The 57,671-nt window shown below is 37.7% G+C and carries 52 protein-coding genes and 1 CRISPR repeat array (1 of these 53 running past the window's edge); of the genes, 50 read left to right on the top strand and 2 right to left on the bottom strand.

All coding sequences use genetic code 11. The annotated features are described in order from the left end of the window. The 4 genes from KJS36_RS00255 to mutY all read left to right on the top strand — a co-directional run. On the top strand, positions 1 to 150 hold the final stretch of the coding sequence (locus KJS36_RS00255; RefSeq protein ID WP_213533104.1) for a hypothetical protein. It extends 396 nt beyond the left edge of the window; the window shows 150 of its 546 coding nt (coding positions 397-546); its start codon lies off the left edge, out of view; it ends in the stop codon at positions 148 to 150. A gap of 194 nt (positions 151 to 344) precedes the next feature. After that, the gene (gene rpsA / locus KJS36_RS00250; protein ID WP_213533102.1) at positions 345 to 1,574 is read left to right on the top strand and encodes a 30S ribosomal protein S1; all 1,230 of its coding nucleotides are present in this window, start codon (positions 345 to 347) and stop codon (positions 1,572 to 1,574) included. A 92-nt stretch (positions 1,575 to 1,666) separates the two neighbouring features. Beyond that, on the top strand, positions 1,667 to 3,445 hold the full coding sequence (uvrC, locus tag KJS36_RS00245; protein ID WP_213533100.1) for an excinuclease ABC subunit UvrC: 1,779 nt from the start codon (positions 1,667 to 1,669) through the stop codon (positions 3,443 to 3,445). A gap of 45 nt (positions 3,446 to 3,490) precedes the next feature. After that, the gene (gene mutY / locus KJS36_RS00240; protein WP_213533217.1) at positions 3,491 to 4,558 is read left to right on the top strand and encodes an A/G-specific adenine glycosylase; all 1,068 of its coding nucleotides are present in this window, start codon (positions 3,491 to 3,493) and stop codon (positions 4,556 to 4,558) included. A 9-nt stretch (positions 4,559 to 4,567) separates the two neighbouring features. On the opposite strand, the gene KJS36_RS00235 is transcribed toward mutY, so the two are convergent. Beyond that, positions 4,568 to 4,867 (bottom strand): winged helix-turn-helix transcriptional regulator, encoded by a 300-nt coding sequence (locus KJS36_RS00235; protein WP_213533098.1) that lies wholly within the window; start codon positions 4,865 to 4,867, stop codon positions 4,568 to 4,570. A gap of 55 nt (positions 4,868 to 4,922) precedes the next feature. Between KJS36_RS00235 and KJS36_RS00230 the strand changes: the two genes are divergently transcribed. The 11 genes from KJS36_RS00230 to KJS36_RS00180 all read left to right on the top strand — a co-directional run bounded on the left by KJS36_RS00230 (position 4,923) and on the right by KJS36_RS00180 (position 13,862). Continuing rightward, positions 4,923 to 5,552, top strand: coding sequence for an NAD(P)H-dependent oxidoreductase (locus tag KJS36_RS00230; RefSeq protein ID WP_213533096.1), 630 nt, complete (start codon positions 4,923 to 4,925; stop codon positions 5,550 to 5,552). Between the two features lie 84 nt (positions 5,553 to 5,636). After that, positions 5,637 to 7,061 (top strand): dipeptidase PepV, encoded by a 1,425-nt coding sequence (gene pepV / locus KJS36_RS00225; RefSeq protein WP_213533094.1) that lies wholly within the window; start codon positions 5,637 to 5,639, stop codon positions 7,059 to 7,061. 2 nt (positions 7,062 to 7,063) lie between these two features. After that, on the top strand, positions 7,064 to 7,423 hold the full coding sequence (acpS, locus tag KJS36_RS00220; RefSeq protein ID WP_213533092.1) for a holo-ACP synthase: 360 nt from the start codon (positions 7,064 to 7,066) through the stop codon (positions 7,421 to 7,423). Between the two features lie 97 nt (positions 7,424 to 7,520). Then, the gene (gene alr / locus KJS36_RS00215; protein WP_213533090.1) at positions 7,521 to 8,630 is read left to right on the top strand and encodes an alanine racemase; all 1,110 of its coding nucleotides are present in this window, start codon (positions 7,521 to 7,523) and stop codon (positions 8,628 to 8,630) included. 171 nt (positions 8,631 to 8,801) lie between these two features. Beyond that, a complete protein-coding gene (gene spx, locus KJS36_RS00210; RefSeq protein ID WP_213533087.1) occupies positions 8,802 to 9,227 on the top strand; it encodes a transcriptional regulator Spx in 426 nt (141 codons plus the stop codon). 95 nt (positions 9,228 to 9,322) lie between these two features. Then, positions 9,323 to 10,192 carry a bifunctional methylenetetrahydrofolate dehydrogenase/methenyltetrahydrofolate cyclohydrolase gene (locus KJS36_RS00205; protein WP_213533085.1) on the top strand — a complete coding sequence of 290 codons (870 nt, stop codon included), beginning with the start codon at positions 9,323 to 9,325 and terminating at the stop codon, positions 10,190 to 10,192. A gap of 3 nt (positions 10,193 to 10,195) precedes the next feature. Beyond that, positions 10,196 to 10,606 (top strand): hypothetical protein, encoded by a 411-nt coding sequence (locus KJS36_RS00200; protein ID WP_213533083.1) that lies wholly within the window; start codon positions 10,196 to 10,198, stop codon positions 10,604 to 10,606. After that, positions 10,606 to 11,862, top strand: coding sequence for an exodeoxyribonuclease VII large subunit (gene xseA, locus KJS36_RS00195; protein ID WP_213533081.1), 1,257 nt, complete (start codon positions 10,606 to 10,608; stop codon positions 11,860 to 11,862). Before KJS36_RS00200 ends, xseA begins: the two co-directional genes overlap by 1 nt. Before the next feature lie 45 nt (positions 11,863 to 11,907). After that, a complete protein-coding gene (locus KJS36_RS00190; protein ID WP_213533215.1) occupies positions 11,908 to 12,138 on the top strand; it encodes an exodeoxyribonuclease VII small subunit in 231 nt (76 codons plus the stop codon). 237 nt (positions 12,139 to 12,375) lie between these two features. Beyond that, positions 12,376 to 12,729, top strand: coding sequence for an iron-sulfur cluster biosynthesis family protein (locus KJS36_RS00185; protein ID WP_213533079.1), 354 nt, complete (start codon positions 12,376 to 12,378; stop codon positions 12,727 to 12,729). A gap of 80 nt (positions 12,730 to 12,809) precedes the next feature. Continuing rightward, positions 12,810 to 13,862 carry a glycerate kinase family protein gene (locus tag KJS36_RS00180; protein WP_213533077.1) on the top strand — a complete coding sequence of 351 codons (1,053 nt, stop codon included), beginning with the start codon at positions 12,810 to 12,812 and terminating at the stop codon, positions 13,860 to 13,862. A 68-nt stretch (positions 13,863 to 13,930) separates the two neighbouring features. On the opposite strand, the gene KJS36_RS00175 is transcribed toward KJS36_RS00180, so the two are convergent. Continuing rightward, a complete protein-coding gene (locus KJS36_RS00175; RefSeq protein WP_213533075.1) occupies positions 13,931 to 14,851 on the bottom strand; it encodes a DMT family transporter in 921 nt (306 codons plus the stop codon). Between the two features lie 122 nt (positions 14,852 to 14,973). Between KJS36_RS00175 and KJS36_RS00170 the strand changes: the two genes are divergently transcribed. The 35 genes from KJS36_RS00170 to KJS36_RS00005 all read left to right on the top strand — a co-directional run bounded on the left by KJS36_RS00170 (position 14,974) and on the right by KJS36_RS00005 (position 57,577). Further along, on the top strand, positions 14,974 to 15,450 hold the full coding sequence (locus KJS36_RS00170) for an Rrf2 family transcriptional regulator (protein ID WP_213533073.1): 477 nt from the start codon (positions 14,974 to 14,976) through the stop codon (positions 15,448 to 15,450). Positions 15,451 to 15,630: 180 nt separating this feature from the next. Next, a complete protein-coding gene (gene gyrA, locus KJS36_RS00165) occupies positions 15,631 to 18,129 on the top strand; it encodes a DNA gyrase subunit A (RefSeq protein ID WP_213533071.1) in 2,499 nt (832 codons plus the stop codon). 7 nt (positions 18,130 to 18,136) lie between these two features. Then, positions 18,137 to 19,228 carry an FAD:protein FMN transferase gene (locus tag KJS36_RS00160; RefSeq protein ID WP_213533069.1) on the top strand — a complete coding sequence of 364 codons (1,092 nt, stop codon included), beginning with the start codon at positions 18,137 to 18,139 and terminating at the stop codon, positions 19,226 to 19,228. A 104-nt stretch (positions 19,229 to 19,332) separates the two neighbouring features. Then, positions 19,333 to 20,094, top strand: a complete 762-nt coding sequence (locus tag KJS36_RS00155; protein ID WP_213533067.1) for a class A sortase — start codon at positions 19,333 to 19,335, stop codon at positions 20,092 to 20,094. Between the two features lie 121 nt (positions 20,095 to 20,215). Continuing rightward, a complete protein-coding gene (gene pcrA, locus KJS36_RS00150; protein WP_213533213.1) occupies positions 20,216 to 22,516 on the top strand; it encodes a DNA helicase PcrA in 2,301 nt (766 codons plus the stop codon). A 3-nt stretch (positions 22,517 to 22,519) separates the two neighbouring features. Continuing rightward, the gene (locus tag KJS36_RS00145) at positions 22,520 to 22,987 is read left to right on the top strand and encodes an 8-oxo-dGTP diphosphatase (protein WP_213533065.1); all 468 of its coding nucleotides are present in this window, start codon (positions 22,520 to 22,522) and stop codon (positions 22,985 to 22,987) included. A gap of 70 nt (positions 22,988 to 23,057) precedes the next feature. After that, entirely contained in the window at positions 23,058 to 23,636 is a 579-nt protein-coding gene (locus KJS36_RS00140) for a DNA-3-methyladenine glycosylase I (protein WP_213533063.1), read from the top strand. Positions 23,637 to 23,780: 144 nt separating this feature from the next. Continuing rightward, complete coding sequence (locus KJS36_RS00135) at positions 23,781 to 25,067, top strand: homoserine dehydrogenase (RefSeq protein WP_213533061.1); 1,287 nt, start codon at positions 23,781 to 23,783, stop codon at positions 25,065 to 25,067. Continuing rightward, the gene (gene thrB / locus KJS36_RS00130; RefSeq protein WP_213533059.1) at positions 25,068 to 25,946 is read left to right on the top strand and encodes a homoserine kinase; all 879 of its coding nucleotides are present in this window, start codon (positions 25,068 to 25,070) and stop codon (positions 25,944 to 25,946) included. Between the two features lie 83 nt (positions 25,947 to 26,029). Beyond that, positions 26,030 to 26,932 (top strand): UDP-N-acetylmuramate dehydrogenase, encoded by a 903-nt coding sequence (gene murB, locus KJS36_RS00125; RefSeq protein WP_213533057.1) that lies wholly within the window; start codon positions 26,030 to 26,032, stop codon positions 26,930 to 26,932. A gap of 134 nt (positions 26,933 to 27,066) precedes the next feature. After that, positions 27,067 to 28,890 (top strand): translation elongation factor 4, encoded by a 1,824-nt coding sequence (gene lepA / locus KJS36_RS00120; protein ID WP_213533055.1) that lies wholly within the window; start codon positions 27,067 to 27,069, stop codon positions 28,888 to 28,890. 125 nt (positions 28,891 to 29,015) lie between these two features. Next, entirely contained in the window at positions 29,016 to 31,028 is a 2,013-nt protein-coding gene (rnr, locus tag KJS36_RS00115) for a ribonuclease R (RefSeq protein ID WP_213533053.1), read from the top strand. A 117-nt stretch (positions 31,029 to 31,145) separates the two neighbouring features. After that, a complete protein-coding gene (locus tag KJS36_RS00110; RefSeq protein WP_244842491.1) occupies positions 31,146 to 32,558 on the top strand; it encodes a glucosyltransferase domain-containing protein in 1,413 nt (470 codons plus the stop codon). Between the two features lie 118 nt (positions 32,559 to 32,676). Continuing rightward, positions 32,677 to 36,252: a type II CRISPR RNA-guided endonuclease Cas9 gene (cas9, locus tag KJS36_RS00105; protein ID WP_213533051.1), complete on the top strand. Its 3,576-nt coding sequence runs from the start codon at positions 32,677 to 32,679 to the stop codon at positions 36,250 to 36,252. 45 nt (positions 36,253 to 36,297) lie between these two features. Beyond that, the gene (locus tag KJS36_RS00100; RefSeq protein WP_213533049.1) at positions 36,298 to 36,549 is read left to right on the top strand and encodes a type II toxin-antitoxin system prevent-host-death family antitoxin; all 252 of its coding nucleotides are present in this window, start codon (positions 36,298 to 36,300) and stop codon (positions 36,547 to 36,549) included. Next, positions 36,546 to 36,833, top strand: a complete 288-nt coding sequence (locus tag KJS36_RS00095) for a type II toxin-antitoxin system RelE/ParE family toxin (RefSeq protein WP_213533047.1) — start codon at positions 36,546 to 36,548, stop codon at positions 36,831 to 36,833. The genes KJS36_RS00100 and KJS36_RS00095 overlap by 4 nt, the downstream gene beginning before the upstream one ends. A 202-nt stretch (positions 36,834 to 37,035) precedes the next feature. Next, complete coding sequence (gene cas1, locus KJS36_RS00090; protein ID WP_213533045.1) at positions 37,036 to 37,938, top strand: type II CRISPR-associated endonuclease Cas1; 903 nt, start codon at positions 37,036 to 37,038, stop codon at positions 37,936 to 37,938. A gap of 4 nt (positions 37,939 to 37,942) precedes the next feature. After that, positions 37,943 to 38,251, top strand: coding sequence for a CRISPR-associated endonuclease Cas2 (gene cas2, locus KJS36_RS00085; RefSeq protein ID WP_213533208.1), 309 nt, complete (start codon positions 37,943 to 37,945; stop codon positions 38,249 to 38,251). After that, positions 38,248 to 39,288, top strand: a complete 1,041-nt coding sequence (locus KJS36_RS00080) for a P-loop NTPase family protein (RefSeq protein WP_213533043.1) — start codon at positions 38,248 to 38,250, stop codon at positions 39,286 to 39,288. Before cas2 ends, KJS36_RS00080 begins: the two co-directional genes overlap by 4 nt. A gap of 52 nt (positions 39,289 to 39,340) precedes the next feature. Then, positions 39,341 to 40,764: a CRISPR direct-repeat array (repeat unit 36 nt; unit sequence GTTTTTGTACTCTCAACATTTTCCTATCAGTAAAAC). 144 nt (positions 40,765 to 40,908) lie between these two features. Next, the gene (gene argC / locus KJS36_RS00075) at positions 40,909 to 41,931 is read left to right on the top strand and encodes an N-acetyl-gamma-glutamyl-phosphate reductase (protein WP_213533041.1); all 1,023 of its coding nucleotides are present in this window, start codon (positions 40,909 to 40,911) and stop codon (positions 41,929 to 41,931) included. An 81-nt stretch (positions 41,932 to 42,012) separates the two neighbouring features. Further along, positions 42,013 to 43,200, top strand: a complete 1,188-nt coding sequence (argJ, locus tag KJS36_RS00070; protein WP_213533206.1) for a bifunctional glutamate N-acetyltransferase/amino-acid acetyltransferase ArgJ — start codon at positions 42,013 to 42,015, stop codon at positions 43,198 to 43,200. A gap of 21 nt (positions 43,201 to 43,221) precedes the next feature. Then, the gene (argD, locus tag KJS36_RS00065; protein ID WP_213533039.1) at positions 43,222 to 44,355 is read left to right on the top strand and encodes an acetylornithine transaminase; all 1,134 of its coding nucleotides are present in this window, start codon (positions 43,222 to 43,224) and stop codon (positions 44,353 to 44,355) included. Continuing rightward, a complete protein-coding gene (gene argB, locus KJS36_RS00060; RefSeq protein ID WP_213533037.1) occupies positions 44,352 to 45,215 on the top strand; it encodes an acetylglutamate kinase in 864 nt (287 codons plus the stop codon). Before argD ends, argB begins: the two co-directional genes overlap by 4 nt. Continuing rightward, on the top strand, positions 45,212 to 45,649 hold the full coding sequence (locus tag KJS36_RS00055; RefSeq protein ID WP_213533035.1) for a LysE family translocator: 438 nt from the start codon (positions 45,212 to 45,214) through the stop codon (positions 45,647 to 45,649). The genes argB and KJS36_RS00055 overlap by 4 nt, the downstream gene beginning before the upstream one ends. Continuing rightward, a complete protein-coding gene (locus KJS36_RS10925) occupies positions 45,574 to 45,804 on the top strand; it encodes a hypothetical protein (RefSeq protein ID WP_373306155.1) in 231 nt (76 codons plus the stop codon). Before KJS36_RS00055 ends, KJS36_RS10925 begins: the two co-directional genes overlap by 76 nt. A 35-nt stretch (positions 45,805 to 45,839) precedes the next feature. Further along, on the top strand, positions 45,840 to 46,841 hold the full coding sequence (gene argF, locus KJS36_RS00050; protein ID WP_213533033.1) for an ornithine carbamoyltransferase: 1,002 nt from the start codon (positions 45,840 to 45,842) through the stop codon (positions 46,839 to 46,841). Between the two features lie 149 nt (positions 46,842 to 46,990). Next, positions 46,991 to 47,848 (top strand): polyprenyl synthetase family protein, encoded by an 858-nt coding sequence (locus KJS36_RS00045; RefSeq protein WP_213533204.1) that lies wholly within the window; start codon positions 46,991 to 46,993, stop codon positions 47,846 to 47,848. Beyond that, complete coding sequence (locus KJS36_RS00040) at positions 47,845 to 48,357, top strand: GNAT family N-acetyltransferase (RefSeq protein WP_213533032.1); 513 nt, start codon at positions 47,845 to 47,847, stop codon at positions 48,355 to 48,357. The genes KJS36_RS00045 and KJS36_RS00040 overlap by 4 nt, the downstream gene beginning before the upstream one ends. 44 nt (positions 48,358 to 48,401) lie before the next feature. Further along, positions 48,402 to 49,220, top strand: a complete 819-nt coding sequence (locus KJS36_RS00035) for a TlyA family RNA methyltransferase (RefSeq protein ID WP_213533031.1) — start codon at positions 48,402 to 48,404, stop codon at positions 49,218 to 49,220. Between the two features lie 33 nt (positions 49,221 to 49,253). Continuing rightward, entirely contained in the window at positions 49,254 to 49,700 is a 447-nt protein-coding gene (locus KJS36_RS00030) for an arginine repressor (RefSeq protein WP_213533030.1), read from the top strand. Between the two features lie 57 nt (positions 49,701 to 49,757). Then, complete coding sequence (gene recN / locus KJS36_RS00025; RefSeq protein WP_213533202.1) at positions 49,758 to 51,422, top strand: DNA repair protein RecN; 1,665 nt, start codon at positions 49,758 to 49,760, stop codon at positions 51,420 to 51,422. A gap of 73 nt (positions 51,423 to 51,495) precedes the next feature. Beyond that, on the top strand, positions 51,496 to 51,996 hold the full coding sequence (locus tag KJS36_RS00020) for a DUF805 domain-containing protein (RefSeq protein WP_213533029.1): 501 nt from the start codon (positions 51,496 to 51,498) through the stop codon (positions 51,994 to 51,996). A 24-nt stretch (positions 51,997 to 52,020) separates the two neighbouring features. Next, positions 52,021 to 52,959, top strand: coding sequence for a DUF805 domain-containing protein (locus KJS36_RS00015; RefSeq protein WP_213533028.1), 939 nt, complete (start codon positions 52,021 to 52,023; stop codon positions 52,957 to 52,959). 213 nt (positions 52,960 to 53,172) lie between these two features. Further along, complete coding sequence (gene carB / locus KJS36_RS00010) at positions 53,173 to 56,364, top strand: carbamoyl-phosphate synthase large subunit (protein WP_213533027.1); 3,192 nt, start codon at positions 53,173 to 53,175, stop codon at positions 56,362 to 56,364. A gap of 220 nt (positions 56,365 to 56,584) precedes the next feature. Next, entirely contained in the window at positions 56,585 to 57,577 is a 993-nt protein-coding gene (locus KJS36_RS00005) for a hypothetical protein (protein WP_213533026.1), read from the top strand. The last annotated feature ends 94 nt before the right edge of the window (positions 57,578 to 57,671 follow it).

Raw genomic sequence — 57,671 nt, 5'->3', positions numbered from 1 at the left:
GGAAAAACTATTCCAATCATGCAAGCAGACGGAAGTATTGATAACACAGGAAAATATGACCCAAGTGATTTGAGCAAAGAACGGCTCCTACTTGCCCAATCAGTACTAACAAGTGAAAAAGTAAAAGAAGAAGTTTGTTATAGAGAATAATAAAAACATTTTGCAAAATGTAGCTTAAAAACAACAAAAAACACTTAAAAGTTCGGTATTTCCCATAAAAATAAGATCTAAAAAAGTTTTTTATGAAAAAACTAGAAAAAAGGCTTTTACTTCCTTGAAATTTGTGATATAATACTCATTAAGGCTGTGTATCAGCCAAATTGTTGGAGGAATTTTTTTTACAAATGAACGAATTTGAAACATTACTAAACAGTGTTGAAGACGTTAAAGTACGCGACGTCGTTAAAGGTGAAATCCTTTCTGTCGAAAACGGTCAAGCACAAGTTGCTATCGTTGGCACAGGTGTTGAAGGTGTCCTTACACTTCGCGAAATTACAAACGACCGTGACGCTGACATCAATACATTTGTTAAGGCTGGGGATGTGCTAGACTTGCTTGTTATCAAGCAAATCGTTGGTAAAGAAGCAGAAGGCGCAAATGTTTACCTTCTCTCATTGAAACGTCTTGAGGCTCGCAAAGCTTGGACTGCACTTGAAGGCAAAGAAGGCGAAATCGTAACAGTTAAAGTTACTAAAGACGTTAAAGGCGGACTTTCAGTAGATTATAACGGTGTACGTGGATTTATCCCTGCATCTATGATTGACACTTACTTTGTTAAAGATACTAAGAAATTTGTCGGTGAAGAAATCGAAGCTAAGATTATTGAAGTTAACGCTTCAGATAATCGCTTCATCCTTAGTCGTCGTGCAGTTGTTGAAGCAGAAGCTTTAGAAGCTCGTAAAGAAGCGTTTGCTCAACTTCAAGAAGGCGATATCGTTGAAGGAACAGTTTCACGCGTGACAAACTTTGGTGCATTTATCGACCTTGGTGGAATTGACGGTTTGGTTCACGTCTCAGAATTGAGCCACAACCACATCAAACGTCCATCAGACGTTGTTAAACCTGGCGACCAAGTACAAGTTAAAATCTTGAAACTTGATGAAGAAGCTGGACGTCTTTCACTTTCACTTAAAGCAACTCAAGCTGGTCCTTGGGAACAAGTTGAAGAAAAAGCACCAGTTGGCTCAACTGTTGAAGGAACTGTTAAACGTCTTACAGACTTTGGTGCCTTTGTTGAACTTTATCCAGGCGTTGAAGGACTTGTCCACGTTTCACAAATCTCTTGGGAACGCGTTGAGAATCCAAAGGACGTTCTTAAAGTTGGTCAAGTTGTGAACGTAAAAGTTCTCGATGTAAAACCAGAAGAAGAACGTATCAGCCTTTCTATCAAAGCACTTGAAGAAGCTCCAGAACGTCCAGCTCGTCGTAATAACGACAATGATGGCGAAAAACGTGACCGTAAACCACGTGCACCACGTAAAGCTGCTAAACCTTCATACGAATTACCAGAAACACAAGAAGGCTTCTCACTTGCAGACTTCCTTGGCGAAGACTTTGATATTAACGATTTATAAGAATAAAAAAATATCCTCAAGAAGACGCATAAGCGTCTTTTTTTGATAGATTATGAAACTACAAAATATCCTCTTGTGTTATAATAATTTATATGAATGCTACAATTAAAGCAAAATTAGAATTATTACCAGATAGTCCAGGCTGTTACCAGCACAAGGATAAAAATGGTACGATTATTTATGTAGGAAAAGCGAAAAATCTTAAAAATAGAGTTCGCTCTTATTTTCATGGTTCACATGATACAAAAACAGAACTTTTAGTCAGCGAAATTGCTGATTTTGAATTTATCGTCACGGCCAGCAATATTGAAGCTTTACTTCTTGAAATTAACATGATTCAAGAATACAAGCCCAAATATAATATCATGCTCAAAGATGATAAATCTTATCCTTTCATAAAAATTACAAATGAAAAGTATCCTCGTCTTCTCATCACACGTCAAGTAAAAAAAGATGGTGGACATTATTTTGGACCGTATCCAGATGTCGGCGCAGCCAATGAAATCAAACATTTACTTGACCGTATCTTCCCTTTACGAAAATGCAGTTTGCATGAAAAAAGAGTTTGTTTTTACTATCATATTCATCAATGTCTCTGTCCAGTTGTCAATCACGTGGATCCGCAAGTTTATGTTGATATGGTAAAAGAAATCACAAAATTTCTCACAGGAGATGGGCATGAAATCATTGATGAAATGACCGCGAAAATGCAAAAAGCAGCTGAAAAACTTGAATTTGAACAAGCAGCGGAATACCGTGATATTGTAAAGTCTATTGGTATTTTACGTACTAAACAACGTGTACGCAATCTTGATAATCAGGATAGAGATATATTTGGCTATGCTGTTGATAAAGGCTGGATGTGTGTGCAAGTTTTCTTCGTTCGTCAAGGAAAATTGATTAAACGTGATGTCAATATGTTTCCCTATTACAACGAAGCTGAAGAAGATTTTTTAACTTACGTTGGACAGTTTTATCAAGAAAAACAGCATTTACTTCCCAAAGAAATTTTTATTCCGAGTGATATTGACAAAGAGTCTGTTGAGTCAATTACCAAAGTCAAAGTTTTTCAGCCTTCACGAGGAGAAAAAAAACAGCTTGTCCTCATGGCAAATAAAAATGCTCAAGTGCAACTTCAGCAAAAATTTGACCTTGCCGAGAAATCTATTGAGAGAACACAAGGAGCCGTTGAAAATCTGGGACAAATCCTTGGTATTCCTAAACCAGTAAGGATAGAAAGTTTCGATAATTCCAATATTATGGGAACATCACCAGTTTCTGCAATGGTTGTTTTTATCAATGGAAAGCCCTCAAAAAAAGATTACCGTAAATACAAAATTAAAACCGTAGTCGGAGCAGATGATTATGCTTCTATGCGGGAAGTGATTACGCGTCGTTATAGTCGAGCAATGCGCGAGGGAACAGTTTTACCAGACTTGATTGCGATGGATGGAGGAGCAGGACAAGTTCATGCAGCAAAAGCAATTCTTGATGAACTTGGGCTTGATATTCCCATCGCTGGTATGCAAAAAAATGATAAACACCAAACAAGTGAATTACTTTTTGGAGAACCACTTGAAGTTGTGCCACTGAGTCGTTCGTCACAAGAATTTTTCCTCTTACAACGTATTCAAGATGAAGTACACCGTTTTGCGATTACTTTTCATAGGCAAGTTCGCGGAAAAAATACTTTTTCTTCAAAATTAGACGGTATCGCAGGCTTAGGACCAAAACGTAAACAAAAACTTTTGATGACTTTTAAAAATGTCAAAGCCATTGAAGAAGCAAGTATCCAAGAAGTTGCCGAAGCAGGTGTTCCGTATGATGTTGCTGAGCGAGTAAAAAATAAACTTGCACCAGAAGAAAAATAGGTTCAATGAACCTATTTTTGTTTTAGATTTGTTATAATGAAAAATATGGAGTTGACAGAAAATAAAATAAGCAGTTTTCAAAAAGATATACTAAACTGGTATGATAAGAATAAAAAAGCACTTCCTTGGCGCGAAACTAAAAATCCTTATATGATTTGGATATCAGAGATAATGTCTCAACAAACACAAGTAGAAACTGTAATGCCCTATTATTCACGTTTCATAGCAAAATATCCTAATTTGAAAGCTTTGGCAGAAGCAAATGATGAAGAACTGTTAAAATTATGGGAAGGTTTAGGCTATTATTCACGAGCTAGAAACTTAAAAATAGCAGCTGGACAAATAGTAAGCACATTTGATAGTATTTTTCCCAATCAATTATCAGATATTCTCTCACTAAAAGGAATTGGCCCATATACAGCAGCAGCAATTTCGTCAATTTCTTTTAATCTTGCTGAACCTGCGATTGATGGCAATCTATTGCGCGTGACAAGCCGTTTGTTTGAGTTAGACGATGATATTTCTAAAGCGAGTTCACGTAAAATTTTTGATGAAAAATTACGTTTACTAATTTCGCAACACAGACCAGGAGATTTCAATCAAGCATTGATGGATTTAGGTTCTATGATTTGCTCCCCTAAAGCTCCACTTTGTGAAGAATGTCCTATCCAAAAATATTGTGACGCATATCAGCATCAGACACAAGAAAATTTTCCTGTAAAAACAAAGAAATTAAAACAAAAACCTGTTTATTATCAAGCATTTGCCTTAGAACTCAATGGGAAATATCTAATGATACAACGACCAGAAACGGGATTACTTGCTAATATGTGGACTTTTCCTATGATAGAAGTAGAAGATAAAGAAAACAAAGTTCAGATTCCAGCGGAATTACGACAGCAAGTAGTTAAAACAGAAGTTGTTGGAGAAATCACACACGTTTTTTCACATCTAAAATGGTATGTAACAGTAATTAAATGCCAATTAGCGACAGATATTGTGCAAGAAGTAGCACCTCTGAGCAAGCAAGAATGGATTTCAAAAGAAGATTTTAAAACAACTGTTTTTCCCAAGCCACAACTAAAAATGTTTGACTTAATTAAAAAGGCATAATGTGCCTTTTTAATAATTTTCTTGCCAATTTTTCATAGCCTCTATAACTTTACGTAAAGCCAATCCTTTTTCTGTCAGTTGATATTCAATGCTCATTGGAGGATTTGCTTTTAAAATCACACGTTCAAGCAGTCCTTCTTGTTCAAATTCACGTAGGCGTTTTGAGAGAATACGTGAGTTGATAGTTGGAATATTGTGTAAAAGACTACCAAAATGATTATTATCGGCTAAAATTTCAGATAGGATTTCAATCACATATTTTCCTTTCAGTAAATCAAGAACAGGACGAGCTGGACAAATTTTTTGCATGGTTACTTTTATTTCCCTACTTTTTTAATTTTTTATTTTCTGCTAGTATAACATTATGGAAAGTAAATTACTAGAAAATCAACAAAAATCACGTGCTATTCGTGATTTTGACACAGAAAAAAAGATTTCTAATGAAAAATGGCAAGATTTATTAGAAATTGCACGTTTAGCACCATCATCAAATGGGCTAGAACCTTGGAAAATCATTCAAATAGATTCTGAGAAATTACGAGAAAAATTATCCACTTTTTCCCCCGGAATGACAAAACAACTTTTAACAGCAGATAAATTTATTTTTTTTACTGCATTGAAATTTGATGAGAACTACTTTAAACATTTACAAGAAGATGTGCATGGTTATGATGATATTTTATTTAAAAAATGGCAGAAAAATTTTAAACGACTTCATAATGAATTTCTGCAAATTGATGAAAGTGCTTGGCTGGAACGACAAGTGATGCTTTCTGTAGGACAGATGGTTTTTGCTGCGGGACAATTAGAAGTTGATAGCTGTATCATGGAAGGATTTAATACAAAAGAAATTACTTCTATTTTGGAAAAAGAAGGAGTTCTTAATTCAGAAAAAGAACGATTGACTGTTGCAGTAGCTTTTGGATATCGTAAAAATACTCCTAAGCGTCCTAAAACAAGAAAAAAGTTAAGTGAACTATTAAAAATTATTTGAAACTTCAGCTTGTAAAATTAAGAGAAATAGCAAATCTATGCTAAAAATGCTATAATGAAAAAGATTAAGAAAGAGGAGAAAGAGATGACAAACATTGATTTTACAGCTGAAGTAGAAAAAAGAAAAGACGATTTATTAGCAGATTTATTTACACTTTTAAAGATAAATTCTGAGCGTAATGATGATGAAGCAAACAAGGAAAATCCTTTTGGTTTTGGTCCACGTAAAGCTTTAGATAAATTTTTGGAATTAGCTGAACGTGATGGCTATGTAACTAAAAACGTTGATAACTATGCTGGTCATTTTGAATATGGAGATGGAGATGAAGTACTGGGAATTTTTGGACATTTAGATGTTGTTCCAGCCTTGGCACAAGAAGGTTGGAATACTAATCCTTATGAACCTGTGATTAAAGACGGTAACGTTTATGCGCGTGGTGCTTCAGATGATAAAGGTCCAACGATGGCTTGCTACTATGGCTTGAAAATTTTGAAAGAGTTAAATGTTCCTCTTTCTAAAAAAATTCGTTTTATCGTAGGAACAGATGAAGAATCTGGTTGGGGCGATATGGAATATTATTTTGCGCATGTTGGATTGCCTGAACCTGACTTTGGTTTTTCTCCTGATGCTGAATTCCCGATTATCAATGGCGAAAAAGGAAATATCACAGAATATCTGCATTTTGATGGAAAAAATGATGGCGATGTTGTTCTAAATAGTTTTAAGAGTGGTTTACGTGAAAATATGGTTCCGGAGGTTGCTACGGCGGTTATCTCTGGTAAAGGATTGAAACTTTCTCCATTGACAGAAGCTTTGGAAGATTTTGTTGCTTCTTATAAGTCTAAAGCTCTACATTTTGAAGTAACAGAAAATAATCATAAATTTACGATTGTCTTGCATGGTAAGGGAGCGCATGGAGCAATGCCTGAAAAAGGTGTAAATGCTGCAACTTATCTCGCTTTGTTTTTGACTCAGTTTAATTTTACAGCAGGTGCAAGTGCTTTTCTTTCAATCGGTGGAAATGTACTCCTTGAAGATCATGAAGGAGAAAAACTTGGGATTGCTTATGTAGATGAACTTATGGGAAATACATCAATGAATGCCGGTATTTGGAACTTTGAAGAAGGAAAAGATGCAACGATTGCGTTGAATTTCCGCTTCCCTCAAGGAAACACTGTAGAACGGATGCAAGAAATTTTGGGCAAACTTACAGGTGTGACTGAGGTCACTGTGTCAGAACATTTACATACACCTCACTATGTACCTGGCGAAGACCCTTTGGTACAAACTTTGCTTAGTGTGTATGAAAAATATACAGGTAAAAAAGGTTATGAAACTATTATTGGTGGTGGAACTTTTGGACGTTTGTTAAAACGCGGCGTTGCTTATGGTGCGATGTTTGAAGGAGAAACGGATACGATGCACCAAGCCAATGAGTTTAAACCACTTGATGCTCTCTTTAAATCAGCAGCGATTTATGCTGAAGCTATTTATGAATTGGCAAAATAATAATGATTTTTGGAAATGGTGTTGATAATGTTGAACTTACAAGAATTCAACAGGCTTTGGTAAGAAGACCAGCTTTTGCGAATCAAGTGTTGACAAAGAATGAAGAAGAAAAATTTCTCAATCTTTCTTCTGAACATCGTAAAGTTGAATTTCTTGCTGGACGTTGGGCGGCAAAAGAAGCTTTTGCTAAAGCTTATGGGACAGGTTTCGGGAAAAAGTTGTCAATGCACGATTTAGAAGTGGCAAATGATGAGTTAGGAAAACCTTATTTTGTAAAGTCTCCCTTTATTGGTGCTGCTCATTTGTCAATTTCTCATAGTAAACTAGAAGCTATTGCCTTTGTCGTTTTAGAAAAAAATTAAAAATGTTTGTTTTGCCCCTATTTTTATGTGAAAATAGGGGCAAAACATTAGAAAAATAGGAAGGATAGAGAAAATTTATTTTCTCTTGTACTAAATTATGAAATCTTCTCCACATAGACATACTCCAGCTATTATTGATTTGTCTGCTATAAAAAATAATGTTCAGAAATTTCGTGAGCATATTGGAGAAACTCCAGAGCTTTGGGGAGTAGTTAAGGCAAATGCTTATGGACATGGAGCTGTTCCAGTTGCTCAGAGCATTTATGAGCTTGTTGATGGTTTTTGTGTTTCAAATCTTGATGAAGCGATTGAATTGCGCAATCATTTAATAACGAAGCCTATTTTAATTTTATCTGGTATTGTTCCTGACAATGCAGATATTGCGCGAAGTTTGAACATTACATTGACTGCTCCTAGTTTGGAATGGTTGAAGTTGATTGTTGCTCAAGATAAAAAAGATGTACTTGTTGGATTAAAAATTCATATTGCTGTAGATTCTGGCATGGGACGGATTGGTGTGAGAGATGCGACGGAAGCCAATCAGATGATTGAATTGGCAGATAAGTATGGAATAGATGTTGATGGGATTTTTACACACTTTGCAACAGCTGATGAGCCTAATCAAAGGAAGTTTAATGAGCAAAAGCTCAATTTTGATAAAATTGTAAGTCAGCTTATACGCCGTCCGAAATATGTACATTCGACAAATTCTGCTGCGGGGCTTTGGCATAGAGAACAAGTTCAAGATTTAGAACGTTTGGGTGTAGCAATGTATGGCTTGAACCCTAGTGGGCAGACTTTAGACTTACCTTTTGATTTGGAAGCTGCTTTTACTTTAAAATCAGAGTTAACACACATTAAAGTAATTCATGCGGGCGATACAGTAGGCTACGGGGCAACTTTTGAAGCAACAGAGGATACTTATGTTGGAACAGTGTCTATTGGCTATGCAGATGGTTGGACGCGCGAGATGCAAGGCTTTCATGTACTTGTTGATGGAGAATTTTGTGAGATAATTGGTCGCGTGTCAATGGACCAGATTACAATAAAATTGCCTCACTCATATCCTTTAGGAACAACGGTCACGTTGATTGGGCGGGATGGAGAAAAAGAAATTACAGCCCAAGATATTGCTAAATGGCGCAATACAATAAATTATGAGGTACTGTGTTTATTGTCAGATAGGATATATCGGGAATATAAATAATAAAATGAAAAAGTCTGTAACTTGAACAGGCTTTTTCATTTGATTACAAATAGCTTAAAATTTGAAATTTCTTCAAGAAAAACCTTTACATTTTTTCTAATGATGTTATAATATAAACATGGAGTAAATGAGAAAAAGATTAGAAAAATTAAAAACAAGTGAGGAAATACCATGATTAAAATTTATACCGTGATATCTTGCAGCTCTTGTAAAAAAGCCAAAGATTGGCTGAGTGCACGTAACTTGGAGTTTGAAGAAGTGAATTTAATCTCTGATAATATTACTAGAGAAGATTTTCTTAAAATTCTCTCATTAACTGAAAATGGAACAGAAGAAATTATATCTCGTCGGAGCCGTGCTTATCAAAGACTGAATATTGATTTTGATAATATTTCTGTTAATGAATTGATTCAACTTATTCAAGAAAATCGAACACTCTTGCGTCGTCCATTAATTTTGGATGAGCGTCGTCTTCAGGTAGGGTATAATGAAGATGATATTAGAAAATTCTTACCAAGACAGATACGTGAAGTTGAAATGAAAAATGCGACAGAAAATGTAAGACGATATGATTTGGAACGTCAAAAATTAGGATAACAGTAGATGGTGATGGTTAAAATCACCATTTTTTATTATTCAAATAGAGAAGTGGGACGTGGATTGAATAGCTGAGATATGCTATAATGTTTTATATGACAATTATTGATGGAAAAATGCTTGCAGAAAAAATGCAAGCGGATTTAAAACTAAAAGTTGCAAGATTACAAAGTCAAGGAATTGTACCGGGTTTATTGGTCATTTTGGTGGGCGAAGATAATGCTAGCCAGATTTATGTGCGCAATAAAGCACGTGTGGCGGATAAAATTGGTATTCGGAGTGAAACGTTGCGTTTAGCAGAAAATGTTTCTGAGCAAGAATTACTAAACGTAATTGAAAAATACAATAAAGACGATAATTGGCATGGAATTTTGGTACAACTACCATTACCTAACCATATCAATGAAGGTCGTATTTTGCACGCGATTGACCCGAAAAAAGATGTGGATGGATTTCATAGTTATAATATGGGACGGCTTATGGCAGGAAATCCTGCAATGGTACCAAGTACTCCAGCCGGAATTGTGGAAATGTTGCGCGCTTATAATGTAGAGCTATCGGGAAAACGTGCGGTGGTTGTTGGCCGAAGTAATATTGTTGGAAAACCTATGGCAATGATGTTATTAGCTGAAAATGCGACGGTTACGATTGCGCACTCTAAGACTGAAAATTTGGCAACATTGACAAAAGAGGCAGATGTTTTGGTTGTGGCGATTGGTCGTGCCAATTTTGTGACGGCTGATTTTATTAAATCGGGTGCTGTGGTGATTGATGTTGGTATGAACCGAGATGAAAATGGTAAATTATGTGGCGATGTAAAATTTGATGAGGTGTCAGAAGTTGCAAGTCTGATTACTCCCGTGCCTGGTGGAGTTGGTCCGATGACGATTACGATGCTCATGGAACAGACAGTCGAGGCTTGTATGAAATCTATAAATAATATGACGGATGATAGAAGGAAATAAGCAATGATAGAATTTCTGGTGCTATTCTTGCTTCCAGGAGTGTTATTATTCTTTGCTTTTAAGAAAGACTTTGCAAGTTTAAAGTGGTATCAAAAAACAAGTTTATGGATTTGTTACGGGATGACAATCTTATTTTTATTGATGCCTGTTACTTTTTTTATGGTTGTTTTTGGTCATTTTTCAAAAGTTCCTAGTATAATCTCTCTTGCTACTGGCGGAGTTATGCTGATGTCACTCTATGGTGTTTATGCATTACCTGGACTTTTGCTACTTTTCAGCTTTGTGAGGAGTTTTAAAAAATTGACGACTTTTCAATGTGGTGCAATTATTGTCACATGGTTAGCAACAGGAGTCTATCTTTTGTTTATTGCTTTTATGGTATATATAGGGATTTATGGTAGTGGAGGAATGTAATGGCAGAATATTTAACTGTATCAACTTTGACAAAATATTTGAAAGCAAAATTTGACCGAGATCCTTATCTGGAGCGGGTTTATTTGCAGGGAGAAGTGTCAAATTTTCGACAGGGACAGTATTTTTATCAGTATTTTTCTTTGAAAGATGAGAAAGCGACGATTGGTGCGCAGATGCCAACACGAGATTTTCAGCAGCTCAATTTTACTTTTGAAAATACTTTGAAAGTGTTGTGTATTGGGCGAGTATCGCTGAATGATAAGCGTAATCAAGTAACGTTTACGGTTGAAAAAATTATTCCTGATGGTGTTGGTGAACTTGCTTTGCGATTGGAAGAACTGAAAAAACGTTTGACAGCGGAGGGATTATTTGCAGAAAATCATAAACAGGCGATTCCTCAGTTTTCAAAGCGGATTGCTGTGATTACGGCGAGTTCGGGTGCAGTAATTCATGATATTATCACAACGGTGGATAAACGTTTTCCACTAAGTGATGTGGTGCTTTTTGCTTCTAAGGTTTCTGGCCCTGGTTCTGTGGAGCAGTTGGTGGCAAGGATTGAGGAGGTTAATCGTCGAGAAGATATAGATTTGCTGATTATTGGTCGCGGGGGTGGTTCGATTGAGGATTTGTGGAGTTTCAATGAGGAAGCGGTGGTACGGGCGATTTATAATTCGCAGGTGCCGGTCATTTCATCGGTCGGTCATGAAACGGATACGACACTGGCGGATTTTGTGGCAGATGTGCGAGCAGCAACACCAACAGCAGCGGCAACTTTTGCAACACCGAATACTAAGGCAGATTTGCTGGCTTGGTTGGGTGAACAAGAAGTGCGACAGCAGCGAGCTTTATCGAATGTAATAGTAAATTTTCAAGAACGCGTGGATAAATTATCTCATTCTGTAATTTTCAGACAACCTGAGCGTCTTTATGATGGCTTTGTTCAGAAAGTGGATTATTTGACGGAGAGATTGTCAAGTTTGACAGAGCAAAAGTTGGGGCAAAATGAACATCGTTATGAGTTGGCGAGTGATAAACTATTGCCTGCTTTTGCTAAAATTGTTGAAAATCGTAGAAATCGTGTGGATAATCTCTATCAATCGCTTCTTTTGCTTGACATATCTAAGATAAAAGCGCGTGGGTTTGCGATTGTGACAAAGTCTGATGGCAAGATTGTCAAGAGTGTCAAAGATGTTGAGACCGGAGAACTTATAGCACTTGAACTTGGTGATGGCAAAGTGAGTGCTGAAATCAAATAATGAAAGGAAGCAATATTTTTCGTGGATATTGCGTGAGATTAAATGATGGTAAATAAAAAAGATGAAGCGAAGTTTGAAGATAATTTAGGAGAACTTGAGCTGATTGTCAAAAAGTTGGAAAATGGCGATGTGGCGTTGGAAGATGCGATTTCTGAGTTTCAACGAGGAATGCAACTTTCGGAAAAATTGAAAAAAACACTGACTGATGCTGAGAAAACTTTGGTGACAGTTGTTGGCGAAAATGGTGAAGAAAAAGTGATGAAAGAGGGCGAATAAGCTCTTTTTTATTTTTGACAGTTCTGTCAAAAAAATAATAGCGACTTTTTTGCTTTTGACAGTTCTGTCAAAAAATATAATGACTGAAAAAATTAAAAAATAGTGCTGGTAAAATTAGATTTTTATTTTTATGAGAATTGATAATAAATTTTCTCATTTTAGTTTAATTTTCTAAGCATTTCTCTACCTTTTGAATGTGAGATGAGCTATAATAAAACTAGGAAGTGAGGAGATACTATGGAATTAAAATTTGACGAAACTGTCAAAAATAAATTGACAGATTTAACAGAAAACAAGCCAGCAGATTTTGTGTTGGACTATGACTATAGTTTGTCTGATGATGTAGCCGCGGATGCTTGTGCGATTGTTGACCGCTTGCGTCTGGTTGCGCTTGATAAAGGAAAAGTACCTGAGCTCTTTGATGGACAAATTTCAACAGCGCTTGGCACCGTTTATTGCAAAGAATGGGGCAAACGTTTCTTGGACGAAGATATGTCTATGCGACGCACTTCAACAGGTTTGATAGAGATTATGGGCGCTGGCGGACAACTTTCGCCAAACGCTGAAATCGTTGATTATCGGACGAAATAAATGAGGGAGCTAGTTTTGCTGGCTCTTTTTTTGACAGAATCGTCAAAAAAATAAAATGTTAAAATAGAATGATGAAAACAATGAAAATAGTAGTAGCGATTGACTCATACAAAGGTTCAGCAAGTTCAAGCGAATTGAACGAAGCAGTAAAAACAGGAATTTTGTCAGTTGCCCCTGATTGTGAAGTCAAAACATTTGCAATCGCTGACGGTGGCGAGGGAACGATTGCAGCATTAGAAAATGGACTTGATGGGAAACGGATAGCTGTCGCAACGGTCGATTTACTAGAATGTCCGATAACGGCGGAATACTTGATGTTACCAGAAAATATTGCAGTGATTGAAGCAACAAGTGTTGTCGGTATTGATAAAATCATACCAAACGCACAAACTATTCAAGAAGCAACAACACGCGGACTTGCCGAACTTTTCCTAGACGCACAAAAACGTGGGGCGCGTGAAATTGTCCTAAGTCTTGGAGGAACAGGAACATCTGACGGTGGTTTAGGAATTTTAAAAGGCTTGGGTGGTTCTGTTGAAAAATTGCCATTGCTCAAAAATATCAATCTCACAGCTCTTGCCGATGTTACGAACGTTTATGCAGGCGAAAATGGCTACGCCAAAGTCTTTGGCAAGCAAAAAGGCGGAACAGATGAAATCTTAGCGCAGCAAGATAAAGAAGCACAAAAAATAGCACAATTTGTCAAGGAAAAATATAAAATTGACCTGCAAAATATCCCCGGAACTGGTGCAGCTGGAGGATTAGGTGCAGCGATTGTACTTCTCGGAGGCAAGATTGAACCAGGATTTTCTAAAATTGCGCAACTCTTAAATATCGAAGATGAAATAAAAAAAGCAAATCTCGTCATTACGGGTGAAGGACATATGGATTTTCAAACGGCAAATGGGAAAGTGCCGTTTGGCATGGCAGAACTAGCCACGAAATACAATGTACCAACGATTGCTTTTTGTGGCGGACTAGGTGAAGAACTAGGAAAAATGAACGACGTGCTTCTAGCAAGTTTTTCAATCCAGCAGAGCGTTCTTTCGCTTAAAGAAGCTATGGAAAAACAAAGAACACTGAACAATATCGAAAAATTAGCAAAAAACGTCATAAAAACTTGGCAACATTAAGCCAAGTTTTTTCAATCCGACAACAAACAAAATATCAAACACATTTAAAATTTTCTACTTCAGTTATGCTAAAACCTCTTAGATTTTGAACTTTTATTTACCAATATCAGCGCGATGACTACGAGTAAACCACCAATGACTAAGCCAATCGTGAATTTATCGTGTAAGCCGATAATTGAGAAAATCGTGGAAAAGAGTGGCACAAGAAAGAGAAAAGAGCTTGCCACCGTGGCAGGACGTTGTCGTAAACTTGAAAACCATAATCCAAACGAGCCAACAGAAGCGGGTAAAATTAACCACACAAACCACAACCAGCCCCAACCGCTCAAATGTGCAGGATTGTAACTTTCGTGCATGGGTGCTGACAAAATAAGCATTAAAATGCCACCTATCAGTAACTGCCAACCTGTAAATATCCACGAACCTTTATCAAAAGGTACGCGTTTTGTAACAACAGAGTTCACTGACCAACAAAATGAACCAAATAATGCGAACAATGCTCCTATCCCTAAGACACTTTTATCCAAACCAAGACATATTATTACACCCGCAATGCCTAAAACTAAAGATAGAACTTTCCAAGTATTTAGGCGGTCATTGAGCAGAAAATGCGCGAGTAAAGCTAACCACAAGGGATTAGTAAATAAAATAATGGACGACATCGACGAGGACACGCCTGCTGCCATCGCAAGATTAAGCAAGCCCATAGTTCCTGTTGTTTGGAGTAAGCCAATCACAGCAACTAATAACAGTCCCTTTTTGAAACTTCCATTGCTTGTTGGGACGATAGAGTTCCAACCACCACGGATAAGTGTCCATAGCACCATAATCAATCCTGCAATAACGAAGCGGTAACCACCTAGCAAAAAAGGGGGGACGTGTTCAATTGAAATCAAATATTTTCCTGTCGGAAAAGAAGACCCCATGAAAATGGTTGTTAAAATAATACTTGTGAAAAAAACACGATTTGACGTTTGTTCTTGTTGCATAATAACCTCTCATGCCTTTACAAATGGCTGATTTTATAGTAAAATATAATGGAGCTAATGGATTTAACGGAGATGTTTTTTATCTCCATTAAATTATACACCCACGAAAGGAACTTGTCAAGATGAAATTATCGCTTGGTTGGGAACAATCTATTTACGTATTACTTATATTATCTCGCTTGCCTGATGATAAAACCCTTAATTCACTTGCACTAAGTGAGCGCCTAGAGGTTTCACAATCTTATTTGAAAAAAATTATCAAGCAACTGGTAAACGAGGGCCTTATCAAATCTACCGCTGGGAAATTTGGTGGGTTTTCACTTGCTAAATCTCTGGAGGAAATTACTTTCTATGATGTGTTTCTTGCTATTGAAGGACGAGGTAAAATTTTTTCTAGTCAGCAATTACTCAAAAAATTTCTAGGAAAAAAAGAAGGGGCGAAAGCGAAAAAATGTGCCATTACTAACGCTCTTGACACTATTGAAGTAACACTTGTAAAAACACTATCTAACATCTCTCTTGCACAAGTCGCCAAAGAAACTCAAGGAAATTATACCCTTGTTGATTTGGATAAGTGGATTGGAGAGCATGATAAATGAGTCGTACCGATAATAAATAAAAAGTAGAATATACGAACAAAAAAGCACACGAAAGCTTATTTTTCCACCATTCCTGAAAAAGTAAGCTTTTTTTGATATAATAGAAGATGAATATTCTATATTATCATCAAATGAAAGCACTCTAAAAAATGACTTTGCATTTGATTGAAAGTGAGAAACATGGAAGACAAAAATGTTGTAACAGTCAATCTATCTGAGGAGATGAAGACAAGTTTCAGGGATTATGCGATGTCAGTTATTGTGGCACGTGCGTTACCTGATGTGCGTGATGGTTTAAAACCTGTTCATCGCCGTATTCTGTACGGTATGAATGAACTTGGAACGACACCAGATAAGCCTCATAAAAAATCTGCCCGTATTACTGGGGATGTTATGGGTAAATATCACCCACATGGCGATAGTTCAATTTATGAAGCGATGGTTCGTATGGCTCAATGGTGGTCTTATCGTCATATGCTCGTTGATGGTCACGGAAACTTTGGCTCAATGGATGGCGATGGCGCAGCTGCACAGCGTTATACCGAAGCTCGTATGAGTAAAATTGCTCTTGAGATGCTTCGTGATATCAATAAAAACACCGTTGATTTTATTGATAACTATGATGGTACAGAGCGTGAACCAGAAGTTTTACCTGCACGTTTTCCCAACCTTTTAGTCAATGGAACAACAGGGATTGCCGTTGGTATGGCAACTAATATTCCACCACATAATCTTGGAGAAACGATTGATGCGGTTGATATGCTTATGGAAAATCCAGATGCTACAACGCAAGATTTGATGAAAGTAATACCAGGTCCAGATTTCCCAACCGGTGGTATGGTTATGGGTAAATCAGGTATTCGTCGAGCTTATGAAACAGGACGTGGATCGATTACAGTACGTGCAAAAACACATATTGAAGAACTATCTGGAGGCAAAGAACGAATTATCGTGACAGAGTTGCCTTATATGGTTAATAAAGCAAAATTAGTAGAGCACATTGTTCGACTTAATCATGAAAAACGTATCGAAGGTTTGACAGCCGTTCGTGATGAATCAAATCGCGAAGGAATTCGTGTCGTAATCGAAGTTCGTCGTGATATGTCAGCACACGTCATCCTGAATAATTTATTTAAATTAACGAGCTTACAAACGTCATTTGGCTTCAATATGTTAGCGATTGAAAAGGGAATTCCAAAAATTCTTTCCCTTAAACAAATTCTAGTTGATTATATTGAACATCAGATTGAAGTCGTTGAACGTCGGACAGCATTTGACAAAGACCGTGCCGAAGCAAGAGCGCATATTTTAGAAGGTTTACGTATTGCTTTAGACAATATTGACCGAATTATTACGATTATTCGTGAATCTGACACAGATAATATTGCACAACAAACAATGATGGCAGAGTTCCAGTTATCTGAGAAACAATCACAAGCCATTCTTGATATGCGTCTGCGTCGTTTGACAGGTTTGGAACGTGATAAGATTGAAGCAGAATATCAAGATTTAGTTACTTTGATTGCTGATTTAACCGATATTCTTGCGAAACCAGAGCGCGTGAAACGTATCATTCGAGATGAGATGGAAGAAATCAAGCGGAAATATGCAGATAAACGTCGTACAGAACTTCTTGTTGGTGAAGTACTGACACTCGAAGATGAAGACTTGATTGAAGAAGAAGATGTCTTAGTCACTCTCTCAAATAAGGGTTATATCAAACGTCTTTCAAACGATGAATTCCGTGCGCAAAAACGTGGTGGACGTGGTGTTCAAGGAATGGGAATGAGCGATGATGATTTCGTGCAGCATCTGGTTTCAACCAGTACACACGACCATTTGTTATTCTTTACCAATCTTGGCCGTGTTTATCGCATGAAAGGTTATGAAATTCCAGAATATGGACGGACAGCGAAGGGATTGCCAATCGTTAATCTCCTAAAACTTGATGATGGAGAAAAAATTCAAACTCTCATCAATGTTGCTAAGTCTGATGAAGAACGCTTCTTATTCTTTACCACACGAAATGGTCTTGTTAAACGAACAAATACAGGACAATTTTCAAATATCCGTACCAACGGACTGAAAGCTCTCAATCTACGTGACGGCGATGAGCTTATCAATGTCCTTTTGACAGATGGAAATGACGAAATCATCATTGGAACACATAATGGTTACTCTGTTCGATTTGCAGAAAATCTTGTTCGTGATATGGGACGTTCCGCTACAGGTGTTAAAGGGGTCAATCTACGTGAGGAAGACTTCGTTGTCGGTACAAGTACAATCAATAATGATCAAGAAGTTCTTGTGATTTCAGAAAATGGTCTTGGTAAGCGCACTACGGCAAGTGATTATCCAACTAAAGGACGTGGTGGTAAAGGAATTAAAGTCATGAATATTACTGCGCGGACTGGAAAGCTTGCTGGCTTAACAGCAATTAATGGTGAAGAAGACATTATGGTTATCACAGATACTGGTGTGATGATTCGTACTAATGTTCAAAATATTTCACAAACTGGTCGTGCAGCACAAGGTGTCAAGATTATGAAACTTGATGATGAAGCACATATCATGACCTTTGCTCTTGTTGAAGCAGAAACACAAGATGATACAGAAGTAGTAGATGAAACAACTGATGCTCAAGTTGAAGCTAATTCAACTCCAACAGAGGATGAATAATCAGAAAATGAAAAAAATTACCTTATTGTTACTGACTGTTGTAAGTCTCATCGGACTTGCAGCGTGTAGCAGTAACGCAACGACAAAAACAACTGAAAAACGTCATCTTTTAAAAACACCGATACAAGAACAAGCAACCACTATGGGAACTTTTATCCAAGTAACGGTTTATGATAAAGGGAAAACACAAGCAGCAAAAAATGCTTTGAAAATTACATATCAATACAATAAATGGACAACTGTCAATCAATCAGGTTCAGAAGTTGATGAAATTAACAAAGAAGCAGGTATAAAACCTGTAAATGTCAATGCTGGTGTTTATCAACTCATTAAAGATGGTTACAATTACTCTAAAACAAATGTTGGTTATGATATTACAGTTGGTCCGTTGACTAGTCTTTGGCGCATTGGTTTTCCTGATGCTCGTAAACCAAGCCAATCAGAGATTGATGCTGTTTTGCCACTAATTAACTATCATTTCATCAAGTTTGATGATGCAAAACATACTGTTTATCTCACGAAAAAAGGCGCACGGTTAGATTTAGGTTCAATTGTTAAAGGTTATGTTGCTATGTTGATGGTTGATCAGCTTAAAAAAGCTGGTGTAACGACTGGTATTGTTGATTTAGGTTCAAGTTCAATCTATGTTATCGGCAATTCGCCACGAAGCGCAACAAGTCCTTGGCGTATCGGTATTAAAGACCCTAATGACCCAACAGGACAACAAATGGGAATTTTGCAAGCTGCAAATGCTCATGTGAATACTTCAGGAATTTATGAGCGCTATTTGAAGGTTGGTAATGTCAAGTATTCACATGAACTCAGTCCAAAAACAGGTTATCCTTTTGATAATGATATTGCAAGTATTACACTTTTGATTAAAGGAAAAGATTCGACAAATGGAGATGGACTTTCCACAATGATTTTTGCAATGGGAACTAAAAAAGGGTATGAATACGTAGAAAAAATGAAAAATGTTCAAGCTGTATTTGTAGATAAAAATAACAAGGTTTATATTACTCCTGGTTTGAAAAACAAGTTTGAATTAACAGAAACAAAAACTTTTAAAATTGGGAAGATTGCTGATTTGAAAAATTAATTTTAATTCTTGCTATTTAGCAAGAATTTTTTATCAGTAACTCTTAAAAATTCTAAATAATTTGTTTCATTATTAAAAAATGTTACAATAGTTTTATAGAAAATATGGAAGTGAGAAATAAGGTGGAAAAAGCAAAGAAAACTAAAAAAATTCGACGGCGCCTGATTAATATTTTGATAGTCCTCTTATTTTTAGTTGGATTGGCCTTAATATTTAATAAACCTATTCGAAATATGTTGATTGCCGGTAATAGCAATCGTTATCAAGTTTCCAATGTTACGCGTAAAGAGATTGTGAAGAATCAAAAAGCAAAAGCTAACTTCGATTTTAAAAAAGTTTCACTTGTGGATTTTCAGAGTGTTTTTGCAAATGAGCTGAACCGTCAACCTTTACCTGTTATTGGCGGGATTTCTGTACCAGATTTAGGAATTAATCTTCCCATTTTCCGGGGTGTAGGAAACACTTCGCTTCTTTACGGCGCCGGTACGATGAAAGAAAATGATACTATGGGACAAGGAAATTATGCTTTGGCAGGTCATAATATGACTGGATTTACAAGCGATTTGTCTATTCTTTTCACACCATTAACACATGCAAAAGTTGGAATGATGATTTATGTGACAGATAAAGCAAATATTTATGAATATAAGTTGGCTTCAATAAATGTTGTGACACCTGATCATGTGGAAGTGATTGATAATGTTCCTGGCAAAACGGAAATTACTTTAATTACTTGTTATGATGAAGCGGCAACGCACCGTATTGTTATTCACGGTACATTTGAGAAAAAAATAGCTTTTTCAACCGCACCACAAAGCATTCTAAAGTCTTTTGAAGTAAAATATAATCAAATAAAGAATATGTAAAAGCTGATATGTTATATATCAGCTTTTTTATTTTGCCATATTTAAAAAGATAGTGTGGAAAAAATGTCAAAGCAAAAATATGTTATAATTAAAAGTGATTTTTAGAGAAACGAGAATGATTTTGAACCCACTACTTAATGGAATGAATGAAAAACAGGCAGAGGCTGTGCAGACGACGAAAGGTCCACTTTTGATTATGGCGGGCGCTGGTTCTGGAAAAACACGTGTCTTAACTCACAGAATTGCTTATCTGATTGATGAAAAGATGATTAATCCTTGGAATATCTTGGCGATTACTTTTACAAATAAAGCAGCGCGCGAGATGCGTGAACGAACTCTTGGACTAAATCCTGCGGCACAAGATACATTGATTGCAACCTTTCACTCAATGTGTGTACGTATTTTACGACGTGATGCAGACCATATTGGTTATAATCGTAATTTTACAATCGTTGACCCGGCTGAGCAGAAGTCTTTGATGAAGCGAATTTTGAAAAACTTTAATTTGGACCCTAAAAAATGGGAACCAAAAACTTTATTGGGGACAATTTCTAATGCGAAAAATGATTTACTGGATGAGGAAGCTTATGAAGCGCAAATCAATGCGCGTAATCCATATGAATTGTTAGTAGCGCGTGTTTATAAGGCTTATCAGGAAGAATTACGTAAGTCAGAAGCAATGGATTTTGATGATTTGATTATGCAAACTTTGCGTTTATTTGATAAAAATCCCGATGTGCTTGCTTATTATCAGGGGAAATTTCAGTATATTCATGTGGATGAGTATCAAGATACAAACCATGCACAATATCAGCTTGTAAAATTATTGGCTTCACGCTTTAAAAATATCTGTGTTGTAGGAGATGCAGACCAATCTATCTATGGTTGGCGCGGTGCAGATATGCAAAATATCTTGGATTTTGAAAAAGATTATCCTGATGCAAAAGTGGTTTTATTAGAAGAAAACTATCGTTCCACAAAGACAATCTTGCAAGCAGCTAATAATGTTATCAAAAATAATGTTAATCGTCGTCCTAAAAAGCTTTGGACTCAAAATGATGATGGCGCAAATATTGTTTATTATCGGGCAAATGATGAAAAAGATGAAGCTGTCTTTGCTGCGTCAACGATTGCTGAGCAAGTGCGTGCTAAGGAACATAAATACAGTGATTTTGCGATTCTTTATCGGACAAATGCGCAGTCACGTAATATTGAAGAAGCTTTCATGAAATCAAACATTCCTTATGGAATGGTAGGAGGAACAAAGTTTTATTCACGTAAGGAAATTCGAGATGTAATTGCTTATCTAAATGTAATTGCTAATCCGCGTGATAATATGAGTTTTGAGCGGATTATAAATGAACCAAAACGTGGGATTGGTCCTGGAACGGTTGAAAAATTGCGTAATTTTGCAGCTTCACGTGGGACTTCCTTGGAAGAAGTAACGATGGATATTACTTTGTCTGATATTCGCGGAAAAGCTGCAGGTGAAATTTTTAATCTTGGTGTGATTTTTGATTTGTTAAGAGAACACGCTGAAAAATTGACAGTCACAGAACTTGTAGAGGAAATGCTTGAAAAAGTAGGTTATCTCAATGTTTTGCAGTTACAAAATAATCTGGAGGGACAGACAAGAATTGAAAATATCGAGGAATTTCTTTCTGTAACCAAGAACTTTGATGAAAAATCGGAAGTGCCCACAGATGAAGAGACAGGGGAGGCGATTGAAGAAAATGGATTAGAACGTTTGAGTCGTTTCTTAAATGATTTGAGTTTGATTGCTGATACAGATAGTTATGAGGAAGAATCGGATAATGTCACTTTGATGACTTTACACGCGGCAAAAGGTTTGGAATTTCCAGTCGTTTTTCTGATTGGTTTAGAAGAAGGAATTTTCCCATTGTCTCGAGCAAATGAGGATGTGGAAGAGTTAGAAGAAGAACGTCGTTTGGCTTATGTAGGAATTACACGTGCTGAACAGACTTTGTATATTACTAATGCTAATAATCGTACAATGTATGGAAAATCAAGCTATAATCGTCCAAGCCGCTTTATCTCAGAGATTGATGATGAATTACTGGATTATGCTGGTCTAGCTCGTAAAGCAAATACTAGTTTTAATGCGAGTTACAAAAATGCTAATGCAGGTAATCGTTTTGCATCAGGGATATCAATGTCAGATGCGTTGCACAAACGGAAAGATGTAATCAATCCATTTGCGAATGGAAATTCTAATCAAAAGAAAGAAATGTCTGTTGTTGATTGGAAAATTGGAGATACTGCTGTTCATCGCAAGTGGGGAGAAGGATTAGTGCTTGGTGTTGAAGGAACTGGAAAAAATATGGAATTAAAGATTAATTTTCCAGAGATTGGTATGAAACGACTTTTGGCAGCTATGGCTCCGATTGAAAAGAAGGATTAAATAATGGCAAAACATGAACTTGAGCGTGTTGAACTGACAAATATGTGTGCGATAATTGATGAAGAAAATCAAAAAGTTGTCGTACAAAAACGAGTGAAATCTTGGTGCGGTATAACTTTTCCGGGAGGTCATGTGGAAAGAGCTGAAGCGATTGTGCCATCAACTATTCGAGAGATTAAGGAAGAAACGGGGCTTGATATTCGGGATTTAAAGGCTTGTGGGATAAAAGATTGGTATAATCCAGAAACTTCTTCCCGTTATATTGTTTTTCTTTTTGCAACAACAAATTTTTCAGGAAATTTGTTGGAAGAGACAGCAGAAGGAGAAGTTTATTGGGAAGATATTGAGAAATTACCTGATTTGGAACTTTCTTCTGGCTTTTGGGAAATGGCAGAAATGATGTTGTCAAGAAAGTATGCTGAGTTTTCTTATTTGATTGATGGTAAGGATTGGATTAAGAACTTTTATTGAGTTTGTAGTTAATTTGTTTAAAATAAAAAATTTGAGATTATAATTTTTAAAAATGAAGGTGAAAAAATTGATGGAAAAACAACGCTGTAAATGGTGTCAATCAAGTGAAAAAATGATTCATTATCATGATAGTTTTTGGGGAAATCCTCTGCATGGAGACCAAGAATTATTTGCAAAGTTGGTGCTGGATATGAACCAAGCGGGACTTTCTTGGAATACGATTTTAAATAAGCAAGAAAATTTTTATGCAGCTTTTGATGATTTTGATATTGCCAAAGTGGCAAGTTATGATGATGATAAATTTAATGCTTTGATGAATAATGCTGGAATTATCAGAAATCGTTTGAAGATTGCTGCGGCTATCAATAATGCTCAAAAAGTATTAGAAGTTCAGAAAGAATTTGGCTCTTTTGATACTTATATCTGGTCGTTTACAGCTGGAAAAGTGCTACAACATCATATTATTGATGAAAGTGAAATTCCAGCAACGAATGATTTGTCGGATAAAATGAGTAAAGATATGAAAAAACGTGGTTTCAAATTTACTGGTTCAACAGTCATCTATGCTTATTTACAGGCGATTGGTGTGATTAATGACCATGCAGAGAGTTGTTTTAGACAAGCTGAACTGATTGGAGACGAAGATTAAAAGTTAATATTATAAGTTCTAAGTGAATTTTTTGCTTAGAATTTTTTTGACAAAACTGTAAAATATCAAATTTAGTATTGATTGAATTTTCAGAAAATGATATAATGGATAAGATAAAACTTTTTAAAGAATATTGAGGATAAAATGACAGTTAATATAGCGATTTTAGGATTGGGAACGGTAGCTTCTGGATTGCCTTTTTTGCTTGAGGAAAATAAGGAAAAATTGGTACGTCTTTTGAATGATGAAATTCGGATTAAGACAGTGTTGATGCGTGATGAAGAAACGATTGCAGAAGCACGTGAACGTGGATTCGATTATGATTTTGTGTTAGATTTAGATGAGATTTTGGCAGATGAGGAAATCAGTATTGTTGTTGAACTTATGGGAAGAATTGAACCAGCTAGAACTTTTATTTCGCGTGCTTTAAAAGCGAATAAGAATGTTGTGACAGCGAATAAAGATTTACTAGCTATCCATGGACGTGAATTGCGAAAATTGGCACAAGAAAATCAAGTTTCTTTGTATTACGAGGCTGCAGTAGCTGGCGGTATTCCTATTTTGCGTACTTTAGCAAACTCTTTGGTTTCTGATAAAATTACTCGAATTTTAGGAGTTGTTAATGGAACAAGTAATTTTATGATGAGTAAAATGGTTGGTGAAAGTTGGACTTACGAAAAGGCACTTTCTGAAGCGCAACGATTGGGATATGCTGAGTCTGACCCGACAAATGATGTAGATGGAATAGATGCAGGTTATAAACTTGTCATTTTGAGTGAATTTGCTTTTGGAATGTCTATTGAAAATGATGATGTACAGCATGAAGGCATTCGGACGATTACACCAATGGATGTGGAAATTGCTCAACAGTTGGGCTATGTGATTAAACTGGTTGGTGAGATTGTTGAAGTAGAATCAGGTGTATTCGCTGAGGTGAGTCCTACTTTCTTGCCTCAAAAACACCCTTTGGCAAGTGTAAATGGTGTGATGAATGCTGTTTTTGTTGAATCAATAGGTATCGGTGAATCTATGTATTATGGACCTGGTGCGGGACAAAAGCCGACAGCGACAAGTGTTTTGGCAGATATTGTTCGTTTGGCAAAACGTATTCAAGATGGAACAACTGGGAAATTATTCAATGAATATGTCCGAGAAACAAAGTTGGCAAGTCCAGCTGATGTGAAAAACAAATATTATTTTTCTGTAGAAACACCTGATACAACAGGACAATTTTTACGTTTGACTAATATTTTCACAAGTGAAAATGTGTCTTTTGAACAAGTTGTACAGCAAAAAGGAGACGGGAGTCGTGCAGTAGTGGCAATTATCTGTCATCGAATTGCTCGGACACAGTTGGCACAGATTAAGGAAAAATTGATGGCGGAGAGTGATTTTAAAGTACTCAATGTTTTTAAAGTCTTGGAGGATTAAATGAAAATTAGTGTTCCTGCAACAAGTGCTAATTTAGGTGCTGGTTTTGATTCGATTGGTATTGCTGTAAATTTGTATTTGGAAATTGAAATATTGGAAGTTTGTGAAGAATGGCTCGTCATACATGAGTTAGGAGATGATGTGCCGTCTGATGTCCATAATTTATTGATTGAGACAGCGCTTGATGTGGCTCAGAGATTTTCAAAAAAATTAGTGGCACATAAAATAAAAATGGTAAGTGAAGTACCTTTGGCACGTGGTTTAGGGAGTTCTAGCTCGGTGATTGTGGCTGGAATTGAACTTGCTAATCAACTGGCAGAGTTACATTTGACGAATGACGAAAAATTACAGTTAGCAACGGAAATTGAGGGACATCCAGATAATGTTGCGCCAGCAATTTTTGGAAATTTGGTTATTGCTTCTACGGTTGAGGGAAAGACAACAGCTGTACAGGCTGCTTTTCCAGAATGTGCGTTGCTTGCTTTTGTACCGAATTACGAGTTGAAAACTTCTGATAGTCGGCGCGTTTTGCCTGAAAATCTGACCTACAAAGAAGCAGTTGCAGCGAGTTCGATTGCAAATGTTCTGACAGCAAGTTTATTGACTGCAAATCTTGAAAAAGCTGGAGAGATGATTGAGGCAGATCGTTTTCATGAAAAATACCGTAAAAATTTGGTCAAAGAATTGAGTATTTTACGTGAAATTGCGCATGAAAATGGTGCTTATGCAACGTATTTGAGTGGTGCAGGTCCAACAATTATGATAATTACTAATAAAAAGTTTTTGACAGAACTGTCAAAAAAAATTGCAGCTGAAAATTTTGATGGAAAACTTTTACAACTTAAAATTGATACGGCTGGTGTACAAGTTCGTGAATAATTTATCATTGAATTTTGCGGATATTCTTGAATTATGATAAAATAGTAGAAGTTAAAACTCCTAAATCATATTTGAGGAAAATCATGTTAAAAAAAGAAGACTTTGAAAAATTTCCTGAAATGACTGTTGAATTTGATAGTCCATTATCAGAATATACCTTTACGAGAGTTGGTGGGACAGCGGACTTTTTGGCTTTTCCAAAATCCAACACAGAATTGCTTGAAGTGATTGCGCTCGCTCGTGAGACAGATACACCAATTACTGTACTTGGCAATGCGTCCAACTTAATAGTGCGTGATGGTGGCATTCGTGGCTTAGTTATTTTGTTGGAAAAAATGGCACAGGTCAAAATCGCAGGTTATACGATTGAAAGCCAGGCTGGCGCAAAATTGATTGATGTAGCAAAAATCGCACAAGAACAAGCTCTAACTGGCTTTGAATTTGCTTGTGGCATTCCTGGTTCAATTGGTGGTGCGGTCTTTATGAATGCTGGTGCTTATGGAGGGGAGATTTCCCAAGTACTTGCGAGTGTTAAAGTGATTGATGAACAGGGAAATATTTCCAATTTATCAGCAGATGAGATGAAATTTGGTTATCGTCATTCGATTGTTCGTGATAAAAATCTGATTATCGTGAGTGCAAAATTTGAGTTAAAATCAGGAGATCCGCAGCAAATTCAAAATGAAATGAATCGGTTAAATAATCTGCGTGCAAGTAAGCAACCACTTGAATATCCAAGCTGTGGAAGTGTTTTTAAACGTCCGTCGGGACATTTTGCAGGTCAGCTCATTCAAGAAGCAGGTTTACAAGGAAAACGCATTGGTGGTGTAGAAGTCTCTAAGAAACACGCTGGATTTATGGTTAATATTGATGAAGGAACAGCGAGCGACTACGAAGCACTGATTGCTTATGTTATTGAAAAAGTGAAAGCAAATACTGGTGTGACATTAGAACCTGAAGTGAGAATTATTGGGGAAAAATTATAATTAAAAAGAGAATGATTTTAGTCTCTTTTTTAATTTGTATTTATAAAATGAGAAGTAGCGTCTATCCAGCTGCTCAGCAATAATTATTTTTATTATGTTATAATTAAAGTAATTATTTGAATAGGAATATAAAAATGAATATAGAAGAAATGAAAGCACGGCAAGAAAAAATTCGTAATTTTTCGATTGTGGCGCATATTGACCATGGGAAATCAACGTTAGCAGATAGAATTCTTGAACTCACTGATACAGTATCAAAACGTGAAATGCAGGCTCAGTTGTTAGACAGCATGGATTTGGAGCGAGAACGTGGGATTACGATTAAGCTCAATGCGATTGAGTTGAATTATCATGCTAAGGACGGTGAAACTTACATTTTTCACTTGATTGATACACCGGGACATGTGGATTTTACTTATGAAGTATCACGGAGCTTAGCGGCTTGTGAAGGCGCGATTTTGGTAGTAGATGCAGCGCAGGGAATTGAGGCGCAAACTCTTGCAAATGTCTATTTGGCACTTGATAATGACCTTGAAATTCTTCCTGTTATCAATAAAATAGACCTTCCAGCGGCACAGCCTGAAGTTGTCAGACAAGAAATTGAAGATGTCATCGGACTTGACGCCTCTGAGGCAGTTCTTGCGAGCGCAAAATCAGGTATTGGAATTGAAGAAATTTTAGAACAGGTGGTTGAGAAAATTCCAGCACCTTCTGGTGATGTAGAAGCACCACTTAAAGCCTTAATTTTTGACTCTGTTTATGATGCTTATCGAGGTGTTATTTTGCAAATTCGTCTGATGGACGGTTCATTAAAAGTGGGCGATAAAATCCAGTTGATGAGTAATGGCAAGGAATTTGACGTGACTGAGGTTGGAATTTTTACTCCTAAGGCTGTAGCGCGCGATTTTTTGATGGCGGGCGATGTTGGTTATGTGGCAGCAGCAATTAAGACGGTTGCAGATACGCGAGTTGGTGATACGATTACACTGGCGGATAATCCTGCACAGGAAGCTTTGGCAGGTTATAAAAAGATGAATCCGATGGTTTTTGCTGGGATTTATCCTGTGGAATCCAATAAATTTAATGATTTGCGTGAAGCATTGGAACGTTTGCAACTCAATGATGCAAGTTTGCAATTTGAGCCTGAAACATCAAATGCACTGGGCTTTGGTTTTCGTTGCGGTTTCTTGGGGCTTCTTCACATGGATGTCATTCAGGAACGTTTGGAGCGTGAATTTGACTTAGATTTGATTATGACGGCGCCAAGTGTCGTTTATCACATCAATACCACTGATGGAGAAATACTTGAAGTTGCCAATCCGAGCGAATTTCCTGACCCGACAAAAATTGAAAACATTGAAGAACCTTTTGTGAAAGCACAGATTATGGTTCCTAATGATTATGTGGGAGCTGTGATGGAACTAGCACAACGAAAACGTGGTGTGTTTGAGACGATGGATTATTTGGATACAAATCGGGTAAATATCATTTATCATATGCCACTTTCTGAGATTGTTTTTGACTTTTTCGATAAGTTAAAGAGTTCAACAAAAGGTTATGCCAGTTTTGATTACGAGATTTCAGATTATCGTGCTTCTAGTCTTGTGAAGATGGACATTTTGCTCAATGGCGATAAAGTGGATGCGTTGAGTTTCATTGCTCACAAAGAATTTGCTCAGGAACGTGGACGTGTGATTGTTGAGAAGTTGAAGAAGCTTATTCCTCGTCAGCAATTTGAAGTGCCTATTCAGGCGGCTATTGGGCAGAAAATTGTTGCACGTTCTGATATTAAGGCTTTGCGTAAAAATGTTCTTGCCAAATGTTATGGTGGCGATATTTCTCGAAAACGTAAGTTGCTCGAAAAGCAAAAAGCAGGTAAAAAACGGATGAAGTCGATTGGCTCTGTTGAAGTACCGCAGGAGGCTTTTTTGTCAGTTTTAAGTATGGACGAAGAATAAAATGAAGTGCCAATATAAATTGGCATTTTTTTGCTTAATATTTTTTGAATTTAAGTGAAAACGAAGTGCGGGGCTTAGAGTATGTTATAATAAAGAACAGGAAATAAAAAGTAAGAGAGAAGAATATGGGTCAGTCATTATTTGAACAATTAAAACACGTGGACGTTGAGAACAGTAGTAGTGAGATTTTAATTGGTGTGTTTCATTCATCGTCAAAAGGTTTTGGCTTTGTGACGCCAGAAGGTGTGACGGATAAGGAAAATGATGTTTTTATTGCTCAAAAAAATACAAAAGATGCGCTAGATGGTGATAAGGTAGAAGTTCGTAAACTTCATAATAAGACGAAAAAACGTGGTGCAGATGGAAATGTGACAAAGATTTTGGAGCGTTCAACTAAAGAAGTTGTTGGGATTTATCTACCACTGAGTAAAAAAGAAAAAGAAAATTATCAAAAGGAAAAGTTTGTTGCTCGGATTAAAGTGCGTAATGAGAAATTGCCGGATAATCTTTTTGTAACGGAAACAGATGCGCTTGCTGAGGATTTAGTGCGCGTGAAAATTGTACAATATCCTGCAGAAAATAAGGCTTTTGTTGGGAAAATGACTGATGTTATCGGTCATAAGGGAGATAAGGGAATTGATGTACTGGAGATTTTAGCTGGGAATCAAATTCCTGAGTTTTTCCCTGATGATGTGTTGGCGCAGGCAGAAGCAATCAGTGATACAGTGCCTGATGATGAGCTAGAAGGACGTGTTGATTTTCGTGAGGAAGTGACTTATACGATTGATGGCGATGATTCTAAGGATTTAGATGATGCTATACATGTGAAACGGCTTGATAATGGGAATTTTGAGTTGGGTGTGCATATTGCGGATGTTTCGCATTATGTGACGGAAGGCTCGATAATTGATAAAGAAGCTCTTTCAAGAGGAACATCTGTCTATGTTGTTGACCGTGTCGTACCGATGTTACCTGTTCGCCTGTCCAATGGGATTTGTTCGTTGAATGAAAATGAAGTGCGTTTGACACTTTCTTGTGTGATGGAAATTAACAAAAAAGGGACGGTTGTTAAGTCAGAAATTCAGCCTTCTGTGATACAGACGACTTATCGAATGACTTATAACAATGTTAATAGGATTTTGCTCAAAGGTCTTGAAGGACATCGTGAGATGCGAGAGAAGTTTGAAAAGATTGTCAGTTCACTCGAAATTGGGAAAGAATTGCATGAGATTTTGGAGGATGTGCGTGACAATCGTGGTGCTTTGGAGTTTGAAGAGTCAGAAGCGAAGATTATTTTAGATGATAAAGGTCACCCAATAGATATTGTCAAACGTGAGCGTGATGTGGCTGAGCGAATGATTGAGAGCTTCATGTTGATGGCAAATGAAACCGTGGCAAGTTGGTTTATTAAAAATAAATATCCAAGTATTTACCGCGTGCATGAGACGCCCAAGGAAAAAGCTTTTGCAAAATTGCAAGAAATGGCAGCCGATAAGGGATTTTCTCTTGTTTCTAACTCGAATAAGGCTTTGCAGTATTTTCAAGAGGAAATCAAGGGAAGTTCTTATGAAAAACCGTTGGCTTATCAGCTTCGCCATACAATGGCGACGGCTATTTATTCGGAGAAAAATACGGGACATTATGGACTTGCTTCAAAAAATTATACGCATTTTACGAGTCCAATCCGGCGCTATCCCGATTTGTTGGTGCATCGTTTGATTCATTTGTATTTGAAAAATCATTCTAATAAGGTAAAAGAGGAGCAGAAGGAGAAAATTCCTGAGATTGCTAAGCAGAGTTCAGATAGGGAGCGCCGTGCCGTAGTTGCTGAACGGATGGTTGATGCGATGAAGAAAGCGGAGTATATGCAAGATCACATGACTGAAACTTTTGTCGGAACGATTACAGGTATTCAAAAATTTGGTTGTTTTGTTGAATTACCAAATACGGTTGAAGGATTGGTGCGTTTAAGTAATCTGAAAAGTCCAGAGAAGGAACGTTTGGATTATGATGAGGAAGATGAGGTTATCAAAGGTGTGCAGACAGGCTTTACTTATCAGATTGGCGATAGTTTAAGAGTTCATGCGATTGCTGCGGATAAACGTCTTGGGAAGATTGATTTTGAACAGATGCTTTAAATAAAAAAATGGTGGATGTGAATATCTGCTATTTTTTTATTGCTGAAAATCACTGTTATACTACCTATAACAGCTCTTGACAGAATTGTCAAGAGCTTATTAGAAAGCGGTGTGAGAGTGAAAAATAAAATTTTTTCTGGAAAAAACTTTTTGACAGTTCTGTCAATTATTTTGGCGACTATCGTGACTTACTTGCCTTATTTTAAAAATACTGTTGGTATTGATACAAGTACGATGATGCTCAATCAGAGGCAGATGTTACAAGGCTATTTATCACAAGGTCGTTTTGGGATTGTTTGGTTTTTTGACAGTTTTGTCAAAAATTATAATAATGAGATTGTTCCTTTTATGGCAGTGTTTTTACTGATTCTGATAGGTATTTATTTCTATTTTTTATTGGATAACTATTTGACGAACTTGTCAAAAATGATGAAAGCAATTTTTGCAATTTTATTTGTCAATAATCCTGTGATTTATGCACAGTTGTATTTCAAGTTACAAGCGATTGAGATTTGTCTGGGGATTTTATTGGTGCTTGTGGCGAGTCATCTTTGTTTGCTTGAGCGCCCGGTGCGTCTGGTAAAATTCATCTTGTCTGTTATTTTACTGAGTTTTGCGATTTTGATTTACCAAAGTTTTGCTTTTTTCATTTTTTCTTTATTTTTGTTCTATTTACTCATTTTTCCTGAAAAACGTAGAGAAGTTTTGCAGACATTTTTCCCCGCTTTGCTAGTTTCTGGACTGGTTTATATTGTGGTTTACTGGCTTTATTCGTTGCGTGTACAGTATTCAACTTATGGGGCGCAGACTTATTTGATGTGGAATCGTTTTGCATCCTTGGGACATTTAAAGCAGATTTTGATGCTGGGAATGCTTGTGGCAGCTGTGTTTTTTGTGATTTTATCTATTTGGACGATAGTGCGAGCGAGAAAATATTTGACAATCGATGCTCATTTGTTGGTATTACTTTTGATGTCCTTGCTGACTTTTAACGTCTTTTTTGGCAATATTATCCCGACACCGCGTGTTTATTTTGGCACTTTTTCAGTCGTGGGAATAGGGCTACTTTATACTTTAGTCAATCGGGCGCGTGTTTGGCGCTTTTTAGCGGGGAGTTTGGCTATTCTGTCACTATTATTGACTTTTGGCTTAGCACACAAAGCAAATGTCAGTTTTGCAAACGATGTTCAGTTGACCCAAAAAGTGACAAATTTTGCGAATCAGAAACAGGCAAAAACAGTTGTGTTCATTGGAAATTTGCAAGTTGGAAATCAAGGTGCAGTCAATAAAATAGCAGATTTGTTCATTACGGGTGCAACGCGAACAAGTTTCTTTCAATTTGATGAGCCGTTGATTTCTGTACGTCCTTATGATTTTATGCGGCTACAAGGACACGATTTTCCAGTAGCTGATAAGGCACTTCGTCAGGCGATGGTTACAAAATATGAAAATTTACCTGCTTATCCAGCAGCCGGAGCATTTATTTTTGATGAGGACAGTCAGACAGTTGTCGTAAAATTGTCAGATTGATTTTTGACAGTTCTGTCAAAAAATATTGTATTAAAAAGTATCATATTTTATGATACTTTTTAATTGTTTTTAATATTTTTGCTATAATAAGAATAAGAAAAAACTAAGGAGAGAGCGTATGGCAAAGTATAGTGTTGGACTTGATATCGGAATCGCGAGTTGTGGTTGGAGCATTATTGATATTGACAAAAAAGAGATTGTGGATTTGGGCAGTCGGATTTTTCCGTCCGGAAATGCTGCGGGGAATCAGGACAGACGGAGTTTTCGTGGCACGCGGCGCTTGATTAGACGGCGAAAAAATCGTTTGTCAGATTTGACGAAATTCTTAGAAATTTTGGACAAATCTGTCAAATTTGACGAAAAAGCCAATCCATATGAATTACGTGTCAAAGGGCTGACAGAAAAGCTGTCAAAAGCCGAAATAGCAAGTGCGCTGTTGCACATTGTCAAACGGCGGGGGATTTCTTATGATTTAGGCGATTTGGAAGATGATGGTACGAGTGGTGTGAGCGACTATAAGTCGTCTATCAATATCAATCGTCAACTTTTGAAAGAAAAAACAGTTGGTCAAATTCAGCTCGGACGACTGAGTGAATTTGGACAAGTGCGTGGACAGGTCAAGGTGGATGATGAAAAGACCTTGCTCAATGTTTTTCCTGCGTCTGCTTATGCCGATGAGGCAGAGAGAATTTTGACAAAGCAACAGGAATTTTATCCCGAGATTACGGATGAATTTATTGAGAAAATATGTAAAAAGGATGATGAAAATCCTGAAAATAATGGATTAATTGTCCGCAAACGTGAATATTTCACAGGTCCTGGCAATGAAAAATCGCACACTGATTATGGTGTTTATAAAACATCTCAATATGTAAAATTGCACCCTGCCGCAGATTATAAAGAAAATGGGAAAACATTAAAAAATCTTTTTAGTGAACTCATCGGTATTGATATTCAAGGCGAAAAACGGGCGTCAGCGTCAAGTTTGACGGCGCAGATTTATAACTTGTTGAATGATTTGAATAATTTAAAAGCGAAAGAACCAAATGAGAATACTGATTCTGACGGAAAATTGACCACAGAAACTAAAGAGAAAATTCTTTATGCATTACGAAATAATTCTGGGAAAAATCAACTAAGTATTAATCAAATTTGCAAGTTTATGGGAGCAAAATCCGAGGATATTGATGGTTTTCGTGTAAAAAATGACGATTCTAAAACGAAACAACTACATAATTTGAAGGCTTATGATAAATTTCGGAAAGCATTAGCGGAGATTGGCAAAGAAGCAAATGACCTTCCAACAGAATTTTTTGATAAAATCGCTGATATTTTGACACTCAACACAGAAAAATCTGAAATTCGCAAACAACTTGATAAAGCAGAGTTTGCTGATATTTCTGACGAAATCAAAGAATTGATTATTGAGCAAAATAAAAATCTCCTTGTTGATGGTCGCGCGACTTGGCACAGCTTTTCATATTCTACGATGAAAAAAATGTATGACTACCAGCTAAACACTTCTCATGAACAAATGACAATTTTGACGCATGATTTAAAGTTGATGAAGCCTGACAATGAAAAATACAAAGGTTTGAAAAATATTCCTGCCAAGAAAATCACAGAAGAAATTTACAATCCTGTCGTTGCGAAATCCACACGTGAAGCGATTAATGTTTTTAATGCGATTGCTAAACGCCTTGGGCGTGAAAATATTGAGCAAGTCATTATCGAACTTCCACGTGAGGACAACGAAGATGACGTGAGAAAAAATATTCAAAAATTCCAAAAAGAACAAGAAAATGAAAAACATACTGCTGACGAAGCTGTCAAACAGCAGATGACAATTTCTGACAGCGAGTTGCGTGCTCAATATCGTAGATATAAAGGTCTGTCACAAAAAGTACGCTTTTGGTATCAGCAAGAGAATATTTGTCCTTATTGTGGTAAGAAAATTGAAGCTGTGCAACTCATCAATAATAATGACAGTTTTGAAGTTGACCACATTATACCGATTTCTGTCAGTTTTGACGATTCACAAAATAATAAAGTGCTTGTTCATGCCCAATGTAATCAAGCCAAGGCCCAACAAACACCACTTGGCTGGATAAATAACGGTGGAGGTTTTGGACAAGATAAATCTATTTATATTGCCAAAATCAAAGCTAATAAACGATACAGCAAAAATAAAATTGATAATTTGCTCAATAATGCTGACTTAAACGATATTGAAACACGCCGTGGCTTTGTTCAGCGCAATATCAATGATACTCGTTATGCTTCACGTACCGTCTTGGACGAATTTTATAGCTTTTTCAAGTCAAATAATCTGCCGACCAAAGTCAAGGTTGTCCGAGGGAAATGGACGAGCCAAATGCGCAAAAAATGGAATGGCGCTGGTGGTCTTGCAAAAACACGTGACACGCACCATCACCATGCGATTGACGCAAGTATCATCGCAAGTTTTCCGTTACTCAAGGCTTTTGACCGTGTTACTCTCATCAATGAAGTTGATGAAGACACAGGAGAAATTCTCAAAAAAATTCCGATTGTTAGTAGTAGAGCCTACGAAAAAGAAATCAGTGAGCTTTATGATTTCCCACTTTTCAAGCAGGTTGAGCGGGCAAATGATATTGGAAATTTTTCTGACACAGAAATTGACAAAGATGGCAAGAAGAAATTTATTGAAGACCCTGAAAAAATAGCAGATAATCCTGTTAAATTTAGTCATAAGGTGGATAAAAAGGCAAATCGGGCGGTTGCTAATCAGACGATTTATGGGACACGAATGCGTGAAACAGAGATTATAAAACGTGGAAAAACTGAAATTTCTCAAGATGAGTATGTTTTTGGGACAATTAAAGATATTTATAATGTCGATGATTTTGCAAAATTCAAGAAACTTTATGATGAAGCAAAGAAAAAAGATGAACTCAAGTTTTTGATGCAAGTAAAGGATACTAAGACATGGGAAAAATTAGAAAAAATTCTCAAAGAATATCCAGATTTTGAGGAAAAAACGCAGGTTGACGGAAAAGTTAAGATTATGCCTGCGTCCCCATTTGAGCTTTATCGCCGTGACAATGGTTTTATCACAAAATACGCCAAGCACAATAATGGTCCCAAAGTTGTGAGTCTGAAGTATTATGATACAAAAGTCGGAAATCATATTGATATCACGCCGTCTGAAGCAAAAAATAAAGTGCTTTTGCAGAGTTTGAAACCTTGGCGAACAGATGTTTATTTCAATCCTGAAACGGGACTTTACGAGCTTTTAGGCTTGAAATATGCTGATTTGAAATATACTAAGGGTGTTTATGGAATTACGCAAGAAGCATACAATAATCTAAAACTTGGACGAACTATTAAAAAAGATGAGACGATTATTACTGCTGGAAAACCTGCGATAAATAGTAAGAGTGAATTTTGCTTTAGTTTGTATCGGAATGATCAAGTAAAAGTTGAAAAAGATGATGAAAGTTATGAGTTACGTTTTATTTCAATTACAGAAATGAAACCATTACACATGGAAAAGTTCATTCCCAATTCTGAGATACCTGTTTATGGTAATGTCGGTAAAGAAGGACGGCTCCGAAAACTGGTAGTAAATGGGGCTAAACTCTACAAAATCAACACGGACATTTTAGGCACCCTATATCCAATTGAAAAAGAAGAACTCAAACTCACAATTTGACTTTACGATTAATTTATCGTAAAATAGTATCAGGAGGTAGCTATCATGGAAACAGCACCTGTATCAGATTTGAGAAATTACACGGCAATTACGAGTGAAGTTCGTGAGGGAAGTCCGGTTTATTTGACGAAAAACGGCAAGACGAAGTATGCTTTGGTGGACGCTGAGGAATATGATTTTATGAGAGCCAAATTGCGCTTGTTTTCCGAACTACGACAGGCAGAAATCGAAGATGAAAATGGCGCTCCGCGTTATAGCATCAATGAAGTGAGAGAAAATTTAGGTTTGACGCAATGAGGATAGAGTTTCTCACGGCGGCGAATAGAGATTTGCAGATGATTAAGGAATTTCATCCGAATAAGGGCTTGCAGATAGTTGATGATATTTTGAAAGATATTGATAGACTTGCGTCTTCTCCCAAGCTTGGCGCAAGTCTGTCTTTCAAGCTAAAAGAAGAAACGCATTATCGGTATCTTGTGAGTACAAAATTTATTGTCATTTATGTGATAGAAAAAGAAGTTGTGGCGATTACTCGTATTTTTGATGCACGTCAAGACTGGCTCAATCAGCTTTTTCGTTGACAGTTTCTGTAAAAAGTGCTATGATGAAAGGGTAGTTGACGGACTACTTACCTCGACGGAGGTAACCTTTCAAACTTTTACTGATAGGAAAATGTTTGAGAATCTACAAAGATAAGGCTTTATGCCGAAATCACGTCTTGCCCAGACAGACGGTAAAAACATTGGGCTTTTTTTGTATTTTATTTTAAGAAAAGGAGAAATGATGACTTGGAGAAATGTCATGATTAAAGATGGAGAATATTTACGTCTGAAATTGGATAATTTGGAGGTGGAAAAAGGAGGAAAAAAGTTTTCAATTCCACTCACAGATATTGCGACGATTACTTTAGAGGGGGATATGATGACGCTGACAACCAAACTTTTGGCGAAGTTTGCGCAACACAATATTGCGGTGATTGTGTGTGATAATAAATATCATCCTTGTGGAATTTTTCTTGGTTTCGGGCAATATCACCGGACAGCGAAGCGAAATTTGGAGCAGATTGCTTGGGATGAGGGGAAGAAATCTGCTGTATGGACAGAAATTGTACGTCAAAAAATTCAAAATCAAATCGCTGTCTTAGAAGCGCGTGATTTGGAGCAAGAACGGATTCAAAAAATTCAAACTTTGTGCGATGCGATGACGCTTGGCGACAAGACGAACCGCGAAGGACACGCTGCAAAGCTTTATTTTAATACCTTGTATGGGCTGGGCTTCACGCGGGAAGAAAGTCGTTTTGAAAATTTTGCAATGGATTACGGTTATACGATTATCCGTGCTTATATGGCGCGTTTAGTGACGAGTTTGGGGCTCATTCCAACTTTAGGCGTGTTTCATCGGAATGAATTTAATTCTTTTAATTTAGTAGATGATTTGATGGAGCCTTTTCGTCCGCTGATGGATTGGTATATTGGTGAGGAGATTTTACCGAAATATAAGGATTATCTGAGTTGGGAAGCCCGTTGTATGTTGATTGATTTTCTTAATCAGCCTTATGTTCATCAGGGAAAAAAGACGACGGTTGACTTGCTGATGCTGGATTATGTGAATTCATTTATCAAAATAATGAATAAAAAAGCATCACATTTGACTGAAATTACTTTAGGAGGATTGCGAGGTGTATGAGAAATTGAGATTATTATGCTTTTTTGACTTGCCAATGGAAACGTCAAAAGAACAGCGTGCTTATCGTATTTTCAGGAAAAAATTACTTGAATGTGGTTTTGTGATGCTGCAAGAATCTGTTTATGTCAGAACTTTGCCTAATCGTAGTCAACTTGCAAAATATGAAAATCAGCTTAAACTGGCGACACCAAGAAATGGTTTGGTTGAATTGCTCTATGTTTCAGAAAAACAATTTAGCGACCGGCGTTTTTTGACGGGCGAAAAATCTCCTCAAGAAGTTGCAGTTGGAAATAATAAAATGGTAATTATATGATAAAAATTGAACTTGAAGACCATCAATTTATTGAATTTGATGAGCAAAATCGGTTATTTTTCTATGGGAGTAATCAGCAAATGCGGCAACAACTGATTCGGAGTTTGAAACGTTTTGGACTGAAGAAAGCACTCAACGAACTTGAAGAAGTCGTTTATGGCGAAAATGGTTTGGAAATTTATCGGGATAATCAGCTTCTTAATCCAAAGAATATTGATTTTTTGTTTGTGCAGGATAATTTATCTATTTACAAAGAAGTTGCTTTGACTAAAGGTAGTTTGATGGCAGAGTTTTTGAAGAGTTTCGGTGAAGAAGTGGCGGTCAATTTTCAGTTGGAAGAAATCAAAAATCATTTGTTAGAAATAGAGCTGATTTTCAATGAAAAATTGGCTCAAATTTCAAATAATATTTCGTCAAATTTGACGGACTTGACTTTTGATGATTTGCTGAAAAATCATGTCTTTTTATCTTATTTTGACAGTCGTCATGATTTTCCTTTGGAGATGATGGATGCTAATGAATTGCTAGATGAATATGTGAAGTTATTGTCAGAAAAGTTGATGCGTCATCCTAAAGAAACTTGGTTGATTTTAGTCAATCCTGCAAGTTTTTTGACATCAGAGCGGATTCAATTTCTTTTGGAAAGTCTGGAACAAATAGCAGAAGAAACAGGGCTTTTGAAAGTTTGGATAATTTCTAATCAAGTACTTGATTTTCCTCATCAACTTTCTGATATTTCTGGAACGATTATCTTGGCATCTGATGCTTATCAGATGCCAGAATTCTCGGATTTTAGAAAAAGTATTGAAAATCATTATCCTGAAAAACTGGAAATGACAGATGAAGTACTCTGTCAAAAATTTTATGAAATTGTTTCCAACATTGGTATAAAGCCATCTATTACTGGAAAAGCGAGCCGAAATATGGTATTATTGAAAGTGATAGATGAACTTTTGGGCTTTGATGATTTGCCATTTTCCGTCAAATTTGACGAACTCTCGACAGCCGAAAAATCATATCTCCTCTCTGAAAATTGACGAATTTTTTGAGAAAAAGGTGACTTTGTGGAACAAAAATTTCTAATTTGAGGTTTTTGTACTCTCAACATTTTCCTATCAGTAAAACTCTTTCTTTATCTTCCCCAGCTAAAGGTACGTTTTTGTACTCTCAACATTTTCCTATCAGTAAAACCACCTCCACGAATGGGCGAGTGAGCGGGTTGTTTTTGTACTCTCAACATTTTCCTATCAGTAAAACTCACTCAAACAACTACGCTTGAAAACATTAGTTTTTGTACTCTCAACATTTTCCTATCAGTAAAACCTAGCAGCGATTTTCTTGTTTGTTGCATATGGTTTTTGTACTCTCAACATTTTCCTATCAGTAAAACTGATAGATTGGTTCGCTTTAGGTTTCATAGGTTTTTGTACTCTCAACATTTTCCTATCAGTAAAACAAATATTGATTAACGACGGGGATAGCAACAGTTTTTGTACTCTCAACATTTTCCTATCAGTAAAACTGCCCCCAACCAATACCAGCTTGTTTAATGGTTTTTGTACTCTCAACATTTTCCTATCAGTAAAACCCAGATTCACTTTGTACTTGTCTTAACCAAGTTTTTGTACTCTCAACATTTTCCTATCAGTAAAACCACCATACTTACAAGACCCTACACAAGCAAGTTTTTGTACTCTCAACATTTTCCTATCAGTAAAACCGGTTATGATTATTACTGGTTATATGTTGCGTTTTTGTACTCTCAACATTTTCCTATCAGTAAAACTCTTCAAATCCGCCCTCAATTCCAAACTGAGTTTTTGTACTCTCAACATTTTCCTATCAGTAAAACGAGCAGGTCGTGAACCTGTTGTTAGAGTTTGTTTTTGTACTCTCAACATTTTCCTATCAGTAAAACTGTCAACTTTTGGATCAATGGCTCTTATTAGTTTTTGTACTCTCAACATTTTCCTATCAGTAAAACAAGAAGATAATACACAAGTTTATGACCTCAGTTTTTGTACTCTCAACATTTTCCTATCAGTAAAACCGAACCACAAAGCATTTATAGGGACATTATTGTTTTTGTACTCTCAACATTTTCCTATCAGTAAAACATAACCTAATAAATTCTTTTTCACTTTTGCGTTTTTGTACTCTCAACATTTTCCTATCAGTAAAACCAAATCCACAAAATGGCCAGTTATTAACTGGTTTTTGTACTCTCAACATTTTCCTATCAGTAAAACGACCGCGTTGACGGTAAGGTTCAGCAGGTAGTTTTTGTACTCTCAACATTTTCCTATCAGTAAAACTCAAGAGACAATGTTTGAGCTTAAGATTCTGTTTTTGTACTCTCAACATTTTCCTATCAGTAAAACTTACAATAACATCATCAGCTACTGCTTCAAGTTTTTGTACTCTCAACATTTTCCTATCAGTAAAACATGACGAAGCACTATATATTGAAAGTCCTTGTTTTTGTACTCTCAACATTTTCCTATCAATAAAGTAATTTATATTTAGCGAATACTCAATTCTATCAAAGAATTGAGTATTTTTATACATGAAAACGTATGTTTATTAACTTTTTCCTTGACAAATATGCGCAAAAGAGTATAATGTATAAATATACAGTTTAGGAGTGAATAAATTCTATGAAAAAAATTACGATTGTTGGGATTACAGGTTATAGTGGGCTAGAGTTGTTTCGGTTGCTTAGCTTTCATGCAGAAGCAGAGGTTGTCGCTGTGTGTGCAACGTCACATATTGGAGAGAAATTAGCAGATGCTGTGCCGCAATTTGAAGGATTGACGGAACTTGTGATTTCAGAATTTGATGTAGATTTAGCGATGAAAAATTCAGATGTTGTCTTTTTTGCGACATCAAGTGGTGTGTCGTTAAAATTGGCTTTACCACTGATTGAAGCAGGTTTTCCTGTGATTGATTTATCGGGAGATTTTCGTTTGAAAAATCCAGATGATTATGAAAAATGGTATAAAAATACAGCGGCTGAAAATGTATATTTATCAAAAGCTAAGTATAATTTAGCAGATTTGACAACTGCCACAGCTACTTATATTGCCAATCCTGGTTGCTATGCGACCGCGACTTTGCTGGCTTTGGCACCGCTTGTACAGGAGAATTTGATTGATTTGACGAGTATTATTGTGGATGCCAAGTCAGGATTATCAGGTGCAGGGAAAAAGTTGACGGAGAGTAGTCATTTCGTTGATGTTTCTGACAATATGTCCATGTACAAGGTCAATCAACATCAGCATATTCCAGAAATTGCGCAACAGTTGCATGATTGGAACGAAGATTTTGAGGCTTTACAATTCACAACGAGCTTGATTCCTGTGACGCGTGGTATTTTTGCCAGTAGTTATGTGAAACTTGCGGATTCTGTTACATTTGACACTGTGAAAAATGCTTATCAAAAATGTTATGAAAATAAGAATTTCGTGAGAATTCGACGACAACTTCCTCAGATTAAAGATGTCGTGGGGACAAATTTTTGTGATATTGGTCTTGTTTACAATGAGAAGACCAATATACTTACGATTGTGTCTGTCATTGATAATCTGATGAAAGGTGCAGCTGGTCAAGCGGTGCAAAATTTCAATCAACTCTTTGGTTTTGCGGAGACAACAGGTCTTCAATTTATGCCGATGATTTGAAAGTTTATGAGTTAATCGGTAGAAATGACTGTTTAGGATAAAATAAAGATTAAGAGAGGATATGAGAAATTTATGAATAAAATAAAAGAAATAAATGGCAATATTGCTACACCGGCAGGATTTACAGCGGATGCAGTACATGCCCAGTTGAAATACAAACATTTGGATTTAGGCTTTATCATGAGTGATGTGCCAGCAGCAGTAGCAGGTGTTTTCACGACGAACAAGGTCTCTGCAGCACCCGTCAAATTTGACAAAAATATTGTCAAAAATGGCAAGGCACAAGCCATCATCGTGAACTCTGCCGTGGCGAATGCAGTTACGGGTGAGGAAGGGGCAAAAAATGTCGTCAAAACAGCAAAATTGCTGGAAGAAAAATTTGGCATTTCGTCAAATTTGACAGCGGTCTGCTCAACCGGTGTTATTGGTGTGCAGTTGCCGATGGATAAAATCGCCGCTGGCATCTCGAAATTGTCAAAAAATGGCAATGCTGATGGCTTTGCAGAAGCCATTTTGACGACGGATACGAAGACAAAAACAATCAGTTTGGAAGCAGAAATTTTTGACAAAACTGTCAAAATGTCAGGTGTCTGCAAGGGTTCAGGTATGATTCACCCGAACATGGCAACGATGCTTGCTTTTATCACAACGGATGCCACGATTTCCCCAGAATTGTTGCAAAAAACGCTGTCAAGTTTGACGGAAACAACTTTTAATCAAATTACCGTTGATGGCGATACGTCAACGAATGACACGGTGTTGGTTCTCGCAAATGGCTGTTCAGAAATACCTGAAATCCTCGAAAACACAGCTGAATACGACATTTTCAAAGAAATGCTTGCGCAGACCATGAGCACGCTCGCCAAAAAAATCGCTGCTGACGGCGAAGGCGCAACAAAGCTGATTGAAGTGACTTTGTCAGGGGCGCCAGATGATTTGAGCGCACGGATGCTTGCGAAAAAAATCGTCGGTTCAAGCCTTGTAAAAACGGCAATTTTTGGTGCAGATCCCAACTGGGGCCGGATTATCTCGGCAATCGGGCAATCAGCGATCTTTGAAGTGCCTGATATTGAGCTGGAAATCCAAAATGAACTTGTTCTTTATCATTCAACACCTGTCAATTTTGACGCGGCACTTCTCTCTGAAAAATTAAAAGAAGATAAAATTTACATTAAAGTAGATTTAAACGCAGGAAATGGTTCAGGACAAGCTTGGGGGTGTGATTTGACTTATAAATATGTTGAAATCAATGCCCTTTATACGAGCTGATGAGAATTTAAGGAGAAAAAGATGACAAATTTACTACCAAACTATGGTCGCCTTCCATTTGCCCTTGTCAAAGGTGAAAATACAACATTGACGGATGATGTAGGCAATGATTATCTGGATTTCACGAGCGGTATTGGCGTGATGAACATGGGTTATAGCTTTGAGGACGGTAAAAATGCGGTCAAAGCGCAACTTGACGTCCTCTCGCATATGAGCAATCTTTATCAAAATCCCTTGCAAGAAGAAGTGGCGGAAAAACTTAGCTACGGCGGGACTTATAAAGCTTTCTTCTGTAATTCGGGGACTGAGGCAAATGAAGCCGCGATTAAACTTGTTCGCCTCATCAAGCCTGGCAAGAAGATTCTCGCGATGAATAATGGCTTTCACGGCAGAACCTTTGGCGCCATGTCGGCAACTATGCAAGAAAAAATTCAAGCAGGCTTTGCGCCGCTCGTGCCAGACTTCACAAGTTGTGATTACAATGACGTCACAAGTCTTGACAAAGCTGTCAAAACTGGAAATATCGCTGCCATCATGGTGGAATGTATTCAAGGCGAAGGCGGTGTGTTGCCCATGACGCAAGAATTTGCGGATGCGCTGAAAACTTATCAGTCACAGGGCATTCTCCTTGTGGTTGACGAAGTTCAGACGGGCATTGGACGCACAGGCACTTTATTTGCCTTCGAGCAATTTGGACTTCAACCTGATATTTTTACCGCTGCAAAAGCCTTGGGAAATGGCATTCCGACAGGCGCTATGCTCACACTTGACAAATATGCTGAAATCTTTTCCGCAGGCAAGCACGGCTCGACTTTTGGCGGCAATCCTTTGGCGATGGCGCAAGCAAATGCTGTTCTGTCAAATTTGACGGAAGAATTTTTGACAGAAGTTCGTCAAAAATCAAACATTTTTTTGACAGAACTGTCAAAAAGTTTATCAAACAAAGCTTCTGTCAAAAAAATTCAAGGAATTGGTTTGATGATTGGTATCGTACTTGCTGACGAAACAAAATTGTCAGAAGATTTGTCAAAATTGCGTGAGCAAGGTCTCCTTGCCCTCTCTGCTGGTCACGATGTTATCCGCCTTCTCCCACCGCTTGTCATGAGCGAGCAGCAACTGTCCGCAGGTATCAAAATTCTGGAGGAGGTTCTATGACAGCTATCCGCGATACCGCGCAAATCCTGACGGAGAGTCTGCCTTATATGCTGAAATACCGCGACCAGACCGTCGTCATCAAGTACGGAGGCAATGCGATGACGGATGATAGCGTCAAATCAAGTATTTTGAGCGATGTTTTATTGCTCAAAACGATTGGTATCAAAGTTGTCCTCGTCCATGGCGGCGGCCCTGCAATCAACGAACTGCTCGACAAATACGCCGTCAAATCTGAATTTATCGACGGCTTACGCTACACCGACGAAAACACCGCGCACCTTGCGCTCACGGCACTTGCTGGTAAGGTCAATAAATCTCTCGTGCAGGACATCATCAAACTCGGTGGCAACGCGATTGGCGTGTCAGGCATTGATGGAAAAATGATTGAAGCTGAGCAGCTCAATCCGAAGCTAGGCTACGTTGGCGAGATTACACATATCAATACTGAAATGATTGATCGCATTTTGACGACAGATGCAATTCCCGTGATTGCGACCGCAGGGATTGATGATGCAGGCAATATCTACAATGTCAACGCCGATACCGCGGCCAGTCGTATTGCAGGAGCGCTTCACGCCGAACGCTTCATTCTCTTGTCTGATGTGCGCGGACTTTACAGTAATTTTCCTGTCGAGACAAGTTTTTTACACGAAACGACTCTCTCAGAAATTGACAATCTTATCAAAAAAGACAAAATCACAGGAGGCATGATTCCCAAACTCGAAGCCATCAAATTTGCGATGCAAGAAGGACTAGAGCAGGCAGTTCTGCTTGATGGACGTGTCCCTAATGCTCTCCTCCTTGAACTCTTCACACCCGAAGGACAAGGAACGCTGATTAAAAAAGAAAACTTAGAATGACACAAACACTTTTTACATACATCATCGCTTGTATATTCATTATTTGTGTTCCTGGTCCATCTGTGACTTTTCTCATTACAACGAGTATTGAACAGGGAAAAAGTGCAGCTTATCGAATTATTCCTGGAACTTTTCTGGGCGATTTATCAGCAATGACTTTATCTTTTGTCGGTTTGACAGCACTTATTCATGTTTTTCCAAACTTTAACCTCGTTTTGAAATATCTAGGTGGCATCATTTTAATTTATCTTGGTTTTTTAAAATTTACAAAGATAGAAAATCTCAAACAATTGTCTCACAAAATACAAGTACACTTTTTCTATCAGGTTTTCTACTCACTTTCTTCAATCCTAAAACAATTATCTTCTTTGCAAGCTTTATTCCACAGTTTATTACTAAAAATGTTAATGTTCTCATGCAACTTATCATTTTAGGGGCAATTTACTTAGTCATTGGTCTCATAAATGATTTTGTATATAGCACGTTAGCCCATTATCTAGGAAGATTGCTAGGGAAGAAAGTGAGTAAATTTGTCATTCTTTTCGGCGGAATATTCCTGATTTTTTCAGGAATTGTAGTAATAAAATAAAGTGTGCTTTGCACCCAATAAACAAGGAGAATCTCATGTTCCAAAACAAATCATTTTTAAAAGAAATTGACTTCACAAAAGAGCAATTGCTCTATCTCATTGACTTTGCCATTCATCTGAAGTCCCTGAAAAATCAGCACATTCAACACAAATATCTGACGGATAAAAATATTGCTTTGATTTTTGAAAAAACTTCAACACGTACCCGTGCGGCCTTCACGGTTGCAGCGCAAGATTTGGGGGCGAATGTTGAGTTTCTCGGCCCGCACGACATTCAGCTTGGCAAAAAAGAATCCATTGCAGACACGGCAAAAGTCCTCGGTTCTATGTTTGACGGTATTGAATTTCGTGGTTTCAAACAATCCGATGTTGAAATTCTCGCCAAAGAATCTGGCGTTCCTGTCTGGAACGGTTTGACAGACGAATGGCATCCGACACAGATGCTAGCTGATTTCATGACGATAAAAGAGCATTTTGGCAGTCTTAAAAATCTGACGCTCGCTTATGTCGGTGACGGTCGCAATAATGTCGCCAATTCACTTCTTGTGACGGCTGCTATTCTAGGTGTGAATGTCACGATTGTCAGTCCTGAAAGCCTCCAACCCACCAAAGAAGTGCAAAATCTTGCGCGTAATTATGCACTGAAATCAGGGAGCAAAGTTACGATTCGTGCCGACCTTGATGCGGTTGAAAATGCGGATGTTATTTACACCGATGTTTGGGTTTCTATGGGTGAAGAAGACCAAACGGCAGAGCGTATCAAACTTCTTTTACCTTACCAGATTAACAAAGCTCTAACGGATAAGATTGTCAATAAAAACTATATTTTTATGCACTGTTTGCCAAGTTTCCATGACCTCAATACTGACATCATGCAAGAAATCAAATGGGAATACAACCTCAACGAACTCGAAGTGACGGATGAAATTTTCCAATCTGAACATAATATTTCCTTCCAAGAAGCGGAAAATAGAATGCACACGATAAAAGCTGTCATGGCAGCGACTTTGGGAAATCTTTTTATTCCAAAAGTATAGGAAATATTCCACAAAATCGACTTAAATATATCTAATAAAAACAACTTCCATTCAGAAGTTGCTTTTTTAAGTAAAATCTAGGTGATATAAACATTTTTGGAACAACTCGGAGAAAAAGTAATACTAGGAGTTGTGGTATAATGAACATAATGACTATTGATAAAAATCAGCTCGAAAATGAGCTTGTGAAATTTTATAAACAAAGTGATGTACCGGCTCATTTGCAAGAATCGGTGCTTTATTCGTTGACGGCTGGAGGGAAGCGCGTTCGTCCTGTGCTTTTTTTGGAGTTGTTGGAGGCTTTTGGTGTGCAGCTTGAAAAGGCGCATTTTCAGGTGGCTGCGGCGCTGGAAATGATACATACTGGCTCGCTCATTCATGATGATTTGCCTGCAATGGACGATGATAATTATCGACGGGGAAAGTTGACAAATCATGTGAAGTTTGATGAAGCAACGGCGATTTTGGCTGGAGATGCTTTATTTTTAGACCCTTATTATGTACTTGCAAGTTGTGATTTGCCTGCGGAAATCGTGGTGGCGCTGGTGCGTGAGTTGAGTTTTGCTTCAGGTTCGCTTGGTATGGTGGCTGGGCAGGTGCTGGATATGGAGGCTGAGGGCAAGAAATTGAACTTGGCTGAGATGGAGAGATTGCATCAGCTAAAAACGGGACGACTCTTGACTTTTCCTTTTGTTGCTGCTGGCATTGTTACCGAGAAATCTGAGAAGAGTATTCGGCAACTGCGCGCAATCGGGGAACTTTTGGGACTTGCTTTTCAAATTCGTGATGATATTTTGGATGTGACAGCGGATTTTGATGATATCGGGAAAACACCTGGAAAAGATGTGCTGGAAGAAAAATCGACTTATGTCAGTCTTTTGGGGCTTGAAGGTGCGAAAAATGAGCTGTCAAAAGATTTGACAGAGGTCAAAAAACTTTTGACAGAACTGTCAAATTTTTCTGGAGAAGAAATTTTCAAATTGATTGACAGTTTGGAGCTAAAATGACTGTTCAACTGGGAAAATATTTTTTGACAGAACTGTCAAAAAAAGATGAGACAGAAATTGTTCGATTTTTTGCTCATTCTGCGGATTTCGCCCGATTGACAAGTGGAAAATCTGAGCCAGAGGAAGATTTCCTGACGCTGATAAATGAGCTTCCTGAGGGGAAAAATCCAGCTGATAAAATAGTATTTGGACTTGTTGACAAAAGTGGGAAAGTGCTTGCTGTGATTGATTTGCTCCGTGATTTTCCAGAGGATGGAGAATGGATGATAGGATTGCTTGAAATCTTGCCTGAGCTACGTGGCAAAGGCTTAGGCAAGGAACTGCACACAGAAATTGTAGCATTTGCTAAAAAAGCAGGGGCAAAAAGTTTGCGAATCGGTGTTTTTCTGGATAATCCGCAAGCTCTTAAATTCTGGGAAAGCCTTGGCTATCAGACATTTAAGCAGGTAAAACTGACATTTGGCGAAAAAAATCACGAAACAGCTGTCATGCGTCGAAAAATTTGGTGACAATTTATAAAATTTTACGTATATAAAGATAAAGAGAAAATGAAATGAAAGAAAGAATTGATGTTCTTGCGGCAAATCAAGGCTTGTTTGAAACACGTGAACAGGCAAAACGTGGTGTGATGGCTGGACTTGTGGTTGATAGCAAGTCAGGCGAACGTTTTGATAAACCTGGACAGAAAGTTGATGACTCAGTAGAGTTGCGACTGAAAGGGGAAAAATTGCGTTATGTCAGTCGTGGCGGACTGAAGCTAGAAAAAGCGCTCAAATTTTTTGACAGTTCTGTCAAAAATAAAATTTGCCTTGATATTGGCTCATCAACAGGCGGATTTACAGATGTCATGCTGCAAAATGGTGCGACAAAAGTTTATGCGGTCGATGTCGGCACCAATCAGTTGGTCTGGAAATTACGTCAGGATTCGCGCGTGATTGTCATGGAACAGTTTAATTTTCGACACGCAGTGCTTGCAGATTTTACAGAAGGCCAACCAGAATTTGCCAGTATTGATGTGAGTTTTATCAGTTTGGACTTGATTTTACCAGCATTATTTGGTATTTTGAAAGAGAATGGCGAAGTTGCGGCGTTGATAAAACCACAATTTGAAGCGGGACGCGAGCAAGTTGGAAAAAATGGTATTATCAAGGACCCAAAAGTGCATCAGCAGGTGATTGAAAAAGTAATGACAAAAGCTTTAGAACTAGGTTTTTCAGTCAAAAATCTTACTTTTTCGCCGATTAAAGGTGGCGCTGGCAATGTGGAATTTCTGGTTCATTTGAAAAAAGAAAAAAATCCGCAACTCTCAGATACGATAAATGTGCCTGAAATGCTTGAAAATGAAAAAAATAATTTTGATAAACAAAGCTAAAATTCCTTGGAAAATATGGATTTGGAGATGAAAATGAAAAAAACAGAACGCTTAGATTTTATTTCTCGCCTCATCGAAAAAGCGGAAGTGAAAACGCAAGAAGAACTTGTGAAAGCCTTGCTAGAACGTGGTGTAGATGTCACACAAGCGACAATTTCGCGAGATATAAAAAGCCTTGCGCTTGTGAAAATTCCCGCACAATCAGGCGGATTGCGCTATGCTTTACCTAAAAATAGCAAAGAGCAGCAGCAAAATGTGTTGCACCAAGAACTTTTTTTGGATGCGATTGTCGAAGTCAAGCAACAAGAAAATATGCTGTCAATCCTTGCTAAACCTGGAACGACAAGCTTGCTTAAAGATTATTTGCGGAAAAATTTTGCAGCAGATATTTTTTCTGTTATTATTGATGATGACAGTCTTTTGGTGGTTTTGTCAGAAAAATCAAAGGCGCAAAAAGTGATTGATGATTTGACGAAGTGATTTTGAACAAAAAAAGTTTTTGACAGTTCTGTCAAAAAATAGAGAGGAAAAATGACGATGTTACAAGAGATTTCTATCAAAAATTTTGCAATTATCGACGAAATTCATCTTTCTTTTGAAAATGGAATGACGATTTTAACAGGCGAAACAGGTGCTGGGAAGTCGATTATCATTGATGCAATGAGCCTTTTGTTGGGCGGAAGAAGCTCAACAGATTTTGTGCGACACGGCACAGAAAAATCAGAAATTGAAGGCCTGTTTTTTACAAATAAAAACAGTGAGCTGAATGAAAAAATGCTTGAACTTGGACTTGAGCCATCAGAAGAATTGATTTTGCGCCGAGAAATAACTGCCAGTGGACGCAGTATTTGCCGTATCAATGGACAAATGGTCAACTTGAGCAGTTTGCGCGAAATTGGCGAATTTTTGGTTGATATTCACGGACAACACGACAGTCAAGAACTGATGAATGCCAAGTATCATCTGCATTTACTAGATGAATTTGGCGATGAAGATTTTGAAAAAGCGAAAAAAAATTACCAAGAGAAATTTGAAATCTATAAAAATTTACGTAACCAGCTAAGTATCCGCGAAAAAAATGCGCAAGAATTTGCTCAGCGTATTGAGATTTTACAGTTTCAAGCAGAGGAAATAGAAGCTGTCGCTATCAATCTTGAAGAAGATGAACAACTTCCAAAACGCCGTGAAAAACTTAATAATGTAAAAAACATTGCCGATGCGCTATCCAGTGCTTATCAAGTGCTTGACGATGATGATAACGACTTTTCAAGTCTCAATAATGTGCGAGCTGCGCTTTCAGAGCTTGAAAGTGTCAGCAGTTATGATAATGATTATCAGGAAATGTCTGAAAAAACGGCAGAAAGCTATTATTTACTTGAAGAAGTTGTCAGTCGCATTGGCAGTGCTATCGAAAGTCTTGAGTTCAATCCGACTGAACTTTTGCAGATTGAAGACCGTGTGATGACACTCAATACCTTGCAAAAAAAATATGGTCCTGAGTTGAAAGATGTGGTCAATTATCTTGAAAAAATTCATTTGGAACTTGACGAGTTGACAGGTTCTGAAAATGGAGCTGAAAATCTAGAAACAGCGGTAAAAGAAGCACAAACAGCGCTACTTGAAGCCAGTAAAAAGCTCAATGATAAACGTCATAAGATTGCCGAAGCATTGACGGAAGATATCAAACAAGAACTTGCAGAGCTTTACATGGAAAAAGCTGATTTTCGGGTTAATTTTGAAGCTGGCAAATTCTCAATTCATGGCAATGAACACGTTGAATTTTTCATTCAAACAAATCCAGGAGAAGGCTTTAAACCTTTGGCAAAAACAGCTTCTGGTGGTGAACTTTCTCGCTTGATGCTTGCAATAAAATCTAGCTTTTCTCGCCATGAAAGTAAAACGTCAATTGTTTTTGACGAAGTGGACACGGGAGTTTCAGGGCGTGTTGCGCAGGCGATTGCCAATAAAATCTATAAAATTGCCAGAAGTGGTCAAGTTCTTGCCATTTCACATTTGCCACAAGTCGTTGCGATTGCAGATACACAATTTTACATTGAAAAATCTTCCACGACAGATGTGACAACTTCTACTGTACGAAAACTCAACTTTGATGAACGTGTAGAAGAAGTTGCCAAGATGTTGGCTGGAGATGATGTGACAAAAGAAGCTCGCGCGCAGGCAAAACGTCTATTGACAAAGTAAAAATATTTTTGACAGGTTGAGAATAAATTCTTTAGCCTCTACGGCAGAACTGTCAAAAAAAGGAGCATAAAAAATGATTACAGCTTATAAAAAATACCTCAAAAATGCAGGAAAATTCAATGGTTATGCCAGTCGTTCAGATTATTGGTGGGTTTTTCTTGCCAATACGATTATTTTTGGGATTCTGTTTGCCCTTCGTTTTTCATTGACTTCTTTATCTATCAGTCATTCAAACGTTAAAAGTCCTGAAACTTTATCAAATAATGCAACAAATCTTTTTCTTCATCCGCGTTCAGGTATATTGTTAGCTCTCCTCATTCTCACGATTATTTTAGGAATTCTCATACTTGTGCCAAATATGATGCTTACAGCGCGTCGTTTACGTGATGCAGCATTTCCTGCTTGGATAGCATTTATTTTTGGATTGCTTGCCTTATATGGCATTCTTAATAATTTCCTTAATTTTTCATTTATTGGCAGATGGGGATTTGCGTTAAATCTACTCACGTTCATCATCTATATCCTCTGTATCATGTCAAATCCAAAGAAACAACATAAAAACACAGAAAAATAAATTACGTCATAAAAGGAGTAAAAAATGCTTCAAGCCTATCAAAAATTTTTCTTAGGATATACAAATTTTAAAAATCGAACCAGTCGTAAAGATTTTTGGCTCGCACTATTGGCACATTTGATTGTTTGCCTCATTTTGATAGTAGCTGCTCAAATTTTTCATGCCCTTGATAATCAAGTATTGGCAAATATCTGGACAGGTCTTTCATGGTTTGTATATGAGCTTCTCATGCTTTATAGTTTTGCCACACTTCTACCGATTTTGGCTATGACAGTGAGACGACTTCGTGATTTATCCTTACCTTGGGGCTTGATTTTTCTAACGTTGTTCCCTTTTCTTGGCAGTATTATTCTTCTGGCAATTTGCGCCCTTGAAAGTAGTCAATCAAGCAGGAATATTCCAGAATTTTCAAAAGAGCAGTTGGAAGTTGCCACAGTCAATGAAACAGGAAAGATTGATTTTTTTCAAGCAATCAAAAACTATTTCCGAGGATATATTGACTTTCGTGGACGCACAAAACGCGCTAGTTTTTGGTGGACACAGCTTGTTTTTGTAGGAATTGCAGCTTTGCTTGGCATTCTTGTTATCATCAGTTTTGTACTTGATGATTTGATTTTCGGAGAAAGAGTGATCCTGTCTATTGCTTCTGAAACCTTGCTAAGTCTATATCTGATAGGAATTATCTTTCCAGAACTTGCTATTCATTTCCGTAGATTGCGTGATGTCGGACTCAATCATTTTGCCAGTATTCTTTTGTTGAGTTCACTTGGAGGAGCAATCAGTTTTATAATCATCTTGCATCAGCTGACTTATTTTGATTACGGTATTTACAAGTTTGAGTTGGCAAATTACCTATTCTTTATGATAGTTTTGGTGCTTGTTCTAGTGCTGATTATTGTGGAAATTTCTCCTACAGATGATTTGCTTCGAGAAAATAAAAGCATATTTTTCAGGAAGAGTTAATTTTCAGATACGTAAAAATTTGCAAATTTAAGATGAAGATGATAAAATATGTAGTATAAAAACTTTTAATCTAGTCCAGAGAGGCTAGCAAGGTTGTGAAAACATAAAATTCTTTTCGTCGTAGTCTATTCTGCAACAGAAAATATTTTGATATATTCGCATCTGCTAGGTTTCTGGCAGGTGCTTTTTGTTTCAAAAAAAGGAGAAAAAACCATGCCAAAACGTACTGACATCAAAAAAATCATGATTATCGGTTCAGGTCCCATCATCATTGGACAAGCTGCTGAATTTGATTATGCAGGCACACAAGCCTGTCTTGCCTTGAAAGAAGAAGGTTACAGCGTTGTTCTGGTCAATTCAAATCCAGCAACGATTATGACTGACCGCGAAATTGCGGATACTGTTTATATTGAACCGATTACTCTCGAATTTGTTAGCAAAATCTTACGTAAAGAACGTCCAGATGCTATTTTACCAACATTAGGTGGCCAAACAGGGCTGAATATGGCAATGGATTTATCAAAATCAGGAATTCTTGATGAGTTGGGTGTTGAATTACTGGGAACAAAGCTCTCAGCGATTGATCGTGCGGAAGATCGTGAACTTTTCAAAGAATTGTGTGAAGAAATTGGCGAACCACTTTGTGAATCAGATATTGCGACGACAACTGAAGAAGCTGTCGAAATCGCCAATCGTATCGGTTATCCGATTATTGTTCGTCCAGCATTTACCATGGGCGGAACAGGAGGTGGTATCTGTGCCAATGAAACAGAACTACGTGAAATTGTTGCGAACGGTTTGAAATTAAGTCCAGTCACACAATGTTTGATTGAAGAAAGTATCGCCGGTTACAAGGAAATCGAATATGAAGTCATGCGCGACTCTGCCAATAATGCGATGGTTGTCTGTAACATGGAAAACTTCGACCCAGTCGGCGTGCATACGGGCGACTCGATTGTCTTTGCACCAATCCAAACCTTAACTGACGTAGAACAGCAGATGATGCGTGATGCCTCACTCAATATTATCCGTGCCCTCAAAATCGAAGGCGGCTGTAATGTTCAGCTGGCACTTGACCCAAACAGTTATCAATATCGCGTGATTGAAGTCAATCCGCGTGTCAGCCGTTCATCAGCGCTCGCTTCTAAAGCGACAGGTTATCCAATTGCCAAAATGTCAGCGAAAATCGCGATTGGTATGACGCTTGATGAAATCGTCAATCCAGTCACAAATAAAACTTATGCCATGTTTGAGCCTTCACTTGACTATGTTGTTGCGAAAATTGCCCGTTTCCCATTTGATAAGTTTGAACATGGCGACCGCCATCTTGGTACACAGATGAAAGCAACTGGTGAGGTCATGGCGATTGGTCGGAACATTGAAGAAAGTTTCTTGAAAGCTGTACGTTCGCTGGAAATCGGTGTTTTTCATAATGATTTGGAAGAAGCCCGTGAAGCAGATGATGAACAACTTTACGAAAAAATGGTAAAAGTGCAAGATGACCGACTTTTCTATGTTTCTGAAGCCATTCGTCGCGGGATTCCGATTGAGGAAATCGCAGAGTTGACGAAGATTGATATTTTCTTCCTTGACAAATTGTTGCATATCATTGAGATTGAAAATAAACTCAAAGAACAAGCTTTTGATTTGGAAACATTGACAGAAGCGAAGAAAAATGGTTTTGCAGACCGTGAGATTGCTCTGCTTTGGAATACGACGGCGGATGACGTGCGTGATTTCCGTAAAAAATCACAACTTTTGCCTGTTTACAAGATGGTTGATACTTGTGCAGCTGAGTTTGAAAGCAGTACACCTTATTTCTACTCAACTTATGAACATGAAACAGAGTCATTTGCGACAGATAAGAAAAAGATTATCGTGCTTGGTTCTGGACCAATCCGTATCGGTCAAGGTGTGGAATTTGACTATGCGACTGTCCATTCGGTTAAAGCTATTCAGGCGCTTGGATATGAGGCAATCGTTATCAATAGTAATCCTGAGACGGTTTCAACGGATTTCTCGATTTCAGATAAACTTTACTTTGAACCTTTGACTTTTGAAGATGTGATGAATGTCATTGATATTGAGCAACCGCTTGGTGTGATTGTGCAGTTTGGAGGTCAAACGGCGATTAATTTGGCTGAGCCATTGTCCAAAGCTGGTGTGAAAATTCTTGGTACGCAAGTGGAAGATTTGGACCGGGCAGAAGACAGGGATTTGTTTGAACAAGCTTTGATTAACATGGGGATTCCAATGCCAGAGGGCGCAACGGCGACCAATGAAGAAGAAGCTGTCGTAAATGCCAATCGAATTGGTTATCCTGTGCTGGTTCGTCCGTCATTTGTCCTTGGTGGACGGGCGATGGAGATTGTCAATAATGAACGTGATTTGCGAGACTATATGAACCGTGCGGTAAAAGCGAGTCCTGAGCATCCTGTTCTTGTCGATAGTTATCTGATGGGACGCGAATGTGAAGTGGATGCGATTTGTGATGGGACAGATGTACTTTTGCCTGGGATTATGGAACATATCGAGCGTGCTGGGGTTCACTCAGGCGACTCGATGGCGGTTTATCCTCCGCAAAACTTCTCACAAAAGATTATTGATACGATTGTGGATTATACGAAACGTTTGGCGCTGGGCTTGAACTGTATCGGCATGATGAATGTGCAATTTGTTGTTTTCAAAGAGCAGGTTTATGTCATTGAGGTCAATCCACGTGCTTCTCGGACGGTGCCATTTTTATCAAAAGTGACAGATATTCCGATGGCGCAGCTGGCAACGAAGATGATTTTGGGCGAAACCTTGGCGGAACATGGTTATCAGTCTGGACTTGCTCCAACACCTGATATGGTTCATGTGAAAATTCCTGTTTTCAGTTTCACAAAATTGGCGAAAGTCGATAGTTTGCTCGGTCCTGAAATGAAGTCAACTGGCGAAGCAATGGGTTCTGATTTTACATTGGAAAAAGCCTTATATAAGAGCTTTGAAGCGGCGAAATTGCACATGGAAGAACATGGTACGATTTTATTCACAGTGGCAGATGATGACAAGGAAGAAGCGCTCGAACTGGCGAAAGGCTTTGCTGAGATTGGCTATTCGCTTGTGGCAACTGAGGGAACGGCGCGTTATCTGGCATCAAATGGACTTTATGTGCGTGAAGTTGGTAAACTTGAGGGCAGCGAGGATGAAGAGGGAACAATCGTTGAGGAAATTCGCAAAGGTCATGTGCAGGCGCTGATTAACACGATGGGGAATAATCGTGGTTCGGCGACTGAAACAGACGGTTTCCGTATTCGTCAGGAGGCGATTAGTCGCGGTATTCCTTTGTTTACGGCACTTGACACGGCTGAGGCAATTCTGAAAGTCATGGAAAGTCGTAGTTTTGCTACACGGACGATTTAAAATTGATGAAAATACTTTTGACATGGATACAAACTTACAACTTCGTTATAAGTTCACCCTGTCCGAGGAGGCTGAGAATAAATCCTCTAGCCCCTACGACAGTTCTGTCAAAAGTATTTTTTGTTTTTTAGAGAGGAATTTTGCTGAAAAAAGTTTTTGACAGAACTGTCAAAAATATTTTTTACAGAAAATTTTGTCAAAAATGTGTATAATAGAAGCTATGAATACGGTTTTACAAATTATCGAAAGTATTGGCTCGGTTGCGACAGTTGTGACCTTGTGGATTACCTTGCAGCGCTTTAAAAAAGATGCGAGTGAAAAGGAAAGTGAAACGCTAGAATTGGCGATGAACCGTTTTTTTTCGGCAGCTGATGTGCGTGAATTATTAAAAATTAGAGATCCAAATTTGGCTGCAACCGAGATGGACCAGTTGGTATCGATTGTTGTGCTGCTTTACCGCTTGCGTGACCTCAATCAAAAAATTCGAGCTTCTGTACATTATGATGAAGAAAATGCTGATTTGAAATCACGGCAGGATATGGTGGCAGAGTTGTTGAGCGCCTTATCGCCAGAACGACTGAATTTCCTCAAGTCAAATTACCCTGATGTGGCATTTTTGATTGACGAATTGCACCCTGACAATGCGGAAGCAATGGAAACGAGTACTGAAATTTTTGACAGTTCTGTCAAAAATGTTGAAGTGGCTGATAGAGCAGAAAATGAGCCAAAGCGCGCTGAAACTCAGAAAAATTGGCGAGGACAGCGCCATGCGTTAAAGGCTGCCGAAGATGTGCGCCAACTCTTTTTGGATGCCGGAGTGAGCGCAGAACGTTTTGAGCGTGCTTTGTGGCAAAATCAAATTTTGATTGTCAAGTTGACTGGCGCGGAGAAAAACACTTTGGGAGATTGGCGGATTAGTCCTAATCGTGCACAACACATTCATTTTATTGTTGGACTTGAAAACGTTGATACTTTTCATGATTTGTACGCTGTGGATGAGCGGCGCAAGTTTGATATTTTGCCATCTGGGCGGATTGCCTTCCGAGGAGAAAAGTTGGATGTTCCTGCAGGACGAGAGCTGACAAGCCTTGCAAATTGGGATGCGACAAATCCTGTGCTTTACTATAAAGTTTGGGCATTGCACCAAAGTGATGCTTTCAAAGGGGCAGTTGATTATTGGAAAGGGCTGGAGCAAAAAAGTGTTAACGATTGAAAGTCAAGGCGACTGATAAAAAATTCAAAATGCTATATTTACTACGTAAATACCGCATTTTCTTTTGACAAAGTCAAAAGAAAACACTTGGAGG

Origin of the sequence: Lactococcus nasutitermitis, from assembly GCF_018403765.1 — a bacterium.
In the GTDB taxonomy this organism is placed as follows: domain Bacteria; phylum Bacillota; class Bacilli; order Lactobacillales; family Streptococcaceae; genus Lactococcus; species Lactococcus nasutitermitis.
The sequence above is the reverse complement of the archived record's forward strand: the minus strand, read 5'-3'. Positions and strand labels throughout refer to the sequence as shown.

Excerpts from the sequence above, each read along its gene's own strand:
- rpsA (WP_213533102.1), top strand. The coding sequence starts at position 345 with ATGAACGAATTTGAAACATTACTAAACAGTGTTGAAGACGTTAAAGTA.
- uvrC (WP_213533100.1), top strand. The coding sequence starts at position 1,667 with ATGAATGCTACAATTAAAGCAAAATTAGAATTATTACCAGATAGTCCA.
- mutY (WP_213533217.1), top strand. The coding sequence starts at position 3,491 with ATGGAGTTGACAGAAAATAAAATAAGCAGTTTTCAAAAAGATATACTA.
- KJS36_RS00235 (WP_213533098.1), bottom strand. The coding sequence starts at position 4,867 with ATGCAAAAAATTTGTCCAGCTCGTCCTGTTCTTGATTTACTGAAAGGA.
- KJS36_RS00230 (WP_213533096.1), top strand. The coding sequence starts at position 4,923 with ATGGAAAGTAAATTACTAGAAAATCAACAAAAATCACGTGCTATTCGT.
- pepV (WP_213533094.1), top strand. The coding sequence starts at position 5,637 with ATGACAAACATTGATTTTACAGCTGAAGTAGAAAAAAGAAAAGACGAT.
- acpS (WP_213533092.1), top strand. The coding sequence starts at position 7,064 with ATGATTTTTGGAAATGGTGTTGATAATGTTGAACTTACAAGAATTCAA.
- alr (WP_213533090.1), top strand. The coding sequence starts at position 7,521 with ATGAAATCTTCTCCACATAGACATACTCCAGCTATTATTGATTTGTCT.
- spx (WP_213533087.1), top strand. The coding sequence starts at position 8,802 with ATGATTAAAATTTATACCGTGATATCTTGCAGCTCTTGTAAAAAAGCC.
- KJS36_RS00205 (WP_213533085.1), top strand. The coding sequence starts at position 9,323 with ATGACAATTATTGATGGAAAAATGCTTGCAGAAAAAATGCAAGCGGAT.
- KJS36_RS00200 (WP_213533083.1), top strand. The coding sequence starts at position 10,196 with ATGATAGAATTTCTGGTGCTATTCTTGCTTCCAGGAGTGTTATTATTC.
- xseA (WP_213533081.1), top strand. The coding sequence starts at position 10,606 with ATGGCAGAATATTTAACTGTATCAACTTTGACAAAATATTTGAAAGCA.
- KJS36_RS00190 (WP_213533215.1), top strand. The coding sequence starts at position 11,908 with ATGGTAAATAAAAAAGATGAAGCGAAGTTTGAAGATAATTTAGGAGAA.
- KJS36_RS00185 (WP_213533079.1), top strand. The coding sequence starts at position 12,376 with ATGGAATTAAAATTTGACGAAACTGTCAAAAATAAATTGACAGATTTA.
- KJS36_RS00180 (WP_213533077.1), top strand. The coding sequence starts at position 12,810 with ATGAAAATAGTAGTAGCGATTGACTCATACAAAGGTTCAGCAAGTTCA.
- KJS36_RS00175 (WP_213533075.1), bottom strand. The coding sequence starts at position 14,851 with ATGCAACAAGAACAAACGTCAAATCGTGTTTTTTTCACAAGTATTATT.
- KJS36_RS00170 (WP_213533073.1), top strand. The coding sequence starts at position 14,974 with ATGAAATTATCGCTTGGTTGGGAACAATCTATTTACGTATTACTTATA.
- gyrA (WP_213533071.1), top strand. The coding sequence starts at position 15,631 with ATGGAAGACAAAAATGTTGTAACAGTCAATCTATCTGAGGAGATGAAG.
- KJS36_RS00160 (WP_213533069.1), top strand. The coding sequence starts at position 18,137 with ATGAAAAAAATTACCTTATTGTTACTGACTGTTGTAAGTCTCATCGGA.
- KJS36_RS00155 (WP_213533067.1), top strand. The coding sequence starts at position 19,333 with ATGGAAGTGAGAAATAAGGTGGAAAAAGCAAAGAAAACTAAAAAAATT.
- KJS36_RS00145 (WP_213533065.1), top strand. The coding sequence starts at position 22,520 with ATGGCAAAACATGAACTTGAGCGTGTTGAACTGACAAATATGTGTGCG.
- KJS36_RS00140 (WP_213533063.1), top strand. The coding sequence starts at position 23,058 with ATGGAAAAACAACGCTGTAAATGGTGTCAATCAAGTGAAAAAATGATT.
- KJS36_RS00135 (WP_213533061.1), top strand. The coding sequence starts at position 23,781 with ATGACAGTTAATATAGCGATTTTAGGATTGGGAACGGTAGCTTCTGGA.
- thrB (WP_213533059.1), top strand. The coding sequence starts at position 25,068 with ATGAAAATTAGTGTTCCTGCAACAAGTGCTAATTTAGGTGCTGGTTTT.
- murB (WP_213533057.1), top strand. The coding sequence starts at position 26,030 with ATGTTAAAAAAAGAAGACTTTGAAAAATTTCCTGAAATGACTGTTGAA.
- lepA (WP_213533055.1), top strand. The coding sequence starts at position 27,067 with ATGAATATAGAAGAAATGAAAGCACGGCAAGAAAAAATTCGTAATTTT.
- rnr (WP_213533053.1), top strand. The coding sequence starts at position 29,016 with ATGGGTCAGTCATTATTTGAACAATTAAAACACGTGGACGTTGAGAAC.
- cas9 (WP_213533051.1), top strand. The coding sequence starts at position 32,677 with ATGGCAAAGTATAGTGTTGGACTTGATATCGGAATCGCGAGTTGTGGT.
- KJS36_RS00100 (WP_213533049.1), top strand. The coding sequence starts at position 36,298 with ATGGAAACAGCACCTGTATCAGATTTGAGAAATTACACGGCAATTACG.
- KJS36_RS00095 (WP_213533047.1), top strand. The coding sequence starts at position 36,546 with ATGAGGATAGAGTTTCTCACGGCGGCGAATAGAGATTTGCAGATGATT.
- cas1 (WP_213533045.1), top strand. The coding sequence starts at position 37,036 with ATGACTTGGAGAAATGTCATGATTAAAGATGGAGAATATTTACGTCTG.
- KJS36_RS00080 (WP_213533043.1), top strand. The coding sequence starts at position 38,248 with ATGATAAAAATTGAACTTGAAGACCATCAATTTATTGAATTTGATGAG.
- argC (WP_213533041.1), top strand. The coding sequence starts at position 40,909 with ATGAAAAAAATTACGATTGTTGGGATTACAGGTTATAGTGGGCTAGAG.
- argD (WP_213533039.1), top strand. The coding sequence starts at position 43,222 with ATGACAAATTTACTACCAAACTATGGTCGCCTTCCATTTGCCCTTGTC.
- argB (WP_213533037.1), top strand. The coding sequence starts at position 44,352 with ATGACAGCTATCCGCGATACCGCGCAAATCCTGACGGAGAGTCTGCCT.
- KJS36_RS00055 (WP_213533035.1), top strand. The coding sequence starts at position 45,212 with ATGACACAAACACTTTTTACATACATCATCGCTTGTATATTCATTATT.
- argF (WP_213533033.1), top strand. The coding sequence starts at position 45,840 with ATGTTCCAAAACAAATCATTTTTAAAAGAAATTGACTTCACAAAAGAG.
- KJS36_RS00045 (WP_213533204.1), top strand. The coding sequence starts at position 46,991 with ATGACTATTGATAAAAATCAGCTCGAAAATGAGCTTGTGAAATTTTAT.
- KJS36_RS00040 (WP_213533032.1), top strand. The coding sequence starts at position 47,845 with ATGACTGTTCAACTGGGAAAATATTTTTTGACAGAACTGTCAAAAAAA.
- KJS36_RS00035 (WP_213533031.1), top strand. The coding sequence starts at position 48,402 with ATGAAAGAAAGAATTGATGTTCTTGCGGCAAATCAAGGCTTGTTTGAA.
- KJS36_RS00030 (WP_213533030.1), top strand. The coding sequence starts at position 49,254 with ATGAAAAAAACAGAACGCTTAGATTTTATTTCTCGCCTCATCGAAAAA.
- recN (WP_213533202.1), top strand. The coding sequence starts at position 49,758 with ATGTTACAAGAGATTTCTATCAAAAATTTTGCAATTATCGACGAAATT.
- KJS36_RS00020 (WP_213533029.1), top strand. The coding sequence starts at position 51,496 with ATGATTACAGCTTATAAAAAATACCTCAAAAATGCAGGAAAATTCAAT.
- KJS36_RS00015 (WP_213533028.1), top strand. The coding sequence starts at position 52,021 with ATGCTTCAAGCCTATCAAAAATTTTTCTTAGGATATACAAATTTTAAA.
- carB (WP_213533027.1), top strand. The coding sequence starts at position 53,173 with ATGCCAAAACGTACTGACATCAAAAAAATCATGATTATCGGTTCAGGT.
- KJS36_RS00005 (WP_213533026.1), top strand. The coding sequence starts at position 56,585 with ATGAATACGGTTTTACAAATTATCGAAAGTATTGGCTCGGTTGCGACA.